The organism is Pseudomonas sp. NPDC087358 (assembly GCF_044900785.1).
Lineage (GTDB): Bacteria > Pseudomonadota > Gammaproteobacteria > Pseudomonadales > Pseudomonadaceae > Aquipseudomonas.
On record NZ_JBJDOA010000012.1, the window covers coordinates 113,517 to 165,275 of the forward strand.

Annotated in this window: 73 protein-coding genes (1 of these 73 cut by a window edge); 53 read left to right on the top strand and 20 right to left on the bottom strand. The window is 58.6% G+C overall.

Annotated features, from left to right (window positions below; genetic code table 11):
* A protein-coding gene (locus tag ACI2KS_RS23760; RefSeq protein WP_404623446.1) for a tyrosine-type recombinase/integrase crosses the window boundary here: on the bottom strand, window positions 1-86 show its 5' portion. The gene continues 1,123 nt to the left of window position 1, outside the view; 86 of the gene's 1,209 nt are visible here — the first part of the coding sequence; the start codon lies at window positions 84-86; the stop codon falls past the left edge of the window.
* Window positions 87-399: 313 nt separating this feature from the next.
* Here ACI2KS_RS23760 and ACI2KS_RS23765 point away from each other — a divergent pair, with 313 nt between their 5' ends.
* Entirely contained in the window at window positions 400-675 is a 276-nt protein-coding gene (locus tag ACI2KS_RS23765; RefSeq protein ID WP_404623447.1) for a hypothetical protein, read from the top strand.
* On the opposite strand, the gene ACI2KS_RS23770 is transcribed toward ACI2KS_RS23765, so the two are convergent.
* The gene (locus tag ACI2KS_RS23770) at window positions 659-859 is read right to left on the bottom strand and encodes a hypothetical protein (protein ID WP_404623448.1); all 201 of its coding nucleotides are present in this window, start codon (window positions 857-859) and stop codon (window positions 659-661) included. The genes ACI2KS_RS23765 and ACI2KS_RS23770 overlap by 17 nt on opposite strands.
* Before the next feature lie 89 nt (window positions 860-948).
* Between ACI2KS_RS23770 and ACI2KS_RS23775 the strand changes: the two genes are divergently transcribed.
* A complete protein-coding gene (locus tag ACI2KS_RS23775; RefSeq protein ID WP_404623449.1) occupies window positions 949-1,230 on the top strand; it encodes a hypothetical protein in 282 nt (93 codons plus the stop codon).
* On the opposite strand, the gene ACI2KS_RS23780 is transcribed toward ACI2KS_RS23775, so the two are convergent.
* From ACI2KS_RS23780 to ACI2KS_RS23800, 5 genes are all read right to left on the bottom strand, one after another.
* Window positions 1,217-1,510 (bottom strand): hypothetical protein, encoded by a 294-nt coding sequence (locus ACI2KS_RS23780; RefSeq protein ID WP_404623450.1) that lies wholly within the window; start codon window positions 1,508-1,510, stop codon window positions 1,217-1,219. The genes ACI2KS_RS23775 and ACI2KS_RS23780 overlap by 14 nt on opposite strands.
* The gene (locus ACI2KS_RS23785; protein ID WP_404623451.1) at window positions 1,497-1,718 is read right to left on the bottom strand and encodes a CopG family ribbon-helix-helix protein; all 222 of its coding nucleotides are present in this window, start codon (window positions 1,716-1,718) and stop codon (window positions 1,497-1,499) included. The genes ACI2KS_RS23780 and ACI2KS_RS23785 overlap by 14 nt, the downstream gene beginning before the upstream one ends.
* A gap of 89 nt (window positions 1,719-1,807) precedes the next feature.
* Entirely contained in the window at window positions 1,808-2,338 is a 531-nt protein-coding gene (locus tag ACI2KS_RS23790; RefSeq protein WP_404623452.1) for a Rha family transcriptional regulator, read from the bottom strand.
* A 95-nt stretch (window positions 2,339-2,433) separates the two neighbouring features.
* A complete protein-coding gene (locus ACI2KS_RS23795) occupies window positions 2,434-2,751 on the bottom strand; it encodes a response regulator transcription factor (protein ID WP_404623453.1) in 318 nt (105 codons plus the stop codon).
* Between the two features lie 129 nt (window positions 2,752-2,880).
* Window positions 2,881-3,810, bottom strand: a complete 930-nt coding sequence (locus tag ACI2KS_RS23800; protein WP_404623454.1) for an XRE family transcriptional regulator — start codon at window positions 3,808-3,810, stop codon at window positions 2,881-2,883.
* 79 nt (window positions 3,811-3,889) lie between these two features.
* Here ACI2KS_RS23800 and ACI2KS_RS23805 point away from each other — a divergent pair, with 79 nt between their 5' ends.
* From ACI2KS_RS23805 to ACI2KS_RS23870, 14 genes are all read left to right on the top strand, one after another.
* Complete coding sequence (locus tag ACI2KS_RS23805) at window positions 3,890-4,237, top strand: hypothetical protein (RefSeq protein ID WP_404623455.1); 348 nt, start codon at window positions 3,890-3,892, stop codon at window positions 4,235-4,237.
* Between the two features lie 224 nt (window positions 4,238-4,461).
* Window positions 4,462-4,821 (top strand): hypothetical protein, encoded by a 360-nt coding sequence (locus tag ACI2KS_RS23810; RefSeq protein WP_404623456.1) that lies wholly within the window; start codon window positions 4,462-4,464, stop codon window positions 4,819-4,821.
* Complete coding sequence (locus ACI2KS_RS23815; RefSeq protein ID WP_404623457.1) at window positions 4,818-5,129, top strand: hypothetical protein; 312 nt, start codon at window positions 4,818-4,820, stop codon at window positions 5,127-5,129. The genes ACI2KS_RS23810 and ACI2KS_RS23815 overlap by 4 nt, the downstream gene beginning before the upstream one ends.
* Window positions 5,116-5,460, top strand: coding sequence for a hypothetical protein (locus tag ACI2KS_RS23820; protein ID WP_404623458.1), 345 nt, complete (start codon window positions 5,116-5,118; stop codon window positions 5,458-5,460). The genes ACI2KS_RS23815 and ACI2KS_RS23820 overlap by 14 nt, the downstream gene beginning before the upstream one ends.
* A 242-nt stretch (window positions 5,461-5,702) precedes the next feature.
* Entirely contained in the window at window positions 5,703-5,903 is a 201-nt protein-coding gene (locus tag ACI2KS_RS23825) for a hypothetical protein (RefSeq protein ID WP_404623459.1), read from the top strand.
* The gene (locus ACI2KS_RS23830) at window positions 5,900-6,667 is read left to right on the top strand and encodes a phage antirepressor KilAC domain-containing protein (RefSeq protein ID WP_404623460.1); all 768 of its coding nucleotides are present in this window, start codon (window positions 5,900-5,902) and stop codon (window positions 6,665-6,667) included. Before ACI2KS_RS23825 ends, ACI2KS_RS23830 begins: the two co-directional genes overlap by 4 nt.
* Window positions 6,664-6,999 (top strand): hypothetical protein, encoded by a 336-nt coding sequence (locus ACI2KS_RS23835; RefSeq protein WP_404623461.1) that lies wholly within the window; start codon window positions 6,664-6,666, stop codon window positions 6,997-6,999. Before ACI2KS_RS23830 ends, ACI2KS_RS23835 begins: the two co-directional genes overlap by 4 nt.
* Complete coding sequence (locus ACI2KS_RS23840; protein ID WP_404623462.1) at window positions 6,996-7,748, top strand: helix-turn-helix domain-containing protein; 753 nt, start codon at window positions 6,996-6,998, stop codon at window positions 7,746-7,748. Before ACI2KS_RS23835 ends, ACI2KS_RS23840 begins: the two co-directional genes overlap by 4 nt.
* Window positions 7,745-8,527, top strand: coding sequence for an ATP-binding protein (locus tag ACI2KS_RS23845; protein ID WP_404623463.1), 783 nt, complete (start codon window positions 7,745-7,747; stop codon window positions 8,525-8,527). Before ACI2KS_RS23840 ends, ACI2KS_RS23845 begins: the two co-directional genes overlap by 4 nt.
* Window positions 8,524-9,903, top strand: a complete 1,380-nt coding sequence (locus ACI2KS_RS23850) for a replicative DNA helicase (RefSeq protein WP_404623464.1) — start codon at window positions 8,524-8,526, stop codon at window positions 9,901-9,903. The genes ACI2KS_RS23845 and ACI2KS_RS23850 overlap by 4 nt, the downstream gene beginning before the upstream one ends.
* The gene (locus ACI2KS_RS23855; RefSeq protein ID WP_404623465.1) at window positions 9,896-11,242 is read left to right on the top strand and encodes a tyrosine-type recombinase/integrase; all 1,347 of its coding nucleotides are present in this window, start codon (window positions 9,896-9,898) and stop codon (window positions 11,240-11,242) included. Before ACI2KS_RS23850 ends, ACI2KS_RS23855 begins: the two co-directional genes overlap by 8 nt.
* Window positions 11,235-11,525 (top strand): hypothetical protein, encoded by a 291-nt coding sequence (locus ACI2KS_RS23860; RefSeq protein WP_404623466.1) that lies wholly within the window; start codon window positions 11,235-11,237, stop codon window positions 11,523-11,525. Before ACI2KS_RS23855 ends, ACI2KS_RS23860 begins: the two co-directional genes overlap by 8 nt.
* Complete coding sequence (locus ACI2KS_RS23865) at window positions 11,522-11,908, top strand: antiterminator Q family protein (RefSeq protein WP_404623467.1); 387 nt, start codon at window positions 11,522-11,524, stop codon at window positions 11,906-11,908. Before ACI2KS_RS23860 ends, ACI2KS_RS23865 begins: the two co-directional genes overlap by 4 nt.
* Before the next feature lie 389 nt (window positions 11,909-12,297).
* Entirely contained in the window at window positions 12,298-12,666 is a 369-nt protein-coding gene (locus ACI2KS_RS23870) for a hypothetical protein (RefSeq protein ID WP_404623468.1), read from the top strand.
* A gap of 287 nt (window positions 12,667-12,953) precedes the next feature.
* On the opposite strand, the gene ACI2KS_RS23875 is transcribed toward ACI2KS_RS23870, so the two are convergent.
* The 3 genes from ACI2KS_RS23875 to ACI2KS_RS23885 form a co-directional block, all read right to left on the bottom strand.
* A complete protein-coding gene (locus ACI2KS_RS23875; protein WP_404623469.1) occupies window positions 12,954-13,244 on the bottom strand; it encodes a DUF6555 family protein in 291 nt (96 codons plus the stop codon).
* 17 nt (window positions 13,245-13,261) lie between these two features.
* Entirely contained in the window at window positions 13,262-13,486 is a 225-nt protein-coding gene (locus ACI2KS_RS23880) for a DUF6555 family protein (RefSeq protein ID WP_404623470.1), read from the bottom strand.
* A 92-nt stretch (window positions 13,487-13,578) separates the two neighbouring features.
* Window positions 13,579-13,812, bottom strand: coding sequence for a hypothetical protein (locus ACI2KS_RS23885; protein ID WP_404623471.1), 234 nt, complete (start codon window positions 13,810-13,812; stop codon window positions 13,579-13,581).
* 205 nt (window positions 13,813-14,017) lie between these two features.
* On the opposite strand from ACI2KS_RS23885, the gene ACI2KS_RS23890 reads away from it, so the two are divergent.
* From ACI2KS_RS23890 to ACI2KS_RS24015, 26 genes are all read left to right on the top strand, one after another.
* Window positions 14,018-14,347: a phage holin, lambda family gene (locus tag ACI2KS_RS23890; protein WP_404623472.1), complete on the top strand. Its 330-nt coding sequence runs from the start codon at window positions 14,018-14,020 to the stop codon at window positions 14,345-14,347.
* Window positions 14,344-14,730, top strand: coding sequence for a hypothetical protein (locus tag ACI2KS_RS23895; RefSeq protein WP_404623473.1), 387 nt, complete (start codon window positions 14,344-14,346; stop codon window positions 14,728-14,730). The genes ACI2KS_RS23890 and ACI2KS_RS23895 overlap by 4 nt, the downstream gene beginning before the upstream one ends.
* A complete protein-coding gene (locus ACI2KS_RS23900; protein ID WP_404623550.1) occupies window positions 14,663-14,878 on the top strand; it encodes a hypothetical protein in 216 nt (71 codons plus the stop codon). The genes ACI2KS_RS23895 and ACI2KS_RS23900 overlap by 68 nt, the downstream gene beginning before the upstream one ends.
* A gap of 467 nt (window positions 14,879-15,345) precedes the next feature.
* Entirely contained in the window at window positions 15,346-15,519 is a 174-nt protein-coding gene (locus ACI2KS_RS23905; protein WP_404623474.1) for a hypothetical protein, read from the top strand.
* Window positions 15,520-15,583: 64 nt separating this feature from the next.
* Window positions 15,584-15,781 carry a hypothetical protein gene (locus tag ACI2KS_RS23910; protein ID WP_404623475.1) on the top strand — a complete coding sequence of 66 codons (198 nt, stop codon included), beginning with the start codon at window positions 15,584-15,586 and terminating at the stop codon, window positions 15,779-15,781.
* Window positions 15,778-16,104 (top strand): HNH endonuclease, encoded by a 327-nt coding sequence (locus ACI2KS_RS23915; RefSeq protein WP_404623551.1) that lies wholly within the window; start codon window positions 15,778-15,780, stop codon window positions 16,102-16,104. The genes ACI2KS_RS23910 and ACI2KS_RS23915 overlap by 4 nt, the downstream gene beginning before the upstream one ends.
* Before the next feature lie 214 nt (window positions 16,105-16,318).
* Entirely contained in the window at window positions 16,319-16,738 is a 420-nt protein-coding gene (locus ACI2KS_RS23920) for a hypothetical protein (RefSeq protein ID WP_404623476.1), read from the top strand.
* Window positions 16,739-16,765: 27 nt separating this feature from the next.
* The gene (locus ACI2KS_RS23925; RefSeq protein ID WP_404623477.1) at window positions 16,766-18,520 is read left to right on the top strand and encodes a terminase large subunit; all 1,755 of its coding nucleotides are present in this window, start codon (window positions 16,766-16,768) and stop codon (window positions 18,518-18,520) included.
* A gap of 5 nt (window positions 18,521-18,525) precedes the next feature.
* Window positions 18,526-18,690, top strand: a complete 165-nt coding sequence (locus tag ACI2KS_RS23930) for a hypothetical protein (RefSeq protein WP_404623478.1) — start codon at window positions 18,526-18,528, stop codon at window positions 18,688-18,690.
* Complete coding sequence (locus ACI2KS_RS23935; RefSeq protein WP_404623479.1) at window positions 18,683-20,020, top strand: phage portal protein; 1,338 nt, start codon at window positions 18,683-18,685, stop codon at window positions 20,018-20,020. The genes ACI2KS_RS23930 and ACI2KS_RS23935 overlap by 8 nt, the downstream gene beginning before the upstream one ends.
* Window positions 20,017-20,724 carry an HK97 family phage prohead protease gene (locus ACI2KS_RS23940; protein ID WP_404623480.1) on the top strand — a complete coding sequence of 236 codons (708 nt, stop codon included), beginning with the start codon at window positions 20,017-20,019 and terminating at the stop codon, window positions 20,722-20,724. The genes ACI2KS_RS23935 and ACI2KS_RS23940 overlap by 4 nt, the downstream gene beginning before the upstream one ends.
* Window positions 20,725-20,734: 10 nt before the next feature.
* Entirely contained in the window at window positions 20,735-21,982 is a 1,248-nt protein-coding gene (locus ACI2KS_RS23945; protein ID WP_404623481.1) for a phage major capsid protein, read from the top strand.
* Window positions 21,983-22,029: 47 nt separating this feature from the next.
* A complete protein-coding gene (locus tag ACI2KS_RS23950; RefSeq protein ID WP_404623482.1) occupies window positions 22,030-22,260 on the top strand; it encodes a hypothetical protein in 231 nt (76 codons plus the stop codon).
* 1 nt (window position 22,261) lies between these two features.
* Window positions 22,262-22,738: a head-tail connector protein gene (locus ACI2KS_RS23955; RefSeq protein ID WP_404623483.1), complete on the top strand. Its 477-nt coding sequence runs from the start codon at window positions 22,262-22,264 to the stop codon at window positions 22,736-22,738.
* On the top strand, window positions 22,738-23,079 hold the full coding sequence (locus ACI2KS_RS23960; RefSeq protein WP_404623484.1) for a phage head closure protein: 342 nt from the start codon (window positions 22,738-22,740) through the stop codon (window positions 23,077-23,079). Before ACI2KS_RS23955 ends, ACI2KS_RS23960 begins: the two co-directional genes overlap by 1 nt.
* A 4-nt stretch (window positions 23,080-23,083) precedes the next feature.
* Complete coding sequence (locus ACI2KS_RS23965) at window positions 23,084-23,515, top strand: HK97-gp10 family putative phage morphogenesis protein (protein WP_404623485.1); 432 nt, start codon at window positions 23,084-23,086, stop codon at window positions 23,513-23,515.
* A complete protein-coding gene (locus ACI2KS_RS23970) occupies window positions 23,515-23,880 on the top strand; it encodes a DUF3168 domain-containing protein (RefSeq protein ID WP_404623486.1) in 366 nt (121 codons plus the stop codon). The genes ACI2KS_RS23965 and ACI2KS_RS23970 overlap by 1 nt, the downstream gene beginning before the upstream one ends.
* Window positions 23,881-23,966: 86 nt before the next feature.
* Window positions 23,967-24,686 (top strand): phage tail tube protein, encoded by a 720-nt coding sequence (locus ACI2KS_RS23975; protein ID WP_404623487.1) that lies wholly within the window; start codon window positions 23,967-23,969, stop codon window positions 24,684-24,686.
* Between the two features lie 3 nt (window positions 24,687-24,689).
* Entirely contained in the window at window positions 24,690-25,118 is a 429-nt protein-coding gene (locus ACI2KS_RS23980; protein WP_404623488.1) for a phage tail assembly chaperone family protein, TAC, read from the top strand.
* A 23-nt stretch (window positions 25,119-25,141) separates the two neighbouring features.
* Entirely contained in the window at window positions 25,142-25,369 is a 228-nt protein-coding gene (locus ACI2KS_RS23985; protein WP_404623489.1) for a hypothetical protein, read from the top strand.
* A gap of 71 nt (window positions 25,370-25,440) precedes the next feature.
* Complete coding sequence (locus ACI2KS_RS23990; protein WP_404623490.1) at window positions 25,441-26,256, top strand: hypothetical protein; 816 nt, start codon at window positions 25,441-25,443, stop codon at window positions 26,254-26,256.
* 59 nt (window positions 26,257-26,315) lie between these two features.
* Complete coding sequence (locus ACI2KS_RS23995) at window positions 26,316-31,409, top strand: phage tail tape measure protein (RefSeq protein ID WP_404623491.1); 5,094 nt, start codon at window positions 26,316-26,318, stop codon at window positions 31,407-31,409.
* Between the two features lies 1 nt (window position 31,410).
* On the top strand, window positions 31,411-32,313 hold the full coding sequence (locus tag ACI2KS_RS24000) for a hypothetical protein (protein ID WP_404623492.1): 903 nt from the start codon (window positions 31,411-31,413) through the stop codon (window positions 32,311-32,313).
* A complete protein-coding gene (locus ACI2KS_RS24005) occupies window positions 32,313-34,646 on the top strand; it encodes a hypothetical protein (RefSeq protein ID WP_404623493.1) in 2,334 nt (777 codons plus the stop codon). The genes ACI2KS_RS24000 and ACI2KS_RS24005 overlap by 1 nt, the downstream gene beginning before the upstream one ends.
* A 9-nt stretch (window positions 34,647-34,655) precedes the next feature.
* Entirely contained in the window at window positions 34,656-35,171 is a 516-nt protein-coding gene (locus tag ACI2KS_RS24010) for a DUF4376 domain-containing protein (RefSeq protein ID WP_404623494.1), read from the top strand.
* On the top strand, window positions 35,168-35,662 hold the full coding sequence (locus ACI2KS_RS24015; protein WP_404623495.1) for a DUF1353 domain-containing protein: 495 nt from the start codon (window positions 35,168-35,170) through the stop codon (window positions 35,660-35,662). Before ACI2KS_RS24010 ends, ACI2KS_RS24015 begins: the two co-directional genes overlap by 4 nt.
* 6 nt (window positions 35,663-35,668) lie before the next feature.
* On the opposite strand, the gene ACI2KS_RS24020 is transcribed toward ACI2KS_RS24015, so the two are convergent.
* A complete protein-coding gene (locus tag ACI2KS_RS24020; RefSeq protein WP_404623496.1) occupies window positions 35,669-36,169 on the bottom strand; it encodes a helix-turn-helix domain-containing protein in 501 nt (166 codons plus the stop codon).
* 88 nt (window positions 36,170-36,257) lie between these two features.
* On the opposite strand from ACI2KS_RS24020, the gene ACI2KS_RS24025 reads away from it, so the two are divergent.
* Together ACI2KS_RS24025 and ACI2KS_RS24030 are read left to right on the top strand one after the other, a co-directional pair.
* Window positions 36,258-36,752, top strand: coding sequence for a glycoside hydrolase family 104 protein (locus ACI2KS_RS24025; RefSeq protein WP_404623497.1), 495 nt, complete (start codon window positions 36,258-36,260; stop codon window positions 36,750-36,752).
* A gap of 234 nt (window positions 36,753-36,986) precedes the next feature.
* On the top strand, window positions 36,987-37,229 hold the full coding sequence (locus tag ACI2KS_RS24030; protein WP_404623498.1) for a hypothetical protein: 243 nt from the start codon (window positions 36,987-36,989) through the stop codon (window positions 37,227-37,229).
* A gap of 75 nt (window positions 37,230-37,304) precedes the next feature.
* Here the strand turns inward: ACI2KS_RS24030 and ACI2KS_RS24035 are convergent, their stop codons facing one another.
* From ACI2KS_RS24035 to ACI2KS_RS24060, 6 genes are all read right to left on the bottom strand, one after another.
* The gene (locus ACI2KS_RS24035) at window positions 37,305-37,550 is read right to left on the bottom strand and encodes a hypothetical protein (protein ID WP_404623499.1); all 246 of its coding nucleotides are present in this window, start codon (window positions 37,548-37,550) and stop codon (window positions 37,305-37,307) included.
* 106 nt (window positions 37,551-37,656) lie between these two features.
* Complete coding sequence (locus ACI2KS_RS24040; protein WP_404623500.1) at window positions 37,657-37,962, bottom strand: hypothetical protein; 306 nt, start codon at window positions 37,960-37,962, stop codon at window positions 37,657-37,659.
* Between the two features lie 1,242 nt (window positions 37,963-39,204).
* Window positions 39,205-39,765, bottom strand: a complete 561-nt coding sequence (locus tag ACI2KS_RS24045; RefSeq protein ID WP_404623501.1) for a Smr/MutS family protein — start codon at window positions 39,763-39,765, stop codon at window positions 39,205-39,207.
* A gap of 94 nt (window positions 39,766-39,859) precedes the next feature.
* Window positions 39,860-40,180, bottom strand: coding sequence for a hypothetical protein (locus ACI2KS_RS24050; protein WP_404623502.1), 321 nt, complete (start codon window positions 40,178-40,180; stop codon window positions 39,860-39,862).
* A gap of 235 nt (window positions 40,181-40,415) precedes the next feature.
* Complete coding sequence (locus ACI2KS_RS24055) at window positions 40,416-41,018, bottom strand: cysteine hydrolase family protein (protein ID WP_404623504.1); 603 nt, start codon at window positions 41,016-41,018, stop codon at window positions 40,416-40,418.
* Window positions 41,019-41,080: 62 nt separating this feature from the next.
* Window positions 41,081-41,278, bottom strand: a complete 198-nt coding sequence (locus tag ACI2KS_RS24060; RefSeq protein ID WP_404623505.1) for a hypothetical protein — start codon at window positions 41,276-41,278, stop codon at window positions 41,081-41,083.
* Between ACI2KS_RS24060 and prmB the strand changes: the two genes are divergently transcribed.
* Window positions 41,271-42,179: a 50S ribosomal protein L3 N(5)-glutamine methyltransferase gene (prmB, locus tag ACI2KS_RS24065; protein WP_404623506.1), complete on the top strand. Its 909-nt coding sequence runs from the start codon at window positions 41,271-41,273 to the stop codon at window positions 42,177-42,179. The genes ACI2KS_RS24060 and prmB overlap by 8 nt on opposite strands.
* A gap of 124 nt (window positions 42,180-42,303) precedes the next feature.
* Here the strand turns inward: prmB and ACI2KS_RS24070 are convergent, their stop codons facing one another.
* Together ACI2KS_RS24070 and ACI2KS_RS24075 are read right to left on the bottom strand one after the other, a co-directional pair.
* Complete coding sequence (locus ACI2KS_RS24070; RefSeq protein WP_404623508.1) at window positions 42,304-43,104, bottom strand: hypothetical protein; 801 nt, start codon at window positions 43,102-43,104, stop codon at window positions 42,304-42,306.
* Between the two features lie 228 nt (window positions 43,105-43,332).
* Entirely contained in the window at window positions 43,333-44,328 is a 996-nt protein-coding gene (locus tag ACI2KS_RS24075; RefSeq protein WP_404623509.1) for an alpha/beta hydrolase, read from the bottom strand.
* A 128-nt stretch (window positions 44,329-44,456) separates the two neighbouring features.
* Here ACI2KS_RS24075 and aroC point away from each other — a divergent pair, with 128 nt between their 5' ends.
* The 6 genes from aroC (at window position 44,457) to ACI2KS_RS24105 (ending at window position 49,716) form a co-directional block, all read left to right on the top strand.
* Complete coding sequence (gene aroC / locus ACI2KS_RS24080) at window positions 44,457-45,548, top strand: chorismate synthase (RefSeq protein ID WP_404623510.1); 1,092 nt, start codon at window positions 44,457-44,459, stop codon at window positions 45,546-45,548.
* 36 nt (window positions 45,549-45,584) lie between these two features.
* Window positions 45,585-46,733 carry an MFS transporter gene (locus tag ACI2KS_RS24085; protein ID WP_404623511.1) on the top strand — a complete coding sequence of 383 codons (1,149 nt, stop codon included), beginning with the start codon at window positions 45,585-45,587 and terminating at the stop codon, window positions 46,731-46,733.
* Window positions 46,730-47,371, top strand: coding sequence for a methylthioribulose 1-phosphate dehydratase (locus ACI2KS_RS24090; RefSeq protein WP_404623512.1), 642 nt, complete (start codon window positions 46,730-46,732; stop codon window positions 47,369-47,371). Before ACI2KS_RS24085 ends, ACI2KS_RS24090 begins: the two co-directional genes overlap by 4 nt.
* 63 nt (window positions 47,372-47,434) lie before the next feature.
* Window positions 47,435-47,980 carry a 1,2-dihydroxy-3-keto-5-methylthiopentene dioxygenase gene (locus ACI2KS_RS24095; protein WP_404623513.1) on the top strand — a complete coding sequence of 182 codons (546 nt, stop codon included), beginning with the start codon at window positions 47,435-47,437 and terminating at the stop codon, window positions 47,978-47,980.
* A gap of 7 nt (window positions 47,981-47,987) precedes the next feature.
* Window positions 47,988-48,671 (top strand): acireductone synthase, encoded by a 684-nt coding sequence (gene mtnC / locus ACI2KS_RS24100; RefSeq protein WP_404623514.1) that lies wholly within the window; start codon window positions 47,988-47,990, stop codon window positions 48,669-48,671.
* 328 nt (window positions 48,672-48,999) lie between these two features.
* A complete protein-coding gene (locus ACI2KS_RS24105; protein ID WP_404623516.1) occupies window positions 49,000-49,716 on the top strand; it encodes a LuxR C-terminal-related transcriptional regulator in 717 nt (238 codons plus the stop codon).
* Window positions 49,717-49,822: 106 nt separating this feature from the next.
* Here the strand turns inward: ACI2KS_RS24105 and ACI2KS_RS24110 are convergent, their stop codons facing one another.
* The gene (locus ACI2KS_RS24110) at window positions 49,823-50,101 is read right to left on the bottom strand and encodes a DUF3509 domain-containing protein (RefSeq protein WP_404623518.1); all 279 of its coding nucleotides are present in this window, start codon (window positions 50,099-50,101) and stop codon (window positions 49,823-49,825) included.
* A 448-nt stretch (window positions 50,102-50,549) separates the two neighbouring features.
* Between ACI2KS_RS24110 and ACI2KS_RS24115 the strand changes: the two genes are divergently transcribed.
* Together ACI2KS_RS24115 and ACI2KS_RS24120 are read left to right on the top strand one after the other, a co-directional pair.
* On the top strand, window positions 50,550-51,086 hold the full coding sequence (locus ACI2KS_RS24115) for an ankyrin repeat domain-containing protein (RefSeq protein WP_404623519.1): 537 nt from the start codon (window positions 50,550-50,552) through the stop codon (window positions 51,084-51,086).
* 82 nt (window positions 51,087-51,168) lie between these two features.
* Entirely contained in the window at window positions 51,169-51,693 is a 525-nt protein-coding gene (locus ACI2KS_RS24120) for a hypothetical protein (RefSeq protein ID WP_404623520.1), read from the top strand.
* Window positions 51,694-51,759: the final 66 nt, after the last annotated feature.

Consider the following 51,759-nt stretch of genomic DNA (forward strand, 5'->3'; position numbering starts at 1 on the left):
CTCTCACCATTCCAGGTGAACCTGATGCGAACTGAGTTGCCCGCGAATTCCACTCCGGTGGGCAATCCCATTGGCTTTCTAGCCATGCCTCATATCTCCTGATGCTGTAATAGATGCGACCATCGATCTCATTCCAGACGCCTCTTGGGATGATCCCCCGGGCGCGCTTGCCCTGCAGCGCCCTACGCGTGGTGCCGATGAGCTCCGCCATCTTTGCCTCAGGCACTTTGTCCGCGACGTACGGCTCCATATCTTCGGCTGCGGCCATGGCTATTCCTCCTGACGCGTCAGCTTTACTTGTTTGACTGGAAACTGACGCATCAATCGTGGTCCGGCTCTCGCTGGGACTGGCGCCCGACCCGAGCCTGTTCTATCGTTTTCTGGAGCAAAGGAGGCGCCATGCGTAATCGAGGACCGAAATTTCATCAGTGGAACACCAGCGAGCTCAACCCATTTCGTCACACGGCGATCTTGTGGTACGGGGTACAAGTGGACGTGCAGGTTCAGCTCTCCGAGGGCGTGACCCTGATCTTCATCGGTATCTACACGAACACCGGTGATCGTATTTTTGAAGAGTGCTATGGGACTCTTCACCAGGAAAATGAATCGGCAGTGGATTGGGCGATGCAGATGGCCGAGCAGGCCATGAGGGCTCATGTTAATCATGTTGGCTGACCTCCGACTCGGCCACGGTCCGCAACTTCAATGCGATACCGCAGGCGTTTGCGAGGCTGCTTAGCTGGCCCATCGTCGTCTCCGGGTTCTGAAGGGCTTGGCCAAAGCGGATGAGGCGATCGCCGAGTTGGCTCAAGTCGTTTTTTGGGTTCAGGCGCGCCCCAGCTGCGCTGCTGATGGTCATAGATCACCTCGTTTTTTGTGTTGTGGTGGCCTTGAGAGAGGGACGGGCACCGAATCTACTGTTTCAAAGAAAACAGGGAGGAAACAACCATGCGAAAACGTGGATCGGCGTATTGGGAGTGGGCAGATGCCGAGCTGCATGCCATGCAGCACAGCGAGATTCTGCCGGGCGGCGCCCAAATTGATGTCCAAAGTAGGCTGTCTCGCACCGGAGTCATTCAGATGTTCATTGGGGTCTATGCGCGGGACGGCCGGAGCGTGTCCGAACAATACTTCCCGCACCGCGACGGCGAGCGAATTACTGAAGCCCTTGCTTGGGGCGTTAGAGAGGCGACGGCTATCGCGTCGAGTAAGTACGTCAAATGGCAGTGATCGAGAACCCAGATTCATAACTGAAATACCTCCTGATACCTGCGCGGGGTAGGGTGTGCTCGCAGGGTTGGCGCTGCCAGCAGGCCGCTTCGGCAATGACGACCTGGCTTTCCAACTGTTCGGCTCGCTCCACCACATCGCCCTCACTCGCGCCAGCAATGACACCAAGCGAACGACCCACGCCAACCGGCATACCCAGTTTCGCGTACTGCTGAAGGTCTTCGAGGGTCGTGCCGGTGTGTGGGCGCAGCACCAACGTGATTCGATCAGCTGCAGACATGGGCGGTCATCTCATTGGCTCCGGATGCCCTGGCCAGCGCATCGAGCAGCAGGTCCTGACGTTGTTGGCCGTCCAAGTACTGGCGAACAGCGCGGACGAAAATCGTGTTCATCGAGCAGTCAGCAGCGCAGGCCGCGTCGTCGATGCGATCACGCAGGTCATCCGGCAGGCGGACAACGAACTTTGGAACACTCCTTGATTCGGACATTTTCATTTCTCCAGGCAGGCCGAGGGCGTGCCGATTGACTGGGCTTTCTTGAAAGTTGTGATCTTGCTATGTGTTACTTCGGAGCTTGTTTAGTGAAGTTGCAGAACACCTTGTCCGTCTTGCTCGATAGCCAACATCTCACCTTCGATGATTGGCTTTTCTAGTTGCCAGTTGCGCATCATCTTCCCGGCCATGCTCGCCATTCCTTTCTTTTGCTTGTACACGTACTGCATTTCGTTACGACGCTGCTCCCAAGACATGTGACGGTTGGCCAACTGTTCGATCAACCAGTTGAACGCTTCGATGAACGCTTCCTTCCAGGCGCCGGCCTTGGTCCCGGTGAAACCCATGACCAAGAACATGAAGCCGTCTTTTGTAATCTCAACGCAGCGGCTCTTAATTGGTTCGCCGCCCTTTGGGTTCCCCCTCCAGGTGATCGTCTCCTGGAAATTGAGGAGACGAAATTTCTGCGAGCATTTCAGCTTGTCGACCGCCTGGAGAACGTTGTCGTGGCGCTTGCCGAACCTGTTCGCCACCTTCAACGAATCGGTCATCGGTGTTCCGCCATGAGCCTGCACAAGTTGGCGATAATCGTCTTCAGTCAAAATCAAATCGGTCATCCGTATCTCTCCGCAAAGGGGGTGATATTCGCGACTCCCTTCGCTTCGATGGCTTGGTCACCGGACTGCGCCCGCGCACAGACGCACGCCGCTAATCACGCGATAAATACGCCATTGTGTCGATCCTGCTCACGGTCTTGTTGCGGGTCCGGATCTGCTGGGGCTGAAGCGGCAAAGCTGATGAGTCCGAGCCGCATAGCCTCCGCCACAAGTGCAGCGCGCTTGAAAACACCCAGCTTGAACATTGCTGATTCGATTCGCCCCTTGATCGAGCGAGGAGAGAGGCCATCCATTTGTGCTATTTCCTTATCTGTATAGCCAGAGGCTACGGCCAGCAGGCAGGATATCTCGCGTGCCGCTAAGCCTCTGCCGAGAAATCCTTGCCAAGCTTGGAAGCGTATAGTCTGACTCATTGTTAAGTACCGTTGGTTCTGTTTGGTGAGCCAAGAATGTACCGAGAAGCGCGTACTGTCAAGAACCATTGGTACGTTTTGATGGCAAAAAAATAGCGCCTCGTAGGCGCTATATTTACTGGATGATTGTTAATGGAAGGCGGCGGACCAGAACACCTTTCCTAGCACCACTATTTCTTGCTCGACCATCTGTTCAGCGGTGTATTCCTCATCCCTATGCTCAGCCTGGTTAAAGCTCCGTAGTCGGATGCCACCGCCTGGCAGCCGGTATAACGTCTTAACCCTCAGCTGCCCCGCATGGGCTAATGCATAGATTTTCCCGTCAACCACATTAGTGGTGCCCCTATCGATGGCTACGGTGCTGCCGTCAGGCAAAACCGGTTCCATCGAATTACCGTGCACAGGAACGCAGATGGCTTGATCGAACTGCACGTTATGCTTACGAAGGCTCCGCTTTCCAAACCGCAGGCGGGCATTGCTATGTTCTTCAATTACCGTCCTGCCACTTCCGGCAGAAAGTGCTACCTCTCGCAAAAAAGGCACCTCTACCTCGTCATCATCAACAGGCGTCTCATCATCCCAGACGCTGACTGGGGTCATCTCGTGGGATGCATCATATGTAGCGCGAGGCTCTTGGATGATATTGTCGCTTGCGGGTCGCGAGTCAGGGTAAAAATCCTTCTTCCTGCGCAGCTCATAAGAAATCGGCGGAGGCGGGTTCTGCTTACGTTCAATAGCAGCTTGAAGGTCCGCTAATTGCGCTTCGTCGCTGAGTTCCAAGCCCATGCCCTGAACTAACCGTTTCCTGTCGATCCCGGAAATGGACTGAGTGCCCCACAGGAGCCACTTGGCATCGACGTTGAGAAGAGCGGCTAACGGTATGAGGCGGTGGCTAGAAGGCATGGACTCTCCGTGAAGCCATTTTGCCACGGCTTTCGGAGTGACCTCGAGCTTGCGAGAAAGCTCAGCCGTAGAGCCGTAGCCATCGAAGCCAGCTTGCTTCATAGCGTGGCGGAGACGGTCGGCAAATGTAGATTCATCTGAATTAGTAAGTACCATGGGTCCATTTTGCCTCTACTTGACGAGACTGTCAGTCCTTTCTACAGTGCGAACCGTAGGTCCTAACTGGTACTGATTTATGAATGCGCTTAAACACGCTGTTTCTGCCGTAGGCGGCATCTCCGCTGCGGCGCGTATGTGTCATGTGAGCTCCCGTGCCATTAACAAATGGGTCGCGGCTGGCCGTTTACCACGCACCGAATACACGGGCGAAACCCAGCATGCCGAAAACCTTGCCCGCGGGTGCAACGGCGCGTTCACCGCTCAGTCGCTAAGGGACGCATCCGCTCGTGCCTATCAGCAATCTACCGATGAAGCGAATTCTACCGCTATCGAGACTCAAGGTTCAGCGCTTGATGTACCTGTAGATGCATCCAGTACCCGCGCCGTTGAGCATCGCAACCGTCCCGAGCCATTGACATCATGAGCAAGCACCCTCGGAGCATGTTTGAGCTTCGAAAGGAAGGCTCTGGTCAGCGACTTCCAACGTTTGGCGTTTGCCGATTTGATGAGTATCGGAAATGAACAAGCGCCAATCCCAGTATCTGTTGACCGGCTAAATCGCAGGCAACAAAAAGGCCCGCATTCGCGAGCCTTCTTAACCAGTCCACGCCAATGGACTTTTTTGAATCTTCGTTCCAGGAGAACGTTATGTCACGTCCCGAAAATACCACTGCGCCACCAATGGCGCAAGCATCCGACAGCAAAGCGCCGCGGATCCAGTTCACGAGCGAGCAACGGCAAGTCGTTATCGAGCTCTTAAAAGCGGAGCGTAGCCACGCATGTACCTGGTGGACGCATTTGAACGAAATGCGATGCCGCGGCGAGTTGCCGGCCTGGGTAAAACTGAAGTCGGTGGGGAGCAGCTCAGATTATGACCGTTGGAACGCGGACTGTGTCGAGACCAATGACACGCTGTTCGGCATCCGCGCGCACCTAAACAGTTTTGATCCAGCTCTGGCGGTCAGGGACGGCGTAGGGACATTCGTGAAGTTGGAGGTGCCTCTATGACTCGCCAGGCGATACGCAAGTCCACAATTACTGGCGATGTTTTGTCGCCTGTGACATTGACTGCGAGCGAACTTGGCGGGCTCCGACACGCACATGAGCTGTTCGGCGAGCTCCGAGGTTTGCTCTGTGAGGCCATCGTGCCTGCACTGGGCGGGGCTTCACATCCGATCAATGCACGACTGTATGACCTGCTGTCCGAAGTCGTCTTTCACAGCGGAAACTTCGGCTACCGGCACTGGCGCGACGCTGAGCAAAAGGCCGGTGAGCAGTGGCGGAAAGGTCGGGAGGTGTCGTATGTCTCCCGATAACCCCGGAATCAAAGCTGGCGAGCCGTACTGGTTTGTCAGTACCCCCGCCGTCATTAAGCGGGGCGTCCCCCACTCTCGCATGATTGGCCCGTTCCGCACTGAGCAAGAGGCACGGGACGGTGCCGGTCTGCTGAACAAGAAGTGGCCGCCGGGCGGTTGTTTCGTCGGCCAGCTCACCTACAGCAAGGACCATAGAGCGGACCAGATCGAGCACATTTTCCGCGTTGCCCGTGGGGATCTTGCCGAGGAATTGGCCGGACCAGATCCGCGCGCGCCACAAAACACTGACATGCCTAATCGTGGCGCGCACGCCGACGGAGCATCCCAATGATTAAAAACTCGCCAACCGTCTCAAGCCTGGCTAAGCAAATTGCCGCGATCCTTCGTGCGCATATTGGCGTCGCGGAGCCGACCGCTTCGGGTGGAGACCTTGTGTCGCTTGTCCGCGCCTACTGGCAAGTCCACGGGCTCATCGATGCGCCTGAGGACGGGCCCCGCACACGCCGCCACCCTCTCAATCGTGCCCAGTAAATTGACCTTGAGCACATTTCTCTGACCCTGTACCGCCAGATCATGGCGCTGACCGGGCTGAGCTTTTACCCAAGCTGGCAACTGTGCGTGTCAGCAGTGCGCATTGAGGCAGAAGGGTGCTCGATCACATCTGAGTTCGCTTTGGCGGAGATCGAGCGCCTCAAGCGTTACGTGGTGGACCAGGGCTTCAAAGAGCAGATCGTCGCCGAGCGCTGGATGATTGAAGAAGGGGCAACAGCATGAGCATCGTCAAATTCAATGGCGGCGATGCCGTCACCATGACCAGTTCGGAAATCGCCGAACTTACGGGCAAGCAGCACAAAGACGTGATTCGCGACGTCCGCGTGATGCTCGCTGCGCTGAAAAAGGATGGCGCAGATCTGCGCCATGTGCGGGAGGACAAAGACTCGCGCGGGTACACCGAAAACTTCCATCTAGAGCGCGAGCTCACCGAGACGCTGATCACGGGATATAGCATTCCGCTCCGAAACAAGGTGATTAAGCGGCTGCATGACTTGGAGCAAAAGCTGGCGGCTCCCCACGGAGATCTGGCCGCTGCTCTCAATGACCCAGCAGTGCTCAAAGGCCTCCTCCTAGAGAACGTCGGCAAGGTGCTGACGCTTACCGCTGACAACGACGAACTGAGCAGCAAAAAGCTAATGCTCGAGCAGAAGGTCGCGGCAGACCAGCCGAAGGTTGAATTTCATGACCATGTCGTCGTGTCTCATGGCGTTCATTACGTTCGCGATATTGCTCAGTCCATAGGCACAGGGCAGAACCGCCTCTTCGAGTTTCTGCGTCAGAAGCGGTGGGTTGACCGTTATAACCAGCCGTATCAGGCAAAGATCGAAGCCGGCTATCTGGTTGCCTCCCCGAACTCATACAAAGACGAGGAAACCGGCGAGCGCCGTACGAAGTTCACCTGCCGCGTCACCGGTAAAGGCTTTGCCAAGATTCGAGAGCTCTGGGCCCGGCGCGATGCTGATCTGCTGGAGGAGGGGCAATGACCGAGCAATCAAAGCCGCAGACGACCGAGCCCGAAGTGATAGACGAGGCCTACATGGAGCGTTTCACCGACGATCAGCTCGCCTACAAGGCCTGGATTGGCGCCGATCTGGTGCAGGAAATCCTTTTCGACGAGCAGGAGGGCGTCGAAGTCTGCATGCAAGACGCGCGTTTCGAGGCGGCGCACGCCGCCATGGCGCTGCGCGTGCTGGTGCGCCGCTTTACAGGCATGGATCCGGAATCGCTGCGCAAGGCCGTGCAGCAACGTCAGATGGAAGCTCTGGTGCTGCGCCCAGAGGTCGAACAGATGTCAGCGCCGGAGACCCTGCAATGAGCATGGAATCGATGGTCAAGGCCATGAAAACCAAGGTGGGGAACCCCCTTCGCAAGCTGGTGCTGATCAAGCTGGCTGACAACGCGAACGACCAAGGCGAGTGCTGGCCTTCGTATCAGCATATCGCTGACCAGTGTGAGATAGGTCGCTCCACGGTGAAGCTGCACATTCGTGAGCTTGAGAAGGCCGGGTATCTGCGTCGGGAGTACCGCCGTAAGGGCGAGTTGAATCAGTCCAACCTCTTTCATTTATCCCTTGATGGTGGGGCAGCAAATGCCCTAGGGGGTGGGGCAGCACATAACCCACCTGGGGCAGGAGATAACCCAGGGGGTGGGGCAGGAGCTGCCCCCAGAACCAGTCACTCTTCTGAACCAGTCAAGGAACCAAAACCTGTGTGCGAAAACGACCCAATGGGCGGGTTCGCTGTGTTCTGGAAACTGTATCCACGCAAGGTCCAAAAGGCCAAGGCAGAAGCCGCATGGGGAAAGCTGGCCGTTACGCCGGAAATGCTCGCTGTCATCACCGCTGCGCTGGCGCGCCAGGTGACCAGCATCGACTGGCTGAAAAGCAATGGGCAGTTCATCCCTCACCCTACCAGCTGGCTAAACGGCAAGCGCTGGGAAGACGAGCTGCAACCCGTAGGCAGCGTTGCGCCTTCCCGCCACAGCGGATTCGACCAGATCGACTACGAGGAAGGCCTTCAGCGCGACGAGAACGGCAACTTTCGGATCGCGGGGAGCGGCCAATGAAGATCAAACACAAACTTGAAACCGCGACTCGGGAATGCCCGGATCACGGTCAATTCACTGATTCGCGCGTCGAGCAGTTCGGCGCCGAGCCTGGCTGGTACGGCTGCCCGCGCTGCCACTTCGATAAACGCCACGCGCAGGAATACGAAACCCGCACGGCTGGCGTGACGTTGCACCGTGACCGCCTGATGAACGAGCGCCTACTGGACGCTGGCATCCCGCTGCGCTTTCAGGGCTGCTCGCTGGATACGTGGGCTGCGGGAGCAGATCAGGGCAAGCTTCAAGCCTGGAGCACGGCGACTGGCTACGTCGATGCCTTCAGTGAGAACTTCCCGCTTGGTCGCTCGATGATGCTGCTGGGGCAAGTCGGCACCGGCAAGACGCATTTGGCGACAGGTGTCCTGCAGCAAGTCATCCGCCACTTTGGCTCGCAAGGTTTGATAGGCCGCTATGCCACCGCCGGCGGCATCATTCGCAGCGTGAAGGACACCTTCGGTTCGCCCAGCAAAACGGAATCGCAGGTGTACGCCGATCTGGTCAGGCCGCATCTGCTGGTCATCGATGAGGTAGGCGTTCAGCACGGCACCGACTTCGAGCGCACTGTGCTGTTCGAGGTCATCAACGGCCGATATGAGCAGCTGCGCCCGACCATTGTGGTGAGCAACCTCGGCATGACTGATCTGCGCCACTGCCTGGGCGACCGAGCCGTCGATCGTCTCCGAGACAAAGGCGGGCTGGTGGTGCTGTTCCGCTGGCCGTCCGCGCGGGGTGCCGCATGAGCCGCGAACTGTTCAACGTAGACGCAGAGCACGGGCTGCTCGGCGCGATGTTCATCGACCCCGCACTGATTGACGAGATCAGTTCAAAGGTCGAAATCGCGGACTTCCATGAGATCGAGAACGCCGCGCTGTACCGGGCGATCCTTGATTGTCATGAGGCTGGTGACCCGGTGGACGTGGTCATGGTAAGCGAACATCACCAGTACCTGCCCGACGGCAGCAGCATGTTGGGCTACGCGGCGACAATCCAGGCGAATGCTCAAGGCACCTCCAGCTGGAAAACCTACGCCCGGGTGATTCGTGAGCGGGCTGTGCTGCGCAAGGTGGTCGAGACGGCCCATGCGATCAGCCACTCGGCGAATGATGACCTGCCGGTGGCCGAGATCATCGCGCGCGGCCAGCAGGCCATGGCCGATCTACGCGACCTGGACGACGGCGAGCCGGATTATCACAAAGTCGGGGACATCCTGCCGAAGGTGATCGACACAATCGACTCGAAGTTCTCAGGAACAGCGTCCAAGGGGCTTACCACCGGCCTGCCGGATCTGGACAAGCTGATCCGCGGTCTACGGCCCGGTAACATGGTCGTCGTCGCTGGCCTACCGGCGTCCGGCAAGACCATCCTAGGCGTGCAGATGGCGCAGCACGCGACCTGCCAGCTCGCAGGCGCGGGCCTGGTGTTCAGTCTGGAGATGACCAAGGAAGAGTTGACCACTCGCAATATCGCCTCGCTGGGCGCAGTTGACCTGACCCGACTGGATGAAGGTCACACGCTCAAGGATGAAGACTGGCCGCGCATCACCAGCGCGGTCAGCGTTCTGCACAAGGCGCGGCTATACGTGAGCGATCAAGCCGGGATGACCGTCGCGCGTATTCGCTCGATCGCGCGACAGTGCCAGCGCCGGGAGGGGTTGGACGTGATCGTCGTCGACTACATCACCTTGATTGCTGGCGAGGGCGGGCAGAACCGCACGCTGGAGGTCGGCAAGATATCCACCGCGCTGAAGAACCTGGCCAAGGAGCTGAAGGTGCCGGTGATCGTGCTGGCGCAGCTGAACCGTGGGTCAACCAATCGCCCGGACAAGCGGCCGCGCCCAAGCGATATCCGTGACAGCGGGCAGATCGAGCAGGATGCTGACGTCGTCATTCTGGTTCATCGCGACACGGACACCGACGAGGGGGCGAACGGAGTCACTGAGCTGATTGTCGGCAAATGTCGCCATGGCAAGCCGGGGACGTGTCTGGTGCAGGCCCAGGGTCAGTTCGTGCGGTTCGTGCCGTTTGGTGGCAGGCCTCCGAGTGATGAAGAGGTGGAGATGGGCCGGGTGGTGAAGTTCACCGGCCGCAGCCATCGGGGAGGTCCAGATCATGAGTAAGCCATCCCAAACCTTGCACGTGTCGGTCACCGACGCCGAAATCCGCAAGCAGGCCGCCACCAGCGTTCGTCAGCTGCGCGATCCTCGCTATCCGCAGCTGCGCTTCCGGTATTCGACTGTCGATCGCTCCAAGGGCGTTTGGCACGTCGTGGTCGGCGGCAAGTGGGGCAAGGCCGGCAGCTATCCTGGCATCAATGCCAAGCTGATGCAGGCGACGCTGGCTGACATCCTCGCGCGTCGCGCTGTGGACTCGGCTGCCGCATCGACCACCACCAGCTGGCGCACCGTTGGCGACGTGCTGACTTGGTACACCGACCGGATGACCCGCGACCGCGGACTGTCGGCCAAGCGCAAGGCCAGTGCGCAGTCAGCGCTGCGTTGCCACCTGGTGCCGCGCTTGCACGATCTGGAGTTGGCCAGCCTCAATCGGTCCTGGCTTGATCGCTTGCTGATGTGGCCCCTGCAGGAGAAATACGCGCTGTCGTTCGTGCGCTCGGTTTACGGCGTGCTGGCGGCCGCGTTCCGGCAAGCCGCCCGGCTGAAGCTGATCGATGTCAGCCCGATGGCGGACCTCAAGTTCACCGACTTCGTCCGGACGCGGATCAGGCCCAAGGCCGCGCGCCTGCGTGGTGATGACCTGCCTCCGCTCCTACAGACGTTCGCAGAGCAGTTCGACGCGGTGCCGGTGCAGTCCATGCTGCCGCTGATGATGCTCTGTCACGGCACGCGGCTCGGGGAAACACGGCTGGCACGCTGGAAGAACCTCAACATCGTGACCCGCCAGTGGTTCATCCCCGCCGGCGACACGAAGACCAAGGCCGAGCACACCCTGCCGCTGACCGAACAGGTCTGCGCGCTCCTACAGCGTTACCGGGCTCGACAGCTCGCAAACGGTTACAACGGGCCCTTCCTGTTTCCCGGCAGCAACGGGTCGGCATTGAGCCCGAGCAAGGCCTGCACCGTGTTCACCAGCGTGAGCAAAGGAGAATGGTCGAGCCATGACCTGCGCAAGGTCGCCCGCACCGCGTGGGCTGATCTGGGCGTCGATTACATGGTCGGCGAGATGCTGCTGAACCACGCCATGAAGGATCTGGACGCGACCTACATCCACACCACCGCCGAGGGCATGAAGCGCAAGGCGCTGGAGGCATGGCATCAGCACCTCGACGGCCAAGGGTTCGCCTTGCTTCACGGTGGGACATATGCGGGACAGCCATCGGTATGTACACGCGTGCAGCCCTTTGAATCCGGGGCCTTCAGCGCAAATCAGCATCCATCCCAAGGGAGGAGCCATATTGAAAACGGCTCGCCCGCCCAGGCAGGAGACAGTTATGAATAACGTGACAGCGGCACTGCCGCGCAGAAGCATGATGCAAGTCGAGCAGCGCTTCCTCCGCATCGCCGGCGAAGAGCTGGCCAAGGTCCAGTTGGGCGGGGCGGTGGCCATGGCCAATCTGCTGGACATTGTCGCGTCCTGGCACGGCAGTCGTGCACAGGTCGGATTCCACGAATTCGGCCGCCAATGGATTCAAGAGGGTGGGGCGACCAGCAGGGCGGCGGACAAGCTGCTCCGCGACCTGTTCGGCCTGAACAACGAACCAGATCCGAGGAAAGCAGCGTGAAGAAACGAACCTATTTGGACAAACCGCTGGGCGATACTGAGCATCTGCTGGAGAACTGGGGTTCCTGGCGGATGACCGGGATGGGCGTTCCGCGGTACGTCTCACAGCTCGCTTCCGTGATCGCCCAGGCAAACCCCTGCACGGATGGCCTGAGCTATTCCATTACCGACGAGGTGGCCATGCTCGTAGACTCGACCATTGCCAGGCTGATTAAACGCAACCAGCAAATGGGTGACTTCGTCTGGCTGTACTTCGGCGCGAAGTGGACGATGGTACGGATTGGCGAGGCGCACAAGATGTCGGAGCGCTCGGCGAGGGAGATCATCCGGAATGGCGTTTCATGGATTGACGGCGCGCTGGGAGAAAATTGCGCCGCAGCGTAAATAGTTCTTTCCGGACGGATAAAGTCCTGTTTTCATGCCACGGTGTTCAACGCATTCAGCGCGACACCCAGACAGTTGAAGAGAAGCCCGGCCATATTTGAGCCGGGTTTTTTATGCCTGAATTTTGCGCATGCGGCAGATACAGCAAGGGTTCACGTTGTGAATCAAGGCGAAAGCCTTGGCTCCTTGCTCTGCGGGCGCAAAAAGGCGTTTGGGTTGCGCCTACGCGGCCGGCGCCGACCAGCCTCGCCTTGTTCGGGTTTTATTCTGAAGCCTGAAACGATTGGCGAACACGTCGTGCTTAGCCTATGACCGACCGCAGACTACCCACAGGAAAGTGATGCTGGTATGTTTGCACCCCTCTAAATCAAGCCTTTAAGAGGGATCTTATGCAGTCATTCTTCGCCAAGTCGTTCGGTGGACTCAACGCCAGCTACTACATCCGCCAGTTTCTTTTCGGTGCCACATTCGCGGCCCTGATTCTCTGGGTTGTTGGCAGCGCACCTGGCGGGCTCTCCGCTAAGCCCGGGCTCGCCATATTCGTTGTTATAAACACGCTGCTCTATCCCTATTCGCGCTTTGTCTACGAGAGCGTCGTGGGATACATCATGGGTAACAACGTCTTCTTCGTGAACGCATTGCTCATGCTGTTGGTGAAGGCGATAACCATGTCAATGTGCTGGTCATTCGCGATATTCGTCGCCCCGGTTGGGCTGGCGTATCTGTTCTGGCGAAACAGCCGACAGACAGCTGATTAAGGTTGATCGAGATATCCAAAGCCCCGGCCAAGCGCCGGGGTTTTTGTTTCTGCGGGTGGCGCAGGCCGCTATTCGCCTTCCAAGCTGATCACCCGGCTTCAATTCCCGGTATCCGCTTCATGTTTTTCGTTGGGTGTGACCATAGCCAGGGTGGCCCTACGGGGAGGGCCTGGACGCGGTATAGCCGGTCAGTCACGCGTTTCGAAAGAACGCCGGCAGCCGATGGGCCCGACTCCAAGTGTGCAATACGGGCGGCATCGGCGGACTGATGGAGAGACATCACAGGTTCACTCATAAGACATATACCGTGTGGATCGCGGACAAAGGTTCCACCGAACCTTTGAAATGCCTTGGTTTTGCGCGGCGGTGATAAGCACAGTGAGAAAGCGGGTAGTAGGCAGGGCGCTGGATGGAACTCCTGCATCCAGCGCCGCGAGAATCCATGCATCGCACTCTGTCATGCCTTTCGCGTTATGCAGCAGAACCTTTTTCATTCCACGAAGTACGTAATGAATTTCGTAGTGATTGAGTGCAATGATTGACTGCCATTTGAATGGCCCTTCAACGTCTTCTCGCATGGCCCGTTCCGTGTGAGTTAATTTTGCGTCCATTCGACATTGGAGATACCTAGCCTTTCGGCCTGTGGCTTGCTCAGCTTCGTTACCTTGTCGGATCGGTACTTGGGTAACTCCCCGAAACCTGCATCGATCGTTGCCCAATGCCAAGCCTCCGAGTTATCCATTTTCGAAGCGCGGATGTAGAACGTTTTGTAGGCACCACCAAGCAGGTAGTCGATTCGAAAATGCTTTTCATGTGCCATAGTCCTTTATCCTAGGCGTGATTTACTAAGAGATTGACGGGAGACCTAAAGATTCCATGGAGCAGAAGAACGACCAGCTTGGTCGACGCCGCTCATACATGTTTATCGAAACCGGTTTTCACAGTCCATGTGGTGAACGCCATCTCGACCTCGGCCTTGAGGTCTTCGAACTGGTTCCTATCAATAAGTCCCGCGTCGTAAATTGAAGCGATATATCCGTCAGCCATTTCTTTATTTCGGTACGCAAGCCCAGGTACGAGGCTATGGCATATCACCTCGATCATTGAGCGCGCGCGCGCCATCGCGGTGATATTGGTCATGTTCATGCTGGTGCTCCATCTGGGCGCGATCCCAAGCCACATCATCTGTAAGAGAATTTCGCGGGCGCTGCCCCGCGATTAAGTATACGAGCCTCGGCAGTTGCCGGGGCTTTTTCGTATTCGGCCTCGCCACACCCATCGCTCCAAGCCGGGAGTGCTGCGGGGTCGATTCATTTCCGCTCCCTGTTCGGGAGGGCAGTCGGACGCCGTCATGCTAGATAAAAATCCTGACTTCTGGGCGCAGGCCTGGGAATGGCTTCGATTGAAACTGAGTGACCCTCTGTGGCAAGGAGCGGTTATGGCTGCAACCATTTCCCTATTGCGCGTGCTCTACGAAGGCAAAGAGGCCAACAAATGGCGCGTGATATTGGAGGCGTTGATCTGCGGCGCACTCAGCCTTTCGGCGAGCAGCGTCATTGAGTGGATGGCCTGGCCGTCCAGCCTGTCGGTAGCCGCCGGCGGCACCATTGGTTTTATCGGTGTCACCGCGATTCGCGAGCTGATCATCAGGTTCCTCGGACGCAAGGCGGACTCAGCATGAAGGCATTCGCCGCGGCATTCATCATCGCGTTGGTGGGCATCCTGCTGGTCGGCCTGCAGCAGTACCGGGTGATCGCACTGCGTGGCGAGGTGGCGGTAGAGACGAAAGCCAGGGCTGATGCCATGGCGGCAAACGTCGAGAGCCAGGCCACGATCACGACGTTGAGAGCCGAGGCAGCACGCAATGCAGCCTATCAGAACGACCTCAGCAATCGGCTCAAGGCCAGCGAACAGAAAGCCCTGAAGGCGAGGAAAGACTTTGAAGACCTCAAGCGCAAAAGCCCGGCTGTTCGCAAGTGGGCTGATCAGCCTTTGCCTGACGGCCTGCGCGGGAAGCCAGCCAGCACCAGTAAAGACAACAGCGGTAAGGCTCGAACCCCCTGAGCTGATCCCTTGCGAGCGCATCAGCACCCGTGACGATGACCTGGCATTGAACGGCGACCTCTGGGCACTGAAGGATCGGGCGATCAACCTGCTGGACACCTGCGCCGATCAGGTCGACGCACAGATCCAGCGCAGTAAAAGCAGATGACCTTAATTTTGTTTGAGCAACCGTCGCCAGTAGGCAGCGCGGTCCATAGCAAGCTGATGTTTGTGATCTAAGGCGAGGAACTCGACTGCATCTCGAAATGTATGTTCGCCGCCCGGGCAACTGAGGAAGTGATATCTGCTGGACTCCTCGACAGTTAGTCCGACGAAAACTTCCATGCCCGACTCGTTAGCGGTAAGGCCCGAGCGCCCTCTCAACACGGCGCGCTCCTGATCAGTAAGGCACAGCATCTGATTCCCCTTGGTGTTGAGCGGCGATCAATACAGGCCCGTTGCCACTTTGACACCCGCACTCGACCAAATGCACAAACCGCGCCTAAAGAAATCTTGGTACCCGACAGTGCCGGGATATCCACCATTCCCCATGATCATGCAGGAAGACCACGACCACGCAGGCGCGCTGGCTGTGGCTCGGTGCGTCTGGCCGACCTGCTCTGTTGAGTGAATCCCATGAGTGAGCAATCGGACTACTACCAATTGAAGGGTATCGTCAGCGAACTGACCAGTGAGCAGCAGGCTCAGGTAGCGCAGGCTAGACAGCAAGCCATGGCCATCGTTGAGCAGTCGGAGGTATCGGTGTTCGGAATCACGCTGGCGCTGATGCAGCTAGCTGCTAAGGGCTGACCGGTGACCTGCTCGGGCTGTGAAGCACGCAAGGCATGGATCAAGAAGTGGTCGAGGATCGGATATGAACGAGCACACGAACTCATTGCTGGAAAGAATGCTGATGGAGCAGGAACGGCAGAACGAGCTGCTGACGCAGATCGTCAGCCAGAACGGACAACTGATCGGCCTGCTGATGAATGAAGGCATGAGCGAAGGCGACGTGGTCGTCAGCCGTGAGCGTGAGCCAGCCTGCTACCTGGACGGCTCACCGTGCCTGTGAGGCCGCAGCGACACAAACCTGCAGCGCCCGACACGCCACCACACCGAACACCCGAGCAGCTTCGCGGGACGAGCAGCGAGCGAGGCTACGGCTACCGCTGGCAGAAGGCGCGTGAGGGCTTCCTGCGAAAGCATCCCCTGTGCGTCCATTGCGAGCAGCGAGGTAGGGTGACGGCCGCGACTGACGTTGACCACATCACGCCCCATCGAGGCGACAAGGATCTGTTCTGGGACCGTCAGAACTGGCAAGGGCTGTGTCATCCGTGCCATTCGGTGAAGACGGCGACGGAGGACGGTGGTTTCGGCAATTTCAGAGCCAAATGAGAACGAATCGCACTAATTTCATTGCATTTCGCACGATTTGATCGATTTTTGACCGTTTTCGATAGGTTTCCCCTATCAGGGGAGGGGTGGTGCAAAAGTCTGGCCATTTTCGGCCCCAGACCGCGCCCGAGTCGTTTTTTCGCGCAGTCAGTTGAGTAAAAACCGTTTTTGGCACCCGCATGCCGGGTCCGCTTCGCACTAGCCGAGTACCAACATGGGCAACCCACGTAAGCCAACCCAGCTCAAGGAGGTTGCCGGTACCGCGCGCAAAGATCGTGACGTACCCGTGGAAGTTGAATTGCCCCTGGTAGACGCCCCGCCTGACGCGCCGGACTGGCTGCCGAATGCTCACGCCGTCAAAGAGTGGAATCGCCTGGTGCCGATCCTGATGGCCAACAAACTCTTAACCGATGCAGCGCTCAGTCCGTTGGCCCATATGTGCGCCTTGCACGGAAAGGTCGTGCAGCTCTACGCGGCGGGCGAGGCTCCAACCGCGAGCATGTCCGGCACGCTCCGCAATCTGCAGAACGATTTCGGACTCACGCCGGTTGCGCAAGGCAAGGTCAAAGCCGGCCCTGAAGAACAGAAAGGCAACGTATTCGCCGGTAACGGGCAGAAGCGAGGCACCAAATAACCGACTCAGCAAGCCAACGGGGTAGAGATGCGTGATTTCGTACAGATCGCGATCGACTACGCTAAGGCCGCGGTCGCTGACAAGAAGCGGAAGAAGCACGGCAAGCTGATCAGGCAGGCCGCACAGCGCTTCCTGGACGACCTGAAACGCGCGAAAAAGAAGGCCTGCCCGTTCATTTTCGATCCGTGGCACGCCAACGACCCATGCGACTTTATCGAAAAGCTGCACCACGTCGAGGGCAAGTGGGAAACGCCGACGATCATCATGCATGCGTCGCACATTTTTTTCGTGGTACAGCTGTTTGGCTTTCGCAAGCGCGAGCCGGTCTATACAGAGGGGTGGTCGGAAGACGGAATGTTCCATCCTCGCCGATTCACGTCGGCACTCTTTGCCGTAGCCCGGAAAAATGCCAAGAGCACGCTGTCATCGGCCATCCTCCTGTATTGCGAATGCTGTGAGCCGGAGGAGGGCGCACAGATCGTCAGCGCGGCCACCACGTTTGGCCAGGCCGCGATCATCTTCAATGCTGCAAAGCGCATGACTGAGAAAAACTTCGATCTTCGGGAGCATTTCGGACTCGAGGTCTGGGCCAAATCGATCAGCCGCATACAGACAGGCGCCAGTTTCAAGCCAATCCATGCGAAGGCCTCAACCCAGGACGGTTTGAATCCGTCGCACGTTGGGCTCGATGAGATCCACGCACACAAGACTGCCGACCTGCTCAACGTATTGCAGTCGGCCGCCGGCGCCCGGGGCAACCCGCTATGGCTGTTCACCACCACCGAGGGCTACACGAACCCTGGGCCGTGGGCGGAAATCCGGATGTTCGCCAAGAAACTGCTGGCGGGCCTGTTCGGGCACACCGCGGATCACTACCTGGTGGTCTTTTACGCGGTCGACGATGAGGACAAGAGCCTCGGAATCAAAGCCGACGACGAATTCGACGAGTCATGCTGGATCAAAGCCAACCCGCTGATGGATGTGAACCCGCACCTTATGGCGGCGATCCGGAAGGAGGCGGTGGAGGCGAAGCAGATGCCGTCGAAGATGGCCGAGTTTCGCATCAAGCGGCTAAACCGCCCGGCGTCCACGGCCGACGGCTGGATCGACCTCAACAAGTGGCAGAAATGCTCAGGCGAGATCGACCTCGACTGGCTGGCGGATTATCCGTGCTGGGGCGGGCTCGATCTGGCGTCGACGACTGACCTCACCAGCTTTCGCCTGGTCTGGAATGTAGAGGGCGTCATCTATACGTACGCCTGGCGCTGGGCGCCAGAGAGCGCCGTCGCATTCCGTACCGAGCGCGGCACCGTTCCATATGCATCGTGGGTTGAATCAGGTCTGCTCAAACAGACCGAGGGTGACGTCACGGACTACGCGGTGATCGAAGCGGACGTGAAAGCTGCGAGCGAGCGCTTCAACATCCAGGCCGTTGGCTATGACAATTGGAACGCATCTGACCTGGTGAACCGACTCGTCGCTGCGGACATCCCAATGGTGGAGTTCATCCAGGGACCGAAGTCCTACCATCCAGCGATGCAAATGCTGGAGCGGGCCTACATTTCTGGAAAGTTTGCTCACGGCGGTGATCCGCTTTTGAACTGGTGCGCTTCCAACCTGATCAGTCGCCGCGACGACAACATGAACATGGCGCCCGACAAGAAACGATCCGCCGACAAGATCGATGACATGACCGCGCTCCTGATGGCGATAGGCGTTTCCGGCGCAGAACCGCAAGAAGACATCACCGAATTTTTCTCTAACCCGATCATCATCGGATAAAAATCATGAATTCAGGCCTGACCCTATTTCTACTGGTGGCCTTGGCCGGGCTGTGCCTGTTCGTCGCTGGTGTTTACGTGCTGGTTGGCACCGGATGGGCATTGATCGGCGGTGCTGTTTGCCTGATTACGACTGCAGGATTTATTCGAAAGGGGTTGACCAGTGAGTAAGCCCCTCAAAGCAGTGTTGCAACAGGCGATGTTCAAATCTGCTGAACCAAGCCTGATTAAGTCATCCCTCGCCGGATGGGTTGGCCGGAAGATTGGGCTGGGAGATGCGGCGTTCTGGAACGGCTATTACGCCACTGACTCAGCTTCTGGCAAGACTGTCAGCCAGCAGACCGCGCTTCAGCTTTCGACTGTCTGGGCCTGCGTGCGCCTTATTTCGGAAACGTTGGCAACGCTGCCGATTGCGCTCTATGAAGACCAGGCCGGCGTTCCAGTGGTGGCGTCCTCACATCCTGTGCACCGTGTCATCAGCATTCAACCGAACGCGGATCAGACTCCGGTTGAGTTCTGGGAATGTGTGCTCGTCAGCCTGCTCATGTCAGGTAACAGCTTCAATGAGCCGCACTGGGTGCGCAACGAGCTTTCCTCACTTGAATTTTTGCTTCCGCAGGCGGTTTCGCCGCCCAAGCGCAATAGCTCGGGGGCAATTGAATACCGCTTCATCGACAGCATGGGCGTCAGCCATACCGTTACCGACGACGAAATGATGCACACGCGAGGTTTCGGTAACGATCCTTTGTTCGGGTTGAGCCCTCTAGCGATGGGCCGGAATGTCTTTGGAGCCGCGATGGCTGCCGATGAGTCGGCCAGCAAGATGTTCGCCAACGGAATGAAGCTCGGCGGAGTGCTTTCAACCGACCAGATACTGAAAAAGGAGCAGCGTGAGGACATCCGCGAGGACATGGCCACGAAATTCGCTGGTGCAGTAAATACCGGCAAGACGCTGGTTCTGGAAGCAGGGATGAAATACCAGCAGGTGTCGATGACGCCAGAAGACGCCCAGATGCTGCAAACACGAGCTTTTAACGTCGAAGAGATCTGCAGATGGTTCCGTGTTCCACCCTGGATGGTGGGGCATACGTCCAACAGCACGAGCTGGGGGACGGGTATGGAACAGCAGATGATCGGGTTCCTGAGCTTCACCCTGCTGCCTTGGATGAAGCGCATCGAGCAAAGCATCAACCGACGTCTGCTCAAGCCAGGCGAGCGTCGCCGCTTCTACGCCAAGTTCAATCCGGAAGGCCTGCTCCGCGCTGATAGCGCAGCGCGCGCCGCTTTCTATAGCTCAATGACTCAGAACGGTATCTACACCCGCGACGAGTGCCGCATCAAAGAGAACATGGCGCCCAAAGGCGGGAACGCTGACGAGCTCACCGTTCAGTCCAACATGCTGCCGATCGACAAACTAGGAGCCGATTCAAGTGACGGCCAGCAGGCCCGCTCCGCGCTGCTCGATTGGCTCAATGACAAGCCCAAAGGTGCTTCCGAATGAAACGAAAAGACCAGGCAATGGCGGTCAAGTACCGCTCATTCGACTATGACGTGAAGGCTGTCGGTGATGACGGCCTTTTTTCCGGCTATGGATCGGTGTTTGGCGTCGTCGACAGCTACAACGAGGTCGTCGCCCCTGGGGCGTTTCTCGACTCGATTGCAGAAGCCAAATCGAAAGGCCGCACATTCCCCGTGCTCTGGCAGCACCGAACCGGTGAGCCGATTGGTAGCTGGGACATCGAAAGTCTGAAAGAAGACGATCGTGGACTGTTCGGGTCAGGCGATCTCTGGCTTGAAGACGCCCCATATGCCCGGATCGCTCAGCGAGGGATGAAAACCCGATCAATCACCGGCCTTTCCATCGGCTACTACGTCCGCGCATCCACCCGTGACGAAAAAACCGGGATTCGCACGCTGACCAAGCTGGATCTGGTCGAGATTTCCATTGTGACGGTCCCGGCCAACGACGAGGCGCGCACCGACACCATCAAGTCGAAGCTGGCCCACGGCGGCCTGCCTTCACTCCCCGAATTTGAGCTGCTCCTGCGTGAGGCAGGCTTCTCGAAGACTCAATCTGCGGTGATTGCCAACCGTGGATTGCAGCACCTGCTCCGGAGCGAGTCCGAGGGCGACCAGGCTGAAACCCAAATAGCCAAGGCGCTGCATTCGCAGCTGAGCCGAGGCCTGTCTCTCCCCCAGTTTTGAGGATTTACCCATGTTTAACGCATTGAGCAACACTGCTCGCGCCGAAGATCGCCAAATGCAGCGCAAAGAGCGCGCAGATGACCAGATCGAGCTGAAGGATGTGATGGCCGCGCTCAGCCAGCGCGATCAGGACATCAAGACCTTTGCCGAAAAAGCCGGCGAGGAGATCAAAAGTCACGGCAAAACTTTGGACGAAACCAAAACCATCCTGGACGGGCTGGTCAAGAGCGGTCTGGGTCTGCAAGACCGGCTGAATGACGTAGAGCAGAAGCTCTCTCGCCGTGGCGCTGCCAACGAGGAAGGCGAGAAGTCTATCGGCGAGCAGTTCACCGACGGGGACGACTTTAAAGGCCTGGCCGAGAAAGGTCGCGGCATTGCGCGCATGCGTTTGAAGGCAGTGACCAGCATCACCAGCTCGACTACCGGCACTGGCGGCGTCGGCGTGGCGATCCAGCCTACCCGCGTACCTGGCGTAATTGCCGGGCCTGAGCGTCCATTCACCATCCGCGACTTGATTATGCCCGGGCGCACCGCCTCCAATGCGATCGAGTATGTGCGTGAGTCGGGCTTCCAGAACATGGCGGCACCGGTCGCTGAAGGCGCCGCAAAACCACAATCCGATTTGTCCTACGAGCTGATCACCACCACGGTGAAGACGATTGCTCACTGGTTCCGGGCGTCCAAGCAGGTTCTGGCCGATATCCCGCTGCTGCAAAGCTACATCAATGGCCGCGCGATCTACGGCCTGAAGTATGTTGAAGAAAATCAGATTCTGGCGGGTGACGGCACTGGCCAGAACTTGCTTGGATTGATCCCGCAAGCCACGGCGTTCAACAACACGCTGCGCAAAACCGGCGACACCAAAATCGATGTGCTGCGCCGCGCAATCCTGCAGGTCCGCATCGCTGAATACCGGGCCAGCGCGATTGCCCTGAACCCTATCGATTGGGCTGACATGGAGCTGGCGAAGGACACCACCGGCAGTTACATCTGGGTCAATGTACAAGATGGTGGTCAGCCTCGCATGTGGCGCTTGCCCGTCATCGATACCAACGCTGTACCCGCCGGCAACTTCCTGGTGGGCGCGTTCAACATCGCTGCCCAGGTGTTTGATCGCGAGGACGCGAACGTAGAGGTTTCCACTGAAGATGCCGACAACTTCACCAAGAACATGGTGACCATCCGTGCGGAGGAGCGCCTGGCGCTCGCCGTGTACCGTCCACAGTCGTTCGTTTACGGCTCGTTCACCGCGCCGTAATTCGAAGCATCCCAGAGGAGCGCCTGGGTAACCAGGCGCGATTCGACATGAACACTATCGACGTAAAAACGGTCAAGGCATTCGATAATGCTGGTGAATTCGTCAATCCGGGCAGAACCATTCCCGTGGATGAAATTCGCGCTGGCGAATTGCTGCGAAACGGACTCATAGAGGACTACACCGTGAAAGCATCCAGCACCCCGGCGAACAAGCAGGCCCCAAGGCCAGAGAACAAAGCAGGCAAGCCAAAACCGCCACCTGAAAAAAAGGCCGACTGACATGAGCGTGATCGACATCGAGTTGGCGATGGCCCACCTGCTGGCGGAGCCAGACGACCAGGTGCTGATTCAGGCCCAGCTTGATGCGGCCGAAGAGGCGGCGAAGCAATTTATGCAGCGACGTTTCTACGCCGATCAGGACGATCTCGACGCGGCTAAGTCCGATGTTCCTGCACGATTGAGTGCCTGCCGCGCTCGGTACGATGCGGCAAAGGTGCTGGCCGATCTGGTTGAAGATGATGGGGATCGATGCCGGCTGAGGGAGCAAGCGCGTCGCGCGTACGGCGATGAGTTGGAGGAAATCGACATGCAGGCGTACGGAATCGTCATAAACGCGGCGATCACTGCCGCATGCCTGCTCAAACTGGGCCACCTGTTCGCGAACAGGGAGGAAGTCGTGACCGGCACCACGGCGGTAGAGCTGCCGCTGGCATCGAAGTCGCTGCTGATGCCTTATCGCATCCGGATGGGTGCCTGATGCGCGCCGGCAGGCTGCGGCATCGGGTCAACATTCAGAGCCGACCGTTTACCCAGGACCAGCAGACCGGCGAAATGGTCCCTGGGCCCTGGGTAACAGTCTGGGAGAAGTGCCCAGCGGCGATCGAGCCTGTCAGCACCCGAGAATTTGTCCAGGCTCAAGCGGAGCAGTCTGAGTTCACCGCTCGGATCATCATCAGATACCGGGCTGGCGTGGTCGACACGATGCGCGTGGTGCACGGCGACACGATCTACGCGATTAAGGGACCTCCGCTGGCTGACAAGGTCTCCGGGCGCGAATTTCTGACGCTGATGGTAGCTGCGGGGGTGAATGATGGTTAACCGCGTGTCGTACAAACTGACCGGCGCGGATGCGCTTTCAGCCAGGTTCAAAACGCTTTCAGAGGAACTCCGTAGAAAGGTGGTTCTACCGGCAGCGAAAGACGCGATGGACATCGTTCTGGTGGATGCCAAGGACCGCGCAGATCGCATCGATGACCCCAGCACTCCGAATTACATCCCGGCGAACCTTGCCATGATCGAGCGTAAGAAGATCGGCGAGGAGATCGGTGCTGTAGTTGTATCCGTGGGCGTAAAACGTCAACGACGCGGGCAAAAGGGCGGCAACACGTTCTATTGGTGGTGGGTTGAACTCGGCACCGAGCACGCTGCAGCTCGGCCGTTCCTGCGTCCCGCAGTGGCGACCAACCGCGAGGCGGTGTTCCGTGAATTCCTCAGTTCAGCGAAATTTCAGCTCGTCAAACTCGGGGTGAACTGATGTATCCGCCAATTTTCGCTGTGTGCGCCGCCGATCCTGGTGTGACCGCTTTGCTCGGCACCGGTACCACCCGGCTGTATCTATTCGGCCTGGCGCCCAAAGACGTGGTCAAACCCTACGCGGTATGGCAGCAGATCTCGGGGGCCCCTGATAACTATCTTTCCGGCCGACCTGACGTCGATCAGCACGGGTTACAGATCGATGTCTATGCAGATACCGCAAGAGCCGCGAATGATGTGGCCACTGCGTTGCAGCATGCGCTCGAGCTGGAAAGCTACGTCACTGGGTACAACGGCGAATCGCGCGACCCCGTCACGATGAATTATCGCAGCAGCTTCAATATTGCCTGGATCGTCAACCGCTGACGACCAGGCACAGTTTCACCATCACCCGCCCCGGCGGGTTTTTTTATGCCCGCAGAATGACTTCCAGTGAAGTCGAGGAGCTTACATTGAGCATCAAAACCCAAGGTACCGACCTGTACGGTATCGACCCTGAGCTGGGCACAGTCATCTTTGTGAGCTGTGTAACCTCGATCGACGGTATCGACTCGTCCCTCGACCAGATCGAAACCACTTGCTTGGGCGACCTGTCGCGCGAGTACGAAGCAGGTTTGGCCACGCCTGGCACAGCGAGCTTTGGCATCAACACCGACGCCCGCGATCCAGTCCACGTCCGACTGCACCAGATCAAAACCCTGGGCCTGAAGATGGATTGGGCGGTGGGCTGGTCTGATGGCCGCGTCAACGGCGTCGGCATCGCCCCAACCGCGATCCCCGCCAATGCGCTGGAATCGGTGAATGTCACGGCTGGCGGCACCGGTTACACCACCGCTCCAACCGTCGCCATCACCGGTGGCGGCGGTACCGGCGCAACAGCCGTAGCTACCGTGTCGGCGGGCAAGGTGACCGGCATCACCATCACCAACCCTGGCACCGGTTACACCGGCACTCCAACCGTTGCGTTCACTGGCGCCGGCACTGGTGCTGCTGCAACCGCCGAGGTTGCAGACACCCCCGGTTTCAGTCTGCCGAACACCCGATCGTGGATCACCTTCCGCGGCTTCATGAACAGCTACCCGTTCAGCTTCGCGCAGAACGACGTGGTCAAATCCAACATCGGTATCCAGGTCTCTGGCGACCCTGTATTCATTCCAAAAACGGCGGCTTAACCCATGATGCTGAGTATCGATTCGCTGAAAAAATCTGGCTCCTTCGCGGGCCAACCGGTGAGAAAGGAAATCACCTGGCACGTCGAGGGCAAGGAGGTGAAAAACGAGGTTTACGTCCGTCGCGCCTCCTATACCACCGTGACCCAGGAGTGGAAGGGCGCTTACGAGAGCAAGGACGCTGTAGCCGGCCGCATCGCGGGTTACATCTGCGATGCCGAAGGAAACCAGATCTTTACCGTCAGCGACGTGCTGGGCAAAGCGGAGGAAGGCCGCGGCGAGCTTTGCGCTGAGTTGACCATCGCGCTGTTCGTGGCGATCAACGAGGTCAACAACCCGACGCCTGACGAAAAAAAGCCATCGACGACTTCTGGTTCGAGCTCGTCCTCGCAGGAGTCGGCGGAAAAACCATCGCGCAAGCCCAGCAAAAACTGAGTTACACCGAAGCGCTGGAATGGTTGGACTACATCCGGCGCAACGGCTCGCTCAGCGTCGTCAGGCAGATCGAGCAAGGTTCTGCCCTCGTCTCGATGGTCGTCAATCGCTCGGCCGGCGGCAAAGCCGAGCTTGCTGACTTCCTGCCGGACCGATCTGCGGAGGTTGAGGACGAGGACGGCGAGGAGGGCACTGTGGAAGATGTCATGAGCTTGCTCACGGCGCTGGCGACTCCGAGAAAGGCAGCGTAAGGAAACGCTGCACTTTGTTGGTTGTGAGAGGAAATGATAGATTCGTCAGGAAAACTAGGGAGAGTAGCCAATTGAATCAAGACGAGAAATGTTGTCCATACTGTGCGGAGATCATTAAAAAGGCCGCGATAAAATGCAGATATTGCGGAACAGATTTGTCCTCTTCAGCGGAAAGCCCCGGTTTGGCTCCATCTCCGATAGCCTCGGTTGATCAACCGGACGAGGCTCCGAAAAGAACCTCTAAAATCTGGGTTTTTGCTCTTGTCATTCCTATTGCTGCCGTGCTGATGTTGCTAAATAGCTTCACTCCTAATAAGCGCCCTGACTCCTCGTTCCAGCAAGTTGATACCTGGACGCCTAAAGCTGATCAGAGAATACTTTTGTCCTCAGAGGCGTACGGGTGCATGTCTGTTGGGGATTTTCAGAGGGCTTATGATCATTATCGATTGGGCGAGTATGCAGCTTGGGCCGAGATTACCGTTTCCAACCATTATTGCTTTAATCAAAAAGATGCCCCTGCCGATATTGGATGGACTGTACTTCAGATTCGGGGCGACTTAATGCAAGTTGGCCTCAAAACCTTACAGGATTACACAAAAGCCAAAGATCTCGGAAAGTACAGTTATTGGACCGCAGTAAAGTGGGCCTCCGAGCCTCCAACAATTGTGGGGAAAGCGGCATCCGATGCCAGGGTCGGCTCTGTTTCAAAGCCAGTCAGTCGGAAGACCGAGCTGTATATAAAGCCGGAGCTGGGTTCACCTGTCTCCGGCTGGGTTGAATCAGGCAAGACGGTAACTGTGTATGAGGTCTCTTCAAACGGCTGGGTGAAAGTGTCAAAGACAGGCGAAAAAGAAAAATGGAAACTACCTGAAGCATTCGATTGGTAAATACCGATCTGAAAATATGAACCCGCTCGCTGCGGGTTTTTTTATGCCTGGAGAAAAGTATGGCAGCGGATAGTCTCGGCCAGTTGACGGTTGACCTGATCGCCAACACTGGCGGGTTTGAAGCCGGGATGGACCGCGCGCAGCGCAGCTTGAAGTCAGCGACTAAAGAAGCTGCCTACCAAGCGACCCAGCTCGACAGGCTCGTAGGTCAGATTGATCCGGTCGTGGGCGCATATGGTCGCTTGGACAAAATGGAAGAGCAGCTTCGCGCTCACCGAAAAGCGGGACGTCTGGATTCGTCTGATTTTGACGATTATTTGAAGAAGCTGAACGACCAGCGCTCGGCGCTTGTTCAGACTGATTCCCTTGTTCAGAAAAATGCGATGTCGGCGAAGGCATACTCCGCGGCCCTTCGGAACGTACCAGCGCAATTCACCGATATCGCTGTTTCCCTGCAAGCTGGACAGGCTCCGCTGACTGTTTTCCTCCAGCAAGGTGGGCAACTGAAAGACATGTTTGGCGGGATCGGCCCTGCCGCAAAGGCGCTCGGTGGCTATGTCCTTGGTTTGGTGAATCCGTTCACCGTTTCAGCTGCGGCGGTGGTTGCACTCGCGCTGGCCTATAAGCAGGGCAGCGACGAGACCACGGCTTATCTGAAGTCGCTGGCCCTTACCGGCAACACTGCCGGGACTACCTCTGGGCAGCTTTCTGCGATGGCGCAGCAGGTTGCGCAAAGTAGCGGCACAGTTGGTAAAGCCTCCGAAGTACTCGCGCAGTTGGCGGGGTCGACAAAGATTCCGTCTGCCGCGTTTGAGATGCTCGCAGAGTCGGCGGTCAAGTTCGAATCTGCCACCGGCCAAGCTGCAAGCGAGACGGTTGCGAACTTCGAGAAAATCGCGAAAGACCCAGTAAAAGCATCGCTGGCGCTGAACGAATCACTGAATTACCTGACCGCCTCGACTTACGAGCAGATCAAGGCACTGCAAGACCAAGGCGACGCAGCAGGCGCCGCCAGCCTTGCCGAGTCCGAATACGCCAAAGCGCTGTCCACTAGATCCGACGCCATCAAAACGAACCTCGGCTCAATTGAACGTGGTTGGAACGCAGTTAAGTCAGCTGCCAAGGGCGCATGGGACGCGGTCCTCGATATCGGGCGCGAGAAAACCTACGAAGAGAAGATGGCCGACCTGCAGGCGCAGCTGGCGAATGCCCAGCGCCTAGGCTCCGGATCGCGCGGCGGCGGGGGCCGCGGAGTTGTCCAGGTTCAAGCCGATATCAACGACCTCACATTTGAGGAAGCCGACAGAACTCGCAGGGCAAAGGCCAAAGCTGAGGCGCAACAAGCTCAGCAGCAGTCGGTAACCGATGCGGTTTATCTGGACCACCTGCATGATGAGTTCGACACCAACGCGACGAAGCGCGCAGAGAAGCTTGCAGAGTACAAATCCGTTGTTACGCGTAAGCAGCTCGAAGCTGACAGGTCCGGCGACCAATCGCTGGCCATCAGCCAGGAACAGCAAGCCAAAGACATTGCGGACATCAATGCGAAGTGGGCGGACCAGAAAACCAAAGCGGTAAAGGCCTATGTCGAAGACGCCGGCACCAAAGAACTAGACCAAGCAAAGCAGCAATATGCGGTCCTGCAACAGCAGTCGGAGCAGCTCGACGAGCAGACGGGGAAGCTGAAGGCTCTGGGTCCCGCTCAGCAAGAGCTGATCAAGTGGGAGCAAGAGCTAGCGGACATAAAGGACAAGAAAACCCTTACTGCCGCTCAAAAAGCACTGCTAGCCACTGCCGACCAGATCACTGCTCAAAAGACCGTGAACGCGGCGCTGGAAAAAGATACGCAGGCGCGGACGGAATCGGCTGAGCAGCAGAAACAACTCGCAGAGTTCACCCAGGCTCAGGCTGATGCGCTTTCTCGCTTCCAGCAGGGGTTGGACAACCAGGTAACCGGCATCGGTCTGGGCGCTGAAGGTCGCAAGCGTCTGCAGGACGATCTGGCGCTCCAGAACGACTACGCCAATCAAGTCGAGCGTCTACGTCGGGACAAGGTTGCTGGGAAAATCACCCAAGACACCTATGACAAACAGAAGGCGATCCTCCAGGACACGCTCGACAAAGAGCTCCAGGCCTACAAGGACAACTACGGCAAAATCGACGCCGCCCGCGCGCAGTGGCAGAACGGGATGACCGCGGCGCTGCAGGACTACTCCTACGAAGCTGCGGACATCGCCGGGCAGACTTACGGCCTGGTCACGGATGGCCTGCACGGCGTCGAAGATGCGTTCGTCGAGCTGGCCAGCAGCGGCAAGTTCAGCTTTAAGAGTCTGGCAGACTCTGTCATAGCCGACCTTGCGCGCATCGGAGCGAAAGCTCTGGTGATCATGCCGCTGCTGTCGTTCTTGGGCCTGAGCGGCGATTCCTCCGGTGGTGCTGGCGCTAGTGGTGCCCTTTCAGGGCTTGGCGGTGGCGGCGGACTCAGCTCTCTACTCAACAACGTGAGCAGTGTCGTATCGGTGGCCGGCAGCAAGCTGGGCCAAGCCATAACTTCCGGCTGGACTGGCGGCGACGGCATCATAGGTGGGATTCAGGGGGCTTTCACCAACGGCGCCGACTACATCGGATCGGTGATCACTGGCGCCTTCAGCACAGGCTCCGCCACCGCTGCGCAGGTCGCGGGTAATTTCGCCGCATCCACTACGCCGGCGACGGTTGACCTCATCAGCAACACGGTGAGCGTTGGCGGTCAGACGGTGGGCACCGCGTCAGGTATGACCGCATCGGCTGCAACGTCGAGCCTGGCATCGTTGAGCACCGTCCTGAGCTATGTCGGCGCTGTGTATTCGGTCATCCAGTCATTCCAGCAGTACGGGATCAAAGGCGGAGCGACCACGGCAGGTTTTGCGGCTGCTGGCGCAGCAATCGGAACATGGGTGTTCCCGGTGGTCGGTACGGCACTGGGGGCGGCCATCGGCGCCGTCGTGGGTTCGATCGCATCGAGCAAGCTGTTCAGCAGCGGTGAGAAATATCCTGATACCAGCACGTCCGGCCAGGTCGAGTACTCGAACGGGGCTTTGACCAACCTCGGCACGGTACAAGGCTGGCAGACCAAGGCGCCGAAATTCGGTGATGCTGCTGACGCTCAGATCGCGACGACTCTCGGGAAATTCACGTCCACCCTCGGCATGCTGTACGACACCTTGGGCAATGGCGCGGACGTCTATGCCTACAACACGCTTCAGGTTCGCAAGACTTCGGGCAAGTACTCCACGACGTTTGGCGCGACCCTGGACAACGGCACCGGCATCGGCCTGGATGATCGTCAGCAGTTCAACGCGGCAGACGCCGCTGCGGCGCTGACCGAAAACTACGACAACATCATGGGCACCTTCCTCGCGAAGGCGATCGTCAGTTCGGTGTCTCTGCCTGACTACTTCAAGGCACAGTTCACCGACTTCGCCAACAGCTGGGACACTACCGCTGACGAGGTGATCAAGGCGATCGAGGGCGTTTTCACCCGCTTCAACGGGGTGAACGATGCGCTGTCCCTGATCAACGTCAACAATCTGAAGCTCGACAACACCGGGCTGATGGCGTCTGACTCGATCCTGAACATGATCGGCGCGATGTCGGATCTCGACACCACGACCGCGACCGCGAAGGAGAAGGTCGACGCACTGAACACCGCTGTAAGCACGTACTACAAGGCGTTTTTCAGTGCCGATGAGCAGTTCGCCGACCTGACCAAGAGCTTGAAAGGGGCCTTTGCTGGATTCGGCCTGGAGCTGCCCGACACCCGCTCGGCATATCGAGCCATGGTCGAGGACATTGACGTCACGACCACTGCCGGCCAGGCGATGTTCGCCACGCTGGTTGGCCTGGCCACCAGTGCCGACTCCTACTACTCGACCCTGGGTCAGAAGGCCGCAGACGCGCAGCAGGCGGCGGCAGATGCCGCGCAGAAGATTACCGATGGTCTGATGCAGGGAGCAAACGACGCTTTCAACGCGCTTCAGCGATCGATTACCGCGCAGAAGGCGTCGCTCAATGATCTGTTGACGGCCGCGAATACGAACGTCAGCGATCTCACCGGAGTGAGCAATGACCTGAGCTCTGCTCTGAAGACGCTTCACGGGAATTCGGACACTGCTACGACCATGCTGCGCGCTCAGGCGCAGGCGACGCTACAAAGTGCGCTGGCAACGGCCCGGGCTGGTGGGTCGCTGGCGAATGTCACGGGCTTGAGCGATGCCCTTGACGCGGTGAGCAGCAACAACACCGACATGTATGCCTCGCTTGAGGACTTCAATCGTGATCAAGGCAGGGCGGCGGCGCTGATCGATGAGCTGAACACGCTCAACGGCAAGCAGCTAACAAACGCTGAGAAAACGGTGAAGGCTCTGCAGGATCAGCTCGATCGCCTCGACGACCAGTTGGAGTTCGCGCAGGCCCAGCTCGATGCATTGAACGGTGTGGACAACTCGGTAATGACCGTCACAGAAGCGGTCAACGCGATGAACGCCGCCGTGGTCGCAGCGCTTGGCAATATCAAGTCGGCTACGCCCGGGAACACCTCAACGCTGATCGATTCGGTTTACCAGGACGTGCTCGGCCATAACGCTGACACGGCCGGGAAAAACTACTGGCAGAACCAGGTTTCCAGCGGTTCTCTTGGGGTTGATCAGCTGGCTGAGGCAATCAAAAACGCCGCCGCGCAAGACGCCATCAAGAGCGCTTACAACTCGGTACTTCACCAAGAAGCCGACGCAGCAGGCGCGAAGTATTGGGCAGACCAGGTGTCATCTGGCGCCCTGACGGTTGCTCAACTGGCTGAAGCCATCAAGAACGCCGCCAAAGCCAACGGATCAATCCAGGCATTCGCTAAAGGGACAAACAGCTGGGACGGCATGCCGGCCTTGGTGGGCGAGTTCGGCCCGGAAATCGTCTCGCAGGACAGCCTGGGATCGAGAACGATTTATCCAGCCCAGAAGTCACGGGCGCTTCTGAATCCGGGTGATAGCGACGGACAAGACAGGGAAGACACGCAAAATTTCCGAGACAAGGTGGTCAAGAAAATGAACGAGATCGCCCGGAACACCGGATGGCTCGATGCCTGGAACAACGACGGCATGCCGGCCGTGAGGGCTTGATATGCAGATCATCAGACCCAGAGACATCACGCCGGCAGTGCTTGCAAGCAGCAACGTTCCAGAAAACGACTATCCAGAGTGGGTCACAGGAACCTACAACCTTGGATCGAGGGTGATCATCGCCGCGCAGCACAAGATTTATGAGGTCGTGGCGCCGGTCAGCACTACCGACGCCCCTCTGGTCGGTATCGCAAAGGCCACTCCTACATGGATAGAGGTAGGGCCAACCAATCGCTGGAGGATGTTCGACGGCAGTGTCGGGACATTAACCACGAATCCCGGGTCGATCGTCGTGGTGTTCACGCCTGGGAAGGTGGTCAATTCGCTCGCCCTCTTCAATCTTGAAGGCCGGTCGGTCCGGGTAACGATGGTCGATCCCACGGATGGAATGGTCTACGACAACACGATCGCATTGGTGACCGGCGTTTCCACCTGGTACGACTACTTCTTCGCTGAGCTGGAAACGCGCAGCGATATCGTGCTGACCGACATGCCCGCATACGGCACGGCGTCAATCACCGTGACGATCACCTCTGGTACCGCAACTGCTGCGGTAGGGCACCTGGTCATAGGGCAGCTGACCGACATCGGCTGCACAGGATACGGCGCTTCGGTAGGTGCGATCAGTTACAGCCGCAAGGACAGAGACGCCTTCGGCAATCCAATCATCGTCAAGCGCTCCAACGCCAAGCGTGCGGGTTTTGACGTGTCGTTCGACACGGCCAGGCTGGCAACCATCCAGAGAATTTTCATCGATCTCGATGCCGTTCCGGTCGTCTGGATCGGTTCGCCGTTGCCGCAGTACGAGGGGACGGTGGTGTTCGGGTTCTATCGCGATTTTGATCTGAATTACGAGGGGCCGAAGATCTCGCGCGGCTCCATCAACATTGAGGGTGTCACCTAATGGCCGTACCAAACATTGCAACGCTGCCAGAAGCGCCGAACCGCGGCGACGCCCCGTCAGACTTCTCGGCCAAGGCCGATACGTTCGTGGCGGCGCTTCCACCGTTCGTAGCTCAAACAAACGCTGTCGTCGCCGCGATCAATGCCTACGCTCCGACCATTGACGGGGCAGCTGCTGCCGGTGCCCAGGCCTCCGCTGCTGCTGTAACTGCCACTGCTGCCGCTGCCGCCGCCGGCGCTGCAATTAACCTGGCACCATACGGCAACCCTGGCGACTCGTTGCAGGTCAATGCCACGCGTAACGGTCTTGCATTCGGCCCGAACGACGGCAATGTTGGCGACATTCGTTACGGTCTGAAGGCACCGGCTTCAACTTGGGTTCTAGCCAATGCTGGCATTCGTTCGCAAGTTTCGATGCCCACATTCTTTGCTGCGTTGGGGCTTCTTAGTCCGAACGTCGCGCAAGCTTGGGCCACCGTCACGCCTTCGCCTGCCATTACCGGCGCCACCGTCGATATTTCCAGTAACCAGAACAGCGGCGTTGTTATCGCCGTGTTGGCTGGTACGACTGGCGCTGCTATGCGTTCGACCGACTACGGGGCGACGTGGACAGCCATAACTTTATCGCTTCTTGTAGGAAACACTGCAACTTGCATAACTTGCGATGGCGCCGGTACATGGTACGTCGGTTCTAACGGAATGATCGTAAGCCGGGACGATGGCCTTACTTGGCAAGCTACCGGTGTGACGGGTATCGTATCCCGTGTTTCTGCCGCTCCTAACGGTGTAGTTATCGCTACGCTTGCGGCCACTTCTACCACACTTTGGCGTTCGGGTGATTACGGCTCAACTCTAAGCGCGCCAACCACCGGAGCAACAGCGGTTCATGCGTGTGTTGCGAACGACGGCAAAGGGACATGGATTGTAGGCGCAGGCACGCAGCTTCGTCGTTCGGTAGACGATGGCGTTACATGGTCGTTAGCCTTCACCGCAGCCGCCGCACCAACCGCTATTGCAACCGATAAGCAAGGCAACTGGATGACTTCGGGCGCAACTGCGGCGTCCGGTACATACAAGTCCCCTGATAACGGGTTGACTTGGAACCTTATTACGATGGCTACCGCCGCTGTAACCGATATTACATACGGAACAGGAATGTTTGTTTTCGTACGTAGTGTTTCGCCGCAGGTTGGGTTTTTGCCAACGGCTGGTGATTCGGTGGTAGTAACCTATCCGGCAACCGGTGTGCTTGCCAGTGCATCCCGTGTAACAAGTTCGGGTAAGGGAATCTTCAACGTCGCGGATACTGCCAACACGAACGTTCTTCGTTCTATCCCAACCTACGGCTATGACTATACCTCTCAATTCAAATTGCCTGATGCACCCGCGCCGAACGGGTTGCAGTCTTGGGTTAAAGCCGGGTTGCAATTTTTTGGTAGCGGTGCACTGTTTAAAGCAATCCCGGCGGCAAGCACCGGAATATTTGCTAACGATTCCGCAAGCGATGGGCAACAGGTGATGGTGGCGGTAGGTGCCGCCGGATTGATACGCCGAAGCATTGACGGCGGCAAAACTTGGGCTACCGTTGGCGCTGGCGTAACTACTAGGGTTTTAACATCTGTAGTTACCAATAAAAAAGGCGTTTGGATTATCGGTGGTGCGGGCGACTTAATTCTTCGTTCTACCGACAATGGTGCAACTTGGAGTGCACCTGCGTACGTCGGTAACGATGGAATTGCATCACTTGTTATAGGTCTAAATGATGTCGTCGTAGCGACTCGCGTGAATTCGATGATTCTTCGTTCGACCGATATGGGTCTTACGTGGCTCGCTACCAGTTTAACAACGACTGCTGCATCGCAGTTAATATGCACCGATAAGAAAGGCAATTGGCTGCATATCGCAGGCGCTACGGTTAGTAGAAGTACAGATAACGGATTAACTTTTCCGACGACATCTGCGCTCGGCGTATCTAATGCGACAGACATCGAAATGTTTCCAAATGGGACAGTTCTTGTCAGTGCAGCAATTTCGGGAAACGCAAGAAAATCAACCGATTTCGGTTTGACATGGGGTGCGCTTTCTGGGATTTCCGCTTCGGCAACTTTGGTAACTTCCTCGCAGCTTGGATACTTGATTCAGTACGTCAAGCAAAGCAGTGTTACCGCTATTCAATGGTCGGGCGACTCTGGCGCAACGTGGACCAACTGTGCGACAACCACGAACGGTACAATTATTAGTGCCTATTCTATATCCTACACAATAGAGAACGGCTATGTTGTTTTGCAAAACAATACTGGAGTTTTCGCTATTGCCCCTGACACATACATTTAAGGAATAGTTATGCAGACCGTTTACCTTTGGGGTGAATACGATATTTATTTTGCCAGCCGTGAGGTTGACGAATCGGGCGACTTGCCTGCGTGTTGCACCTTCACCGTTCCGCCTGAACTGACGGGCGAGCAAGTGGCCCGCTGGACGGGCGCGGGCTGGGAGTTACTGGAGAGCCGGCCGCAGCCGGTTGTGGTCGAACCCGCATGGCCAGACCTGATCGCCGCGCGTCGCTACGTGGCGGAAGTGGGCGGGACCACGGTGGAGGGCATGCCCATCGAAACGGATGACCGCAGTAAGCTGCTCATCAACGGCGCAGCGCTTCGGGCGAACCGAGATGTCGACTACGTGCTGCGCTGGAAGACGTCCGAGGGCTTCGTCGATCTGACGGCCGCGCAGGTTCTGGCTGTCGCTGATGCTGTGAGTGAGCATGTGCAGCTTTGCTTCGACCGTGAGGACGCGTTGCTCGGCTCCGTGGCTGACGGCTCGATCACCGCCGAACTGATCGAAGAGGGCTGGCCAGCATGACCGCGGCCGTCGGCAAGTTCGATATCAAACCCGCTGTGCGCTTTGTCAGCCGCTGGAATGTGCAGCTGCTGGAACCACTGACATTCCACGACCCGCTGTACGGGCTGTTGACGGTGCCCGCCGGGTTCACGAGCGACCTGGCCTCGATCCGCATCCTGCGCGAGGTCTGTCGCTGGGCCGCCCTGGCCGCGCTGGTCGGCTGGATTGTTGCGTGGGGGTGGCTGGCCACCGCGTTGCTGGTCCTGGCCATCGTCGCCTTGGCGCTGTATGGCCTGCTCGCCGGTTACGGCATGCGCGCCGCGATCCTGCATGACTGGCTGTACACCGTGGGCCTTCTGCCGCGCGGTCCATCCGACGCTGTGTTCTACCGGGCGAATACCACCGGTGACGGGACGGCGCGATGGCGTGCCGCCATTTTCTGGCAGGGCGTCAGGCTCGGCGGATCAACCTCATACACCTCAACCCCGACCAGTTCGGGGCTTGCAGGATAGAGAACTTCAATTCGTTTTTGGCCCGGCCACTGGGCGTGTAAGCGTAAGCGTTCGGAGATCGTCAGGGGGCGCGTTCAGTCGATCGAGACACTGAGCTATATGGTCCTTTGCAGAGCGGTCGTCCCCGGAATCCATGAGCCGTGAGATTTCTGCTATTGCGCTGGCGGTGGCCCAGATGCTGGAGCGCAGCTGCTCAACGAGCTCCTTCCCCGCGGCCTCGTCAATACTGTAGTCGGCGCGCAGCTGGCTCGCTAGAGAAGGGGAGGATGTTTCGGCAGGCAAGCCGGGCAGGTCAGCGGGGCGCCCGTTTCTTTCGCCGGTGAGCAGATACGGGATGTCTACACCGACGGCAGAAAGCTTAGCTAGATAATCGGCCCTTGGAATGCGCGTACCTCGCTCATAAGCGCCTTGGGCGTTTGCTCGGACGCCGCCAATGGCGGCTATTGTTGCTTGGTTGTAACCCAAGCGCTGTCTTTCAATCCTCAAGCGAAATCCCAATTTCTTCATCCCAACCTCCTGTTTGTGTACGGCCCGATGATCCACCTAAATAACTTTGCCCGCCACTGCGGGCTTTTTCTTGCCTGGAGAAAAGTGGATGGCTCGAATTTCTGAGAAGACGGCCGGCGGCCGCAATGTGTTGGCGTTCCTCGACATGCTGGCGTTCAGCGAAGGGACAGCGACCAGTCGCTACACCCGCGACGAAGGCTACGACGTCATCGTTGGCGGCATCGACAGCCCGAACGTGTTCACCGGCTATGGCGATCACCCGGGCGTGCTGGTCACTGTGAACAGCAAAGGCTTGAAGTCCACCGCGGCGGGGCGGTATCAGCTCCTACAGCGCTGGTGGATGCCGTATCGAAAGTCGCTGGCGCTGAAAGACTTCTCACCGGTCAGCCAGGACATGGTCGCCATCCAGCAGATACGCGAGCGCGGCGCGTTGCCTGACATCATGGTCGGACACATCGCCACCGCGATCGACAAGGTGTCGAACATCTGGGCGAGCCTGCCAGGCGCCGGATATGGCCAGCGTGAGCACAAGCTAGAGGATTTGCTCGCCCGGTACTACGCGGCGGGCGGGATCCTAGCGTAGGGTTAGAACATGTCGTCAAGGGGGGCAAGGGGAGCCAGCATCAACACCTCAGCGCGCTCGATTGCTGAATGGTGGCTTCCGCATAGTAAGCCGTTTAGCGCGATCCTTGAAAAAATGCGGAATTCATCCCAGCCGTCTCGACTCCTTGATATTGAACGCATCTCCTCTCCTCCGAAGAGCTAGGTGCGAGTTAGCCGTAGTTATTTCTCAATTTGCTCTAAGGAGAGCGCAGTAATGATGGAGCTTACTGGTGAGTCATTTTTACCAGACGACGTGCTCGAGGATGCGGCTGCGCTGCTGCGCATGTTACAGGACACACGGTCGGCGGCTATGGCGACCAAAAGCGGAATTGCTTGCGAGGACTACGTAAGGGACAGCGTCGCCAGTGGAAAGATTTCGGCCGCCGACGCCAAACGGCTTTACGCAGTTTTCGACGCAGCGCTAGAGATCAAAATCAGATCGTTTATAAATGACTGAGGTCGCCGTCAAGCGAGCCGCAGGGTGTCTATGCGGCCTCCGTAAGCGGCGGCAGTATTTAGCGCGCTGGGTTGATCACCCGCGTACCGATTCCTGCAGCCTTTTCTGAACCGCGTCGTCGAAGATGATGTAAAGCGCCTCTATCTCTGCCGGTTTGAGCCGTTTGGCGGTTTCGAGCCCCAGGATGAACGCGATCTGCATCGCTCCTTCGCGCTCGATGGCCTCCCTGTCGCTCGCAGCACTAAGAGCACGCACTGAATCATCGATCTTACCTTGTAGGCCTTTCGGGAGCCGAAGTTCTCCGATGCGTTCTTGTGGCATCGGACTGTCCTGAAAACCTTCAAAGGCGGGGACGATATCGGCACGTGGCAGTGGCGGCATCCTTTCTCGCTAAACTCTCCGACTCGATTCCCATCCGTTGAGCATCTTAAAACGGTGGGATGTGAACGCGGGGCTCGGCGAGCTTCACTACCATATCCTGCAAGTGCCGATTCTGCTCATATAACTGCTGATTGCTCTGGCTGAGGCTGGACATCTCGCCGATTCGCATCACCAGGGATGTCTGCCCCTTCGCTGCAATCTCCCTTCTCAACCGGTCCCGCTCGTTAGTGAGGTCGGTCAGCATGTCGACCAGTTGCGCCACATTTTGACGATGCCGGCTTACCTCTTCCCGCAGCGTTTCGTTATCCATTTCGATCAGTTGCACGTTTTCAGCGTCGTAGTCGATGCCCAAGGCGGTATCCTCAATACTGTTCGGATATACAGTAATTGATTCAGGCTGATCGATGCTAGCCGGGGTGACGAGATGCCCGCGGAATTGGTGGAGAGGTCGGCAGAACGCCGGGGATGGTTAGGCAGCCCGTACCAATTTTTGTACCAATGCATGTGTTTGAGGGGTTTTGGTGGGTAAGCCAAAGTATGGAAGCCCCTGATTTTACTGGTTTTCGCTACTTTGGCCGTCCCTGCAAAACCCCCAGAAAATATCCGTGTAGTTCTGTTCCAGTGTCACAGGGGTGTGTTCCGTGTGGGTTCAAAAAAACGCAGGGTCAATGGCCTGCAAAGGCGCACATAGTAGCCTAGCTCGGCGGGCAGGTGTATGGCGGGTGACCGACAAAGCTGCGGCAAGTCGACGCCCCGGCCGGCCCGCGGCACCTTTACCTAACCTTTACCGAGGGCTTATGTCGAAATGTGTCGGCCTGGTGTCTGAGTTAATGGGTGACAGATGCCCGGATGAAGAGAGTGTCTATGATGTTTAGCCGAATCGCGAAAATCGCACTGGTGATCGCTCTGACGTCGTCGGTTTCGGGATGTTTCTTTGGCCCTGGATGGGGGCGTCACGGCGGTTGGGATCACCGCCATTACGATGGTGGCCACTACGAGGAAGGGCGGGGCGGTTACGGCCCCGGACCCGGTTATTATCGCCGCTGATCTTCACTGACCCGATCAGGTGTGTATGCCCTGATCGCTGACAACCTGTCGAACCTGGGCCGCGACGTGAGTGCTCTCTCGTCGCGGCCTTTTTTGTTCGGGGTGGCGCCAGGTATCGGTTTCGGTACGCAATGGCTACCAAACGCTGACGTGGTTTGTCGCAGTTGTGCTGTCAGACTTTGCAGGTGATGAATGCCTGCCGTTGAGAGAGTAATGAAATGTTGAGTCGTATAGCGAAAGTCGCGATGGTCATCGCGGTGATGTCTGCCATGTCCGGCTGCTGGCCTTTCTGGGGCCCGGGCGGTGGTGGACATGGGGGTGGGCATGGAGGCGGTGGTGGCGGTCACTATGAAGGCGGCGGCCCTGGCGGCGGCGGTGGTGGCCAGGGCGGTGGCGGGCCGGGTGGGCGATAACCCTGTCGCTGAGGCCTGACCTGTAGCAGCCCGGCCCGCCGGCGCTGGCGGTTTCATACACGCCCGCCGGCAAGCCGTGCTGCTGCACGCGAACCGGGATCATCCGCCATTCTCAGACTGGACTGAACCCGGCTTTACTCGTCCCGCCCTTCCATCATCGTGCGCTTGAGCATGACGTACACCGCGCCCGCGCCGCCATGTTTGGCGATGCACGAGGTAAAGCCCAATACCTGCTGGTGCTGACGCAACCAAGTGTTGACGTGGCTCTTGATCATCGGCCGTTTGCCATCCAGGCGCACGGCCTTGCCATGGGTGATGCGCACGCAGCGGATTTCCAGCTTCGCCGCCTCGGCCAGAAACTCCCACATGGTTTCCCGCGCCATCTCCACGCTCATGCCGTGCAGGTCCAGACTGCCTTCAAAGCTGATCTGCCCCAGTTTGAGTTTGCGCATCTGGCCTTCCTGAACGCCGTCACGCGCCCAGTAAAGCAAGTCTTCGGGACCGACATCGATCACGAATTGATCGGACAGGCCGTCCACGGTAATCGTCGCATCAGAGCGCACGGTCGCCGCCTGCCGCAGCCGGGCCAGATTCTTGCGATCGGGTTTGGGTTTGCCCACGTCGGCGTGTTCAGTCTTGATCGGCTTTACGCCGCGAGTCTCACTTCTGAACAGGGAAAAGTCGTCGTCTTGCATGTTGGTCTCCGCGAAGGGCGCCAGTTTAACCAAGTCACGCCCTGATCGGCGCGACTAAAACGTGCAAATGGCTGCGGATGACACGGGGAAGGGGTCAGTCGTGTTTCTTCATCAGGTGAGGGGACATGTTCAGCTGGCCGGCACGACGACGACGCAGGCGGCTGCGACGCCAGAGCCAGACACCGATGTACAGCACCAACAGGCCGACGACAATCGTCACCACGGCACCGGCAGGGCTTGCATTGAGTTCACCCAGTGCCGCCGGATGGCCGATCAGGCTGGCGATGCCGGCCATGGCCAGCAGCACGCCGGCGGTGGCGAAAATTGCGGATATTGCGGCGCCCAGGCGCATCCGCCAGTTGCTCTGGCCTTTGGGGCGCAGGCGACGGGCATCGAAACCATCGGATATCTTCATTCCGACTTCCTCTATAGGTATCGGCGCTCTGACCAGCTTACGTCGGGGTGGTTCCCGTCTGGCCAGTGCTCAAAGGCAGACACGCGTGATTAACGGATAGGCGGTTGGCTGCGGTAGGTCACAACCTGTGATGCTTGCATTTGTACGCTTTTTCTTCAGGAACTGCCGGGAAATCATAGCCGGGCCTGGTCAGGGCCGTGCAATTACGGGTCAGTTCCTGATGAACAGGGTCAAATCAGATCAGATCCTTGGTCAAGGCAAGCGTGGCGAAGTTGTCGTTCATGATCGCCATTTCGGTCTGCTGCACGATTTCGGCCTTGATTACGCCGCTGGGCGTTGGCAAGTCGCGGGTGGCGCAAGCGTCTTCGACCAGGGTACAGCGGTAGCCGTAATCCTTGGCGGCACGAACCGTGGTGCTGATGCTCGAATGGCTCATGAAGCCGCAGACCACCAGATCCAGATGGCCGAAGCTCTGCAGCAGGTCATGCAGGCCGGTGCCATTGAACGCGTTGGGCAGGCGTTTCTCGACGACGGTCTCGTCACCCTGGGGCAACAGCTCGGGGACGAATTCGCCGCGCGGCCCTTGAGGGTCGAACATGCCGCCGACAGTGCCCAGATGGCGCACGTGGATGATCCGGCATTTGGCAGCGCGGGCACTGGCAACCAGTTTGACGATGTTATCGATGGCGTGTTGAACCCCGGTCAGGGCCAGCGGGCCGCTGAGGTACTCTTTCTGTGCGTCGATGATGATCAGCGTGGCATTGCTCAAGGTGGCCGCCGCGTAACCACGGCCACTGAGTTGAAACATGGTCTTTGGACCGGTGTTTGAAACAGACATCTGGGGCTCCTTCGAGTGGGGCTTTTGCCACATTGTCCACTGGCTGAGCGATTCTGTGAATCTCAATGCTCACAGGCGTCGCTTTTGCCGGGCTTGAGCCTGTCGAGCAGGTCGCGGTTACTGTCATATTGCCTGCAAAACGCAGGAAAGGCTGTGGAAACTTTTACGCCGCGCTTCGCCGCAGGGCGCAGGCATCGTTTGTTGCGGCGATGGCTGATAGAATCGCCCGTCGTTTTTTTCAAGGAGTTTGCCGTGATCACTTCCCGCCTGCGCACCCTGCGCGATCATATCCGTTGGGCGGTCAGCCGCTTTCACGGCGAAGATCTGTTTTACGGTCACGGCACCGACAACGCCTGGGACGAAGCCCGTCAACTGGTGCTGGGCGCTCTGCACCTGCCTTGGGAAATTTCGGACAACTACCTGGACTGCAACCTGGAAGACGACGAACTGGTCAACGTGCAGCGCCTGATCAAGCGCCGCATCGACGAGCGCGTCCCCACTGCCTATCTGCTGGGTGAGACCTGGTTCTGCGGAATGTCGTTCATCGTCGATGAGCGGGTACTGATTCCTCGCTCACCCATCGGCGAGCTGATCGAACACCGGTTCGAGCCCTGGCTTGCCCATACGCCTCTGCGCATTCTCGACCTGTGCACCGGTTCCGGTTGCATCGGTATCGCCTGTGCCGACGTTTTCCCTGGCGCCGAAGTGGTGCTGGCCGACCTGTCCTTCGAAGCGCTTGAAGTCGCCAACCAGAACATCGAACGCCATGGTGTGGACGAGCGCGTCTACACGGTGCAGGGCGATGGTTTCGATGGGTTGCCGGGGCAGCGCTTCGACTTGATCGTCTCCAATCCGCCTTATGTCGATGCCGAGGATTTCGCCGACATGCCGGACGAGTATCAGCACGAACCCGAGCTGGCGCTGGCGTGCGGTGACGACGGCTTGAATCTGGTACGGCGCATGCTCGCGCAGGCGGCCGATCACCTGAACGAGAAGGGGCTGTTGATTGTTGAAGTCGGTAACAGTCAGGTGCACGTCGAAGCGCTGTACCCGGAAGTGGATTTCGCCTGGCTGGAGTTTCAGCGCGGCGGCCACGGGGTGTTCATGCTGACCGCGGCGCAGTGTCGTGAGCATCAGGCGGTTTTTGCTGCGCGGGTTTGATCCATCAGCTGAACCTGCTGTAGGAGTGAGCGTGCTCGCGACGGTGTTCTTGCAGTCAACATAGCCGTGGCAGACAGACGTCGATCGCGAGCAGGCTCACTCCTACAGGTTTTTGCGTCGGGATCTACCGATGCGTCGCAATCCAGATCAACAGCCCGGCCTGGAACACCGCGAAGGTCACCAGGCAGGCAATGGTGAAGCGCAGGCCACTGTCATCCCGGCGATATTTACCGACCCTGTCCTCGGCTTTCTTGATCGTGACTTCCTGTTCCTGAATCTTCTGCTCGGCTTGCTGCAGCATGTGCGCGGCATCGAGGATTTCGACGATCTGCACCTTGTCGGTGTTCCAGCTGTTATTCAGGTTGCCGACCTTGGCTTCATTGACGCTGCCCTTCAGATGCTGAGGGTCGGCATAAGCCACCTCCAGGCCCTGGGTCTTGAGGAAGTGATCGCGCCGGGTGCGGGTGTCTTCGTTGAGCGCATCCTTGTTGGCCAGCGCCGTGCCCTCGACCTTGTACTCGGACCAGCGCTTCTGCGCCCAGTGGATGCCTTGAGCCAGCATGAAGCGGCCCAGCCCGCGGTTCCAGGGTTCGATCTGCAGGCCCGATTCCGGGCCGACGCGCACCGCGTGGCTGGCGTGGTCAACCCAGATATCCAGCTGATTCTGTTCTTTGCGGGTTTTTTGCCCGGGCAGGTGGTAGGTCATGCGCAGCAGGCTGAATTCCCTGCTGTGACGCTCGGCGCGGCCGAACTCGACGAAGCGCAGCGGACGGCCGCCGGTCGCGCGATCGGTCGGCAAGGGCGCCAGACGCAGCAGCGAAAACTGCTCGGCCTGCACCTCTTCCCATAATACCGGGGCGGCCACTTCACCTGCGTTGGCTTCACTCGGGGCGACCGCTTCGGCCTCAATCGTTGCTTGTGTCATCACGCCATCCTGTTCTCGACATTGCTCGGCAAACGCAATGCCAGCAACCCGCTATCGGCCGTTTTCGGCGAAGCTGAAGGGAGAACCGTGCAACAAAGGCCATGACAGGCCCTGTAGGCGTGAGCTTGCTCGCGATCGAGGCCAGCCACTGCCGAGGTAGCCGACCTGACGCTATCGCGAGCGTCATAACCGGCGATTGCTCTCACCGCTGTTGGCGTGTCAGAGAGGTCATGCCGCCGGTAGCGAACCGATGAATTTCATGATGCGATCGGACAGCTCACTGGCCAGTGGCAGTTGCGGATCCTTGTAGGACGCCAGCTGACGCTTCATGTCCATGGGCACGATGCGCAGCACGTGATTCATGCCGTCGATGATCGCCAGTTGCGAGTCCGGCTTGGCGTGATGCAACAATTGCGCATCGCCGACACCCACCTGCATGTCGTTGCGGCCCTGGAGAATCAGGGTCGGAATCTTCAGCTGGCCGAAAGCGGCTGCCGGGTTCTGCCGAAACAGGGAAATCAGATAGGGCTGCACACTGGGGCGGAACACCACCTGCAAGGCGTCGGGCACGTTGTCGTCGGTCTTGCCGGCCTTTATTTCCTCGATCAATTCCTCGCTGCGCGCCAGCAACGGAGGCGGCAGGCGGTATTGCAGCTGCTCGCGCACCACTTGATCGACCGGGCGCCCGGTGCCGGCCACGGAGATCAGTGCAGTGGCCCCCGCGCGCTGCGCCGCCAGCGAGGCGACCAGGGCGCCTTCGCTGTGGCCCATCAGGATCAACTGGCCCAGACGCGGATCGGCCTTGAGCTTTTCACTCCAGGCGACGGCGTCGTCGACGTATTGCTCGATGCTCAGGTTGCGTTCGTCAGGTGTCGCCGGTCGGCTGGCCGCCACGCCGCGCTTGTCGTAACGCACGCTGGCGATGTTGTGCCTGGCCAGAATCAGGGCCAAACGCTTCATGCTGTCGTTGCGCCCGCCGTCCGGGTTGTTACCGTCGCGATCAGTGGGGCCCGAACCGGCGATGATCAACACCACCGGCACCGGCGCAGTGGATTTGGGCAGCAGCAGGGTGCCGAACAGCTCGCCGCTGCCGGTATCCAGCGTGATCGGCCGTTGCAGCACCACCGGCGTGCCGGCATGGGCCATGGAGCTCAGAAGAGTCAGGGTCAAGGCGATTACTCGCAGCGGCAGCAAGCCGCGCATCAGGGACATACCACGTAGCATCGCAGGACCATCGTCAATAAAGTGTCAATTGGACGCAGACAATCGAATAAGGTTCGAGGTGATCTGGACGATCAGCCTGCGTATACTGGCGCGCTTGAGTTTTTGAACGATCTTTCGGAGCCTCCCGCATGTCCGGCAATACCTACGGCAAGCTGTTCTCTGTCACCACCGCTGGCGAAAGCCATGGCCCGGCGCTGGTTGCCATCGTCGACGGCTGCCCGCCGGGTGTCGAGTTGTCGCTGGAAGACCTGCAGCGTGACCTGGACCGCCGCAAGCCCGGCACCAGCCGTCACACCACGCAGCGTCAGGAAGCCGATGAGGTGGAAATCCTCTCGGGTGTGTTCGAAGGCAAGACCACCGGTGCGTCCATCGGCCTGCTGATTCGCAACACCGACCAGAAGTCCAAGGACTACTCGCAGATCAAGGACCTGTTCCGCCCGGCCCATGCCGACTACACCTATCACCACAAATACGGGATCCGCGACTACCGCGGCGGCGGTCGCAGTTCGGCGCGGGAAACCGCCATGCGCGTGGCAGCCGGCGCCATCGCCAAGAAGTACCTGCTCACCCAGGGCATCACCGTGCGCGGCTACATGAGTCAGCTGGGGCCGATCCAGATCCCGTTCAAGAGCTGGGAGTCGGTGGAGCAGAATGCATTTTTCAGCCCCGATCCGGACAAGGTGCCGGAACTGGAGGCCTACATGGACCAGCTGCGTCGCGATCAGGATTCGGTGGGTGCGAAAATCACCGTGGTTGCCGAAGGGGTGATGCCGGGACTGGGCGAGCCAATCTTCGACCGCCTGGACGCCGAACTCGCCCATGCGCTGATGAGCATCAACGCGGTCAAGGGCATCGAGATCGGCGCCGGTTTCGACAGTGTTGCCCAGCGCGGTACCGAACACCGCGATGAGATGACCCCGCAAGGTTTCGTCACCAACAACGCCGGCGGCATTCTCGGCGGTATTTCGTCGGGGCAACCGATCGTTGCGCATCTGGCGCTCAAGCCCACTTCGAGCATCACCACGCCAGGGCGTTCGATCGACGTCGATGGCAATCCGGTGGAAGTGATCACCAAGGGCCGTCACGATCCGTGCGTCGGTATTCGTGCCACGCCGATCGCCGAGGCGATGATGGCCATCGTGCTGCTCGACCACCTGCTGCGTCATCGTGGACAAAACCTGGACGTGAAGGTCAGCACCCCGGTCCTGGGTCAGCTGTAATGCCACCCTCCGGTACCGCTGCCACGGATGACTGACGTGGCAGTGCTTCCCTACTGGCGATTGTCCGGTTTCTATCTTTTCTATTTCGCCTTGCTGGGTGCCACTGCACCGTTTCTGGCGCTGTATCTCGATCATCTAGGTTTCCCCAGCGCACGCATCGGCGAGCTGGTGGCGATTCCGATGCTGATGCGCTGCGTGGCGCCGAATATCTGGGGCTGGCTCGGTGACTACACGGGGCGGCGGCTGGCCATCGTGCGCTTCGGCGCGGTCTGCACGCTGCTGAGTTTCTCGCTGATACTCGTCGACAAGTCCTACGCCTGGCTGGCCATGGTCATGGCCCTGCACGCTTTCTTCTGGCACGCGGTCCTGCCGCAGTTCGAGGTCATCACGCTCGCGCATCTGCAGGCTCAGACTGCACGCTACAGTCAGATTCGCCTGTGGGGTTCGATCGGCTTCATTCTGACGGTGGTCGGCATGGGACGTCTGTTCGAGTGGTTCAGCCTGGATCTTTACCCGCAGGCGCTGTTGATCATCATGGTTGGGATTGTGGCGAGCAGCTGGTGGGTGCCCAATGCCCAGCCAACTGCCTCGAGCATACGTGCGACGGCTGACGGATTCTGCAGGCAGTTGCTCAGCCCCGGCGTGCTGGCCTTTTACGTTGCCGTTGCGCTGATGCAGCTCAGCCACGGCCCGTACTACACCTTCCTCACCTTGCACCTGGAGCATCTGGGTTACAGTCGCGGGATCATCGGCATGCTGTGGGCGGTCGGGGTCGTCGCCGAGGTCCTGATGTTCCTGGCCATGAGCCGCATCCTGCAGCGATTCAGTGTCCGGCAGGTGCTGGTTGCAAGCTTTGCGCTGGCCTCGTTGCGCTGGCTTTTGCTGGGTAACCTCGCCGATCATCTGGGGGTGCTGGTCTTCGCCCAGCTATTGCACGCGGCCACGTTTGGCAGCTATCACGCCGCTGCCATACATTTCCTGCAACGTAGTTTCGGCCCGCGCCAGCAAGGTCAGGGGCAAGCACTGTATGCCGCGCTGTCCGGCACTGGCGGTGCGGTGGGCGCGTTGTACTCCGGCTACAGCTGGAACGCGCTGGGCCCGGGCTGGACATTTGCCATCGCCAGCCTGGCGGCACTGACTGCCGCCATGCTGGCTGCCACACGTATGAGAGAGGAGCGCGTATGAGTCGCGACACATTGGCCCAGCAGATTATCGACGCAGGACGTTTCCTGTATGGCCGCGGTTGGTCGCCTGCCACCAGCAGCAATTATTCGGTGCGCCTGTCGAGCAGCCAGGCCTTGCTGACCGTTTCGGGCAAGCACAAGGGCCAGTTGGGCATCGACGATGTGCTGGCGACGGACCTCGCCGGCAACAGTCTGGAGCCTGGCAAGAAACCCTCGGCCGAGACCCTGTTGCACACCCAGCTGTACAGCTGCAAACCCGAGGTCGGCGCGGTGCTGCATACCCATTCGGTCAACGCCACCGTGCTTTCGCGCCTGACCGAAGGTGACCGTCTGCTGTTCGAAGACTATGAATTGCAAAAGGCTTTCAGTGGCGTTGTCAGCCACGAGTCGCCAGTGCTGGTGCCGATCTTCGACAATGATCAAGACATCGCCCGGCTGGCGCGCAAGGTCCAGCCCTGGCTCGATCAGCATCCCGATTGTGCCGGTTATCTGATTCGCGGCCATGGCCTGTACACCTGGGGCGCCAGCATGAGTGATGCTTTGCGCCAGATCGAAGCATTCGAGTTTCTGTTCGAGTGTGAGCTTAAGACGATGGCGGTGCTGCACCGCTCCAGCGTCCCCGTTGTGTCGATTACCTGAACGACCCGCGCCTGACCGGACCGCAGAGCCGGCGAGCGCTGACCGAACCGAGGATCCACCGAAATGAGCAGTCTGTCCGTTTATCACGTGTCATCCCCAGAGTTGCCGAACAAGGTCCTGACCCATGTCGAGGACATCGCATCGACCCTGGCCGAGCACGGCGTGGCCTTCGATCGCTGGCAAGCGGCGACCCCGATCACCCCCGGCGCCAGCCAGCAAGAGGTGATCGGCGCCTACCGCGTGCAGATCGACAAGCTGATGACCGAGCGGGGTTACGTCACCGTCGATGTGATCAGCCTGAGCAGCGACCATCCGCAAAAAGCCGAACTGCGCGCCAAGTTCCTCGACGAGCACCAGCATGGCGAGGATGAGGTGCGTTTCTTCGTCGCCGGTCGGGGTCTGTTCACTTTGCACATCGGTGATTTCGTTTACGCCGTTCTGTGTGAAAAGAACGACCTGATTTCCGTGCCGGCCGGGACCCGGCACTGGTTCGACATGGGTGAAAATCCGCATTTCGTGGCCATTCGACTGTTCAACAACCCGCAAGGCTGGGTGGCGAAATTCACTGGCGAAAGCATCGCCAGCCAGTTTCCACGCCTGGAAGACTGAGACCATCATGGCAATCAAAGCGATTCTGACCGACATCGAGGGCACCACCAGCGCGGTGAGCTTTGTGTTCGATGTGTTGTTCCCCTATGCCGCGGCCCATCTGCCGGACTATGTGCGCCAGCACGCGACCGAAGCCGAAGTCGCTGTCCAGCTGCAGGCGGTCCGCGACGACAGCGGCGAGCCGCAAGCCGATGTGGAGCGGGTCATCGAAATCCTTCTTGGCTGGATCGCCGAAGACCGCAAGGCCACGCCGCTCAAGGCGCTGCAAGGGATGGTCTGGCAGCAGGGCTATCTGGCCGGGCAGCTCAAGGGGCACGTTTATCCCGATGCGGTCGAGGCGTTGCAGCGCTGGCATCGCCAGGGCTACGAACTGTACGTCTACTCCTCGGGTTCGATCCAGGCGCAGAAACTGATTTTCGGCCGTTCCGAGGCGGGGGATCTGTCCGGGCTGTTCCGTGGTTACTTCGATACCACCTCAGGTCCCAAGCGTGATGCGAACTCGTATCGCAGCATCGCCTCGGCCATCGGTCACCCTGCACAGCAGATCCTGTTCCTGTCCGACATTGTCCAAGAGCTCGATGCTGCGCAACACGCCGGCATGCCGACCTGCGCACTGGTGCGCGAGGGGGGCGAGCTTGAGGGCCACCTGAACGTCGCAAGCTTTGCAGTGATCGATCCTGCGACTTTCTGAAGTCACAGGATGACGGATTTGCCGGGCCGGCCGATGTCACCTGACATCGGTCGTTTTCGTTTGAGAATCATCAAAAATGTAAGCAGATTTTTGATGTTTTGTGGGAAGTTGCCGGTTTGGTAGTCAGGCATGCCTGTTTGTTTTCGCCCTTATGTTTAACCCCTCTGGACTGTGTAACCCTTCTCCTGTCGGACCCTGACGGCATTCGTGCGCACTTTGATCATGCATTTGATTGCAGGACTTGGTGCGTGTCGAACCGCTGCAACCCACTTAAAACTCTAAAGAGCACTCAGGGACGACACATGACGTTTTTTAAACGGAGGGGAAGATGAAAAACGTACCAACAGGGACGCTGAGTCCGCTGATCCAGCAGATGGTCAGCAGCATCACGGAACAGGATGCCGATGCAGCCATTGCCAACGCGCTGGACTGGCTGCGGGCAGAGTGTCGTTGTGAGCGGGCGATGCTTTACCAGTATCGCAGCGGGGTGCTGCTCAGCTGCATCACATCCAATGTCGACAGCTACTGGAAGGACCTCTATTGCCAGGGGAGGCTGATGATCGAAGACCCGGTCATTCGCTGTTTTCGACACACCACCGGTTTTCTCGAGTGGGAGGAGGCGTTCCAGACCTATCCGCCGTCATCCGCTTATCTGGCTGCGGTGGAGGATTGCCAGTTGCTGCCCGCGGTGTCCTATGGGTACAGCAGCCCGAACCGGGCCAATCACGGCGTCGTCACCATCTGCACCCTCAATGCCATGGAAGGTCCGCTGACGCATAACGACCGTTATCTGCTCGCCAGCCTGGTGCCGATGTTGCACGTCGCCGGTAAGGGACGACAACTGCAGACCCGTGCCCTGACGCCCAAGGAACTGGAGATTCTCAAATGGGCCAGGGAGGGCAAGACCGCCTGGGAAATCGGCCTGATCAAAGAGGTCTCGGAGGCCACCGTCAAGCACCACTTCAAGAGCATCTACGCCAAGCTGGGTGTCAGCAACCGGGCACAGGCGGTCGGCGAGGCGCTGTGTCGCGGCATCATCCGCTGAATCAGTAATCGGTCGGCTGCACGGGCAGACATAAAAAAACCGCAATGGCCTGAACGCCATCGCGGTTTTTTATCGGCAGCGTCAAAGGCGCTGTCGAAGAGCGTGATTACCGAGTGTGATAGGTCGGCAGATCGAAACGGTGCTGGCTTTGCAGCATCGAGATGGCCGGCAGGTCGCTGGCTTGACCCGCCAGGTCGCGGCGAATCGCGCTGATCACCCACTCCAGCTGAACCGGAGTGTGCAGCTGAGCGTAGGACACCGAGCGACGGATTTGTTTGCCTTCGTGGTTGCGCAGTGCCAGCAGCACGCCACCGTCTGGGCGTGGTTGAGTAGTGACTTCGAAATCGGAAAATACGGATGCGAATTTTTCTTGGATGAAAGTCATGTCTAGCGGCTCCATTGCTCAGTGATAACAAGCTTGGTAGGACTAGTGCAGTGACTGTGCCAGCATTGAAATGAAAAGAAAGTCGTTATAAATCAGCAGCTTGCAAATAAGACGATTTTTTTATTTCGTGCATTTTGCATGAATGGCCATCGGGCATCCTGCATTTTGCCGGAGGAGGGGGATAAATGGAGGGGCAGAACGGGCGCTGTTAAAAATTCAGACAGCGATATCCGGGCTTTATTTCGTTGCCGTCTGTGGTTTTTCTCTCGTGACGACAGACGGCGTTTGCTAATCACCCTCATGCAAAAGGTTTGCTGGTCTTCAGCTACTCGGAGGTGCGATCTTCGCCGCCATCAGTGGGAACTTGACCGAGCGCGAGGTCTCTGAGATTTTCGCGACAGATTGATCGACGATGCGCGCCGCTGTGCAGCGCTACAGGAGCTATGAAATGTCTGACACACCGAAAACTGCCGAGTCTGCGCAACGCATGACCGATGAAGAAGCCCTGGAATTCGCCGAGCAAGTGTTTGACCGCGCACGCGCCGGTGATGCGCAAATGCTCGATCGACTGCTGGACAACGGCCTGACCCCCAACCTGCGCAATCACAAGGGCGATACGCTGTTGATGCTGGCCAGCTACCACGGGCACCAGGACGCAGTCAGGGTATTGCTCAAACACCAGGCCGATCCTGAAATCCGCAACGACAACGGCCAGAGCCCCATTGCCGGTGCCGCGTTCAAGGGTGACCTGGAGGTTGTGCGGATTCTGGTGGAAGGCGGTGCCGATGTCGAAGGCGCGTCGGCCGATGGCCGCACTGCCTTGATGATGGCCGCGATGTTCAACCGCACGGCCATCGTCGATTACCTGGTTTCCAAAGGCGCCAATCCACATGTTCAGGACGCCAAGGGTGTCACTCCCCTGATGGCCGCCCAGACCATGGGCGCCACCGATACGGCCGAACAACTCACCCGCCTTGGGGTGTGACAAATAACAGTGGCGCGATAGAGGCGCGGGGGATTTGCGGCTATCCTGCGCGCCTGTTTTTTTGCTCCCGGATCACACTTTCATGAAAGCCTCACTCATCGAATTCATCAGCAAGATCAGCTCCGGCTGCATGAGCGACGAAGAAATCGCCCGGATTGCCGACGAAGCCGCCCAGGCCTACGCCGATCCAGACGCTTTTCTGGCCGCCAACCCGGACATCAACTATGACGACAGTTTTCCCATCCCGCTGGGCGAGTGGATAGTCGTCGGCAGCCTGCCGGAAACCGTGATGTTCCAGGCCGATAGCTACATGGATCTGTTCACTGAAATTACCGCGTCCTTCGGCCCTGACGTGGCCTTCAATATCAAGCCCAGGCAACTGGCCAAGGTCGAGCCGCGGGTGGCACTCAACCGTATCCAGATCCAGCTCGGCAGCATGAACAGGGAAATGGGCGGATACGTGTTGATGAACCTCGGCGAGCCTCTGGACGATGAGCTCCAGACGGTGCTGGTGTACGGCAACGACCAGGCTCGGGTGATGGCGTTGGGTGTGGAGCTGGGAATCCTGATCGAGCCTGCGCTTGAGGCATTGAAAGCCCAGTCGTAGCGCCGCGTTGCAGCCTGCGACCGCTGCCGCGACAAATACCTCCCGACCAACGGAACCCTCGTCGTA

What these genes read in the sequence shown, in the direction of transcription:
- mtnC (WP_404623514.1), top strand. Translation starts at nt 47,988, where the DNA reads ATGGCAATCAAAGCGATTCTGACCGACATCGAGGGCACCACCAGCGCG.
- ACI2KS_RS24010 (WP_404623494.1), top strand. Translation starts at nt 34,656, where the DNA reads ATGCAGACCGTTTACCTTTGGGGTGAATACGATATTTATTTTGCCAGC.
- ACI2KS_RS23905 (WP_404623474.1), top strand. Translation starts at nt 15,346, where the DNA reads ATGAGTGAGCAATCGGACTACTACCAATTGAAGGGTATCGTCAGCGAA.
- ACI2KS_RS23790 (WP_404623452.1), bottom strand. Translation starts at nt 2,338, where the DNA reads ATGACCGATTTGATTTTGACTGAAGACGATTATCGCCAACTTGTGCAG.
- ACI2KS_RS24005 (WP_404623493.1), top strand. Translation starts at nt 32,313, where the DNA reads ATGGCCGTACCAAACATTGCAACGCTGCCAGAAGCGCCGAACCGCGGC.
- ACI2KS_RS23955 (WP_404623483.1), top strand. Translation starts at nt 22,262, where the DNA reads ATGAGCGTGATCGACATCGAGTTGGCGATGGCCCACCTGCTGGCGGAG.
- ACI2KS_RS23925 (WP_404623477.1), top strand. Translation starts at nt 16,766, where the DNA reads ATGCGTGATTTCGTACAGATCGCGATCGACTACGCTAAGGCCGCGGTC.
- ACI2KS_RS23980 (WP_404623488.1), top strand. Translation starts at nt 24,690, where the DNA reads ATGATGCTGAGTATCGATTCGCTGAAAAAATCTGGCTCCTTCGCGGGC.
- ACI2KS_RS24025 (WP_404623497.1), top strand. Translation starts at nt 36,258, where the DNA reads ATGGCTCGAATTTCTGAGAAGACGGCCGGCGGCCGCAATGTGTTGGCG.
- ACI2KS_RS23895 (WP_404623473.1), top strand. Translation starts at nt 14,344, where the DNA reads ATGAAGGCATTCGCCGCGGCATTCATCATCGCGTTGGTGGGCATCCTG.
- ACI2KS_RS23890 (WP_404623472.1), top strand. Translation starts at nt 14,018, where the DNA reads ATGCTAGATAAAAATCCTGACTTCTGGGCGCAGGCCTGGGAATGGCTT.
- ACI2KS_RS24050 (WP_404623502.1), bottom strand. Translation starts at nt 40,180, where the DNA reads ATGAAGATATCCGATGGTTTCGATGCCCGTCGCCTGCGCCCCAAAGGC.
- ACI2KS_RS24020 (WP_404623496.1), bottom strand. Translation starts at nt 36,169, where the DNA reads ATGAAGAAATTGGGATTTCGCTTGAGGATTGAAAGACAGCGCTTGGGT.
- ACI2KS_RS23830 (WP_404623460.1), top strand. Translation starts at nt 5,900, where the DNA reads ATGAGCATCGTCAAATTCAATGGCGGCGATGCCGTCACCATGACCAGT.
- ACI2KS_RS24030 (WP_404623498.1), top strand. Translation starts at nt 36,987, where the DNA reads ATGATGGAGCTTACTGGTGAGTCATTTTTACCAGACGACGTGCTCGAG.
- ACI2KS_RS24000 (WP_404623492.1), top strand. Translation starts at nt 31,411, where the DNA reads ATGCAGATCATCAGACCCAGAGACATCACGCCGGCAGTGCTTGCAAGC.
- ACI2KS_RS23810 (WP_404623456.1), top strand. Translation starts at nt 4,462, where the DNA reads ATGTCACGTCCCGAAAATACCACTGCGCCACCAATGGCGCAAGCATCC.
- ACI2KS_RS23995 (WP_404623491.1), top strand. Translation starts at nt 26,316, where the DNA reads ATGGCAGCGGATAGTCTCGGCCAGTTGACGGTTGACCTGATCGCCAAC.
- ACI2KS_RS23765 (WP_404623447.1), top strand. Translation starts at nt 400, where the DNA reads ATGCGTAATCGAGGACCGAAATTTCATCAGTGGAACACCAGCGAGCTC.
- ACI2KS_RS24070 (WP_404623508.1), bottom strand. Translation starts at nt 43,104, where the DNA reads ATGACACAAGCAACGATTGAGGCCGAAGCGGTCGCCCCGAGTGAAGCC.
- ACI2KS_RS23910 (WP_404623475.1), top strand. Translation starts at nt 15,584, where the DNA reads ATGAACGAGCACACGAACTCATTGCTGGAAAGAATGCTGATGGAGCAG.
- ACI2KS_RS23970 (WP_404623486.1), top strand. Translation starts at nt 23,515, where the DNA reads ATGTATCCGCCAATTTTCGCTGTGTGCGCCGCCGATCCTGGTGTGACC.
- ACI2KS_RS23845 (WP_404623463.1), top strand. Translation starts at nt 7,745, where the DNA reads ATGAAGATCAAACACAAACTTGAAACCGCGACTCGGGAATGCCCGGAT.
- ACI2KS_RS23960 (WP_404623484.1), top strand. Translation starts at nt 22,738, where the DNA reads ATGCGCGCCGGCAGGCTGCGGCATCGGGTCAACATTCAGAGCCGACCG.
- ACI2KS_RS23785 (WP_404623451.1), bottom strand. Translation starts at nt 1,718, where the DNA reads ATGTCCGAATCAAGGAGTGTTCCAAAGTTCGTTGTCCGCCTGCCGGAT.
- ACI2KS_RS24055 (WP_404623504.1), bottom strand. Translation starts at nt 41,018, where the DNA reads ATGTCTGTTTCAAACACCGGTCCAAAGACCATGTTTCAACTCAGTGGC.
- ACI2KS_RS23850 (WP_404623464.1), top strand. Translation starts at nt 8,524, where the DNA reads ATGAGCCGCGAACTGTTCAACGTAGACGCAGAGCACGGGCTGCTCGGC.
- ACI2KS_RS23930 (WP_404623478.1), top strand. Translation starts at nt 18,526, where the DNA reads ATGAATTCAGGCCTGACCCTATTTCTACTGGTGGCCTTGGCCGGGCTG.
- ACI2KS_RS23825 (WP_404623459.1), top strand. Translation starts at nt 5,703, where the DNA reads ATGGCGCTGACCGGGCTGAGCTTTTACCCAAGCTGGCAACTGTGCGTG.
- ACI2KS_RS23820 (WP_404623458.1), top strand. Translation starts at nt 5,116, where the DNA reads ATGTCTCCCGATAACCCCGGAATCAAAGCTGGCGAGCCGTACTGGTTT.
- ACI2KS_RS24120 (WP_404623520.1), top strand. Translation starts at nt 51,169, where the DNA reads ATGAAAGCCTCACTCATCGAATTCATCAGCAAGATCAGCTCCGGCTGC.
- ACI2KS_RS23795 (WP_404623453.1), bottom strand. Translation starts at nt 2,751, where the DNA reads ATGAGTCAGACTATACGCTTCCAAGCTTGGCAAGGATTTCTCGGCAGA.
- ACI2KS_RS23870 (WP_404623468.1), top strand. Translation starts at nt 12,298, where the DNA reads ATGCAGTCATTCTTCGCCAAGTCGTTCGGTGGACTCAACGCCAGCTAC.
- ACI2KS_RS23835 (WP_404623461.1), top strand. Translation starts at nt 6,664, where the DNA reads ATGACCGAGCAATCAAAGCCGCAGACGACCGAGCCCGAAGTGATAGAC.
- ACI2KS_RS23945 (WP_404623481.1), top strand. Translation starts at nt 20,735, where the DNA reads ATGTTTAACGCATTGAGCAACACTGCTCGCGCCGAAGATCGCCAAATG.
- ACI2KS_RS23780 (WP_404623450.1), bottom strand. Translation starts at nt 1,510, where the DNA reads ATGTCTGCAGCTGATCGAATCACGTTGGTGCTGCGCCCACACACCGGC.
- ACI2KS_RS23855 (WP_404623465.1), top strand. Translation starts at nt 9,896, where the DNA reads ATGAGTAAGCCATCCCAAACCTTGCACGTGTCGGTCACCGACGCCGAA.
- ACI2KS_RS23805 (WP_404623455.1), top strand. Translation starts at nt 3,890, where the DNA reads ATGAATGCGCTTAAACACGCTGTTTCTGCCGTAGGCGGCATCTCCGCT.
- ACI2KS_RS24105 (WP_404623516.1), top strand. Translation starts at nt 49,000, where the DNA reads ATGAAAAACGTACCAACAGGGACGCTGAGTCCGCTGATCCAGCAGATG.
- ACI2KS_RS23920 (WP_404623476.1), top strand. Translation starts at nt 16,319, where the DNA reads ATGGGCAACCCACGTAAGCCAACCCAGCTCAAGGAGGTTGCCGGTACC.
- aroC (WP_404623510.1), top strand. Translation starts at nt 44,457, where the DNA reads ATGTCCGGCAATACCTACGGCAAGCTGTTCTCTGTCACCACCGCTGGC.
- ACI2KS_RS23950 (WP_404623482.1), top strand. Translation starts at nt 22,030, where the DNA reads ATGAACACTATCGACGTAAAAACGGTCAAGGCATTCGATAATGCTGGT.
- ACI2KS_RS24115 (WP_404623519.1), top strand. Translation starts at nt 50,550, where the DNA reads ATGTCTGACACACCGAAAACTGCCGAGTCTGCGCAACGCATGACCGAT.
- ACI2KS_RS23875 (WP_404623469.1), bottom strand. Translation starts at nt 13,244, where the DNA reads ATGCGAGAAGACGTTGAAGGGCCATTCAAATGGCAGTCAATCATTGCA.
- ACI2KS_RS23770 (WP_404623448.1), bottom strand. Translation starts at nt 859, where the DNA reads ATGACCATCAGCAGCGCAGCTGGGGCGCGCCTGAACCCAAAAAACGAC.
- ACI2KS_RS23815 (WP_404623457.1), top strand. Translation starts at nt 4,818, where the DNA reads ATGACTCGCCAGGCGATACGCAAGTCCACAATTACTGGCGATGTTTTG.
- ACI2KS_RS24015 (WP_404623495.1), top strand. Translation starts at nt 35,168, where the DNA reads ATGACCGCGGCCGTCGGCAAGTTCGATATCAAACCCGCTGTGCGCTTT.
- ACI2KS_RS24045 (WP_404623501.1), bottom strand. Translation starts at nt 39,765, where the DNA reads ATGCAAGACGACGACTTTTCCCTGTTCAGAAGTGAGACTCGCGGCGTA.
- ACI2KS_RS23800 (WP_404623454.1), bottom strand. Translation starts at nt 3,810, where the DNA reads ATGGTACTTACTAATTCAGATGAATCTACATTTGCCGACCGTCTCCGC.
- ACI2KS_RS24075 (WP_404623509.1), bottom strand. Translation starts at nt 44,328, where the DNA reads ATGCTACGTGGTATGTCCCTGATGCGCGGCTTGCTGCCGCTGCGAGTA.
- ACI2KS_RS24035 (WP_404623499.1), bottom strand. Translation starts at nt 37,550, where the DNA reads ATGCCACAAGAACGCATCGGAGAACTTCGGCTCCCGAAAGGCCTACAA.
- ACI2KS_RS23880 (WP_404623470.1), bottom strand. Translation starts at nt 13,486, where the DNA reads ATGGCACATGAAAAGCATTTTCGAATCGACTACCTGCTTGGTGGTGCC.
- ACI2KS_RS24090 (WP_404623512.1), top strand. Translation starts at nt 46,730, where the DNA reads ATGAGTCGCGACACATTGGCCCAGCAGATTATCGACGCAGGACGTTTC.
- ACI2KS_RS23940 (WP_404623480.1), top strand. Translation starts at nt 20,017, where the DNA reads ATGAAACGAAAAGACCAGGCAATGGCGGTCAAGTACCGCTCATTCGAC.
- ACI2KS_RS23885 (WP_404623471.1), bottom strand. Translation starts at nt 13,812, where the DNA reads ATGAACATGACCAATATCACCGCGATGGCGCGCGCGCGCTCAATGATC.
- ACI2KS_RS23840 (WP_404623462.1), top strand. Translation starts at nt 6,996, where the DNA reads ATGAGCATGGAATCGATGGTCAAGGCCATGAAAACCAAGGTGGGGAAC.
- ACI2KS_RS24110 (WP_404623518.1), bottom strand. Translation starts at nt 50,101, where the DNA reads ATGACTTTCATCCAAGAAAAATTCGCATCCGTATTTTCCGATTTCGAA.
- ACI2KS_RS24095 (WP_404623513.1), top strand. Translation starts at nt 47,435, where the DNA reads ATGAGCAGTCTGTCCGTTTATCACGTGTCATCCCCAGAGTTGCCGAAC.
- ACI2KS_RS23775 (WP_404623449.1), top strand. Translation starts at nt 949, where the DNA reads ATGCGAAAACGTGGATCGGCGTATTGGGAGTGGGCAGATGCCGAGCTG.
- ACI2KS_RS23860 (WP_404623466.1), top strand. Translation starts at nt 11,235, where the DNA reads ATGAATAACGTGACAGCGGCACTGCCGCGCAGAAGCATGATGCAAGTC.